Genomic DNA, 54,413 nt, shown 5'->3' on the forward strand with positions numbered 1-54,413 from the left:
AGAACTAACCCGATTCTCAAGTAAATCTTCCAGTGTTGTATGCTCAAGTACTAACGCTATGGTATCTCTAACAAGTGACCAAAGCGGCTTTAATTGGCAGCCAGGCTCCAGTTCACATGGTTCATATTTTGTCACGGATGCACAACCCATGGGAGAAAGCGGACCTTCCAATTGACGAACGACTTCCCCAATATTAATTTCACTCGGTTTTTTTCGGAGAAGGTATCCTCCACCTATCCCTCTTTTACTTGTTACAAAATCAAGCTTTTTTAGTTGCAGCAGAATTTTTTCAAGGTAATTATCAGTCACAAGCGTTCTCTTTGATATTTCTTCTATCGTCATGACATTCCCTTGATGCTGTCCTAATACGATCAGTGCTCTTAATGCATTTTCTCCCTTGCTGGATATCTTCAATTTTCTTCCTCCTCTAAAGTCGACTAAATCAGTCAACTTTTAGTTGCGACGCTTTCCAGGAAAGTGAAGTTTATATTATCCCTTCTCCCCTAACTAAAAGTATAATGCATTGATCGATTATTCAGCTATATTCCTCAGATCCTTTTCCAATTAATAAATAAAAAGGATACAATTGTCTCAACAATCCTCTGTTTTCCAATTTGTTTAATTTTTTGATTAATTTAAATTTTAATACCAATAATCCCTACCTGTCAACTGCATTTTATTTTATTTTATGATTAAATTTATTTTGTTCATTTTTATCTGAATCGTTTTCATTTTCACAAAACTAAAACGGTGTTAAAATGGTTTTTATGATAATGGAAAGGATTAGATGGTTAAATATGAATACGATGAAAATTTATTTAATCTTAGTTGTGAATATGGTATTTTGGGGATTTAATATCTCCTTTGTAAAAATCATTGTCGATCGCGTACCGCCTGTCACCGCTACATCCTTTCGCCTTTTCATTGCAGCAGTCACTGTCTTTCTAATCCTTGGTTTGACACGGCGTGTTCGTTTTCCGCATAAAAACGAATGGGGATATATGTTTGGCGGTTCCTTAACAAGTATTGTCTCGCACCATTTTTTCTTATCGATCGGATTAACGCAAACATCTGCTATGAATGCAGGTTTAATTTTAGGAATGGGGCCGCTTATTACGGTATTGTTATCTTTTGTTTTTTTTAAAAAGAAACCCACCCTTATCACTGCACTTGGCTTTATTTTAGGAAGCGCGGGGGTCAGCCTGACCGTTCTCTTTGGCAGCGGAAAACTGCAAGGGATTAATCTGGGGGATTTCGAAGTATTTCTATCTATCTTCGTGCAAGCCTTTGGTTTTATTTTAATCAATAAAGCAGCGAAAACAATGGACTCGGTGCTCTTAACCGCTTATATGCTGCTCATCGCTTCCATTTTCTTATTTTTTGTCAGTTTGAGGATGGAACCAACCGGTTTCACAGCGTTTGTAAAAGGATTTCCTTCGATCTGGGTGATATTTTTTCTTTCAGCGGTTCTGTCAACAGGTCTGGGGCAAATGATTTATAATTATGCCATCGGTCAAGTCGGGGCAGCCACAGCATCCATTTTTCTAAACCTTAATACCCTATTCTCGGTTATCGGTGCTGCACTGTTTCTTCAGGAGGCGATTAAAGCCGCTCACTTCATAGGATTTGTATTAATCGTCACTGGCGTTATCATGGGGTCTGGAACTTTAGAGACCTTCATTAGACAACAGCGAAAAAAGAAAGTCCAATTACCCCAATCGGTGAAAGCATCCAATCACTAAGACACAGGGGCCGTGCCAGGGCTAGTGAACAGACACCTATCCTCATGACAGAAATCAAAAACCCGCCTATCAGAAACGATATAGCGGGTTTTGCAACAAAGCAATAATATATGGAATGGGGTTCAGGTCAAATGAGGACTCCACGGACATTCTATTTTAAGGTTATCCTAACTGGTTAAATTCCCGCTTTCTTGCTTAATTGTTCATACCAGTTCTTTGTTTGTTCTGCACTCTCTCCATTGATAAAGATATTTTTATCATTCACTTTGATATACATAATCGGCCTAGCGTTATGATGAATAAAAAGCAGACTGCTGTCATAACCCTCAACCGTAAAATAACCTTTAGCCATCGTTTGCATGCCAAATCCATTTTCTTTCCATTTCACTTTTGGCATCTCAGCAAGCAGTTGAATCTGCTCAATATCAGCCATTTCCCATTGATCGCCATAGACACCGGAAATGGAGAACTGTTCCTCCCCTATTGTTAATTCATAATCCTGATATCCAAGGGACATGATAATGGTCACAAAACTCACGACAAGGACAAAAAGTGACGAACTGATCCAATAGCTGCGCTTTCGCTTTTTCGCAACCTCATATTTGCTTAGAAAAATAAAACCACCTAAAAGAAATAAAAGCATAAAGCCGAACTGAACCTCTATAGTATAGCGAAATGGGGTAAAGATGAGCGGCAGGAGAAGCAGCATTCCAAATGCTGTCAAGATAAGCAGTGAACCCGTTTTCTGTGGATATCCGTTAAAGATTAACTGTTCCTGCTCTTCTTTTGGGCGGTTCACAAAGCCTGATATAAGCCCGTATTTTTTGCGATAACGAATCAGCCAGCCCAAGACAATGAACAGAACGATCACAAACAATTCAACAGCAAATAGAATCCACATTTTTAAGACCTCCTTTTAATAGTGACTATATTTGTAGATTAAACCATTTTTTTCCTCTACCCTTACTTTTATTATACTTTATTTTCGGCAAAAAAAGTGCTATAATTAACCCCGTCTTATATAGTACTATTTAATCATTTTGATATACTACTTTACCTTCCTTAACCCTACGCTGGTGTAGCTCAGCTGGTAGAGCACTTCACTCGTAATGAAGGGGTCGCAGGTTCAAGTCCTGTCTCCAGCACTGTATCTATATGAACGGTAAGCCGTTTCACAGACCTTGTGAAGCGGTTTTTATGTTACGATTAAACTATCTTTTTCGGAAGACTTAACAATATTTTATTTATAAAAGTGTGGTGGACCTTACATGGATATTCGACAGCTGACCTACTTTTTAGAGGTGGCCAAGCAGAAAAGTATGACGAAGGCAGCAGAGGTGCTTCATGTTTCACAGCCTGCGTTAAGTAAAATGGTCAAAGGACTGGAAGAAGAATTGGGAATGACTTTGATTACGCGGACAAATAAGTCCAGTGAGGTAACAGATGTTGGAAAAATTGTCATGGAATATGCCGTTAAAATGAACGCCCTGCTGAATGAAATGAATGTCACATTATCTGATTTGACCAACCTGCAGCACGGCTCGCTGCAAATTGGCATCCCTCCGATAGCCGGCAGTCTTTATTTTCCAAAAGTGATTGCTGAGTTTCACAAGGCATTCCCGAAAATTAAAATTAATATCACGGAATACACGGCACCTAAATTGACAAAGAAGGTCCTCGAAGGAGAAATTGAGTTAGGAATCGCTGTACTGCCAATGGATGAAGAAGGATTTCAATTATATCCGATGGTCAGTGAAGAAATGAAGCTTTTGGTCCACTATAAACACACGCTTTCGTTGAAAAGTGCTGTCCATTTTAAGGAATTAGAGGATGAAGAATTTATTTTTTATCATGAAGATTTCGCCCTTCATGATATTATTTGGAAACAATGCATGAACGAAGGATTTACCCCAAATATTTTAATTAAAAGTTCGCAATGGGATTTTATGGCGGAGATGGTCGCGGCTAATTTAGGTGTCACGATTCTCCCGGAATCCATTTGCAGCCGGGTTGACCACCAGCATATTAAAATCATGGACCTTAAGCCGGCAACACCATGGAACTTAGCTGTCATGACAAAAAAGGATAAGTATGTTTCCAACGTTGCCAGAACTTTTATCGATTTCATTTTGAAAAACAAAAAATAATGAATGAAAAGCCCGCACCGGATAAAGGATGCGGGTTATTTATGTTAGGTTCCGAGATGTTCTTGCAGTATGAAAACCTTTACTTATAAAGAAAAGCCTTTTCATTACTTTTGGTTATATCAACTATGAAATATATGTATTTTACGTTCTTCATCTTACCATTTATAGTAAAAATAACTTATAAAACGTTAAGAAAAGGAATGAACAAGCATGAAGCTAATAACCATAATCATCCAAATTTTAGTCATCTACATCTTTTTATTTTTAGGAACTGCCATTAAAGCAGTCGTGTCATTGCCGATTCCGGCTTCTATGATTGGGTTATTGCTTCTATTGCTTGCATTAAAACTCGGTGTTGTCAAACTGGAATGGATTGAACAGGGCGGAAATTGGCTGTTAGCAGAATTGATGTTGTTTTTTGTCCCTTCTGCCGTTGGAATTGTTAATTATGATGAGATCTTTAGCTGGCAAGGATTTGAATCTGTCTTATTAATTGGCATTAGCACATGCATCGTCATCGCTTCTACTGCTTATATCGCTGAGAAAATTAATAACCGGAAAGGTAGTGAGATCACAAGATGAATATGATTATTGGTACATTGATTACATATATCGTTTACCGTCTGGCGAAAAAGGTTTATCAAAAATGGTCCTTTCCGTTATTAAATCCGCTCCTTGTCAGCCCGATTGTCTTAATCGGATTCATCAGTCTTGCCGATATTCCGGCAGTCTCTTATTTAAATGATACAAAGTGGATTACCAATATGCTGGGACCAGCCACCGTCGCCTTTGCCATTCCGATCTATAAACATTTCTATTTATTAAAGAAATATATTGGGAATATACTTATAAGCATTACTTGCGGAACCTTTGTGGCTATCGTTACGTCTTTTGCCTTAGCCTTTTTCGGACAGCTGCCTTTGGATCTATTACTTAGTCTGCTGCCCCGTTCCATTACTACACCAATAGCCATTGAAATGTCTGAATCAATTGGAGGTCTCCCAGCCCTGACAACCGTGTTTGTCATAGTTACCGGAATGAGCGGCGGCATTATCGGGCCTTCCATTATTAAGTGGTTTTCGATTCAATCACCTGTGGCCAGAGGGCTGGCACTTGGAATGGGTGCACATGGTTCAGGCACTGCTGCCGCAATGGAATATGGCGAAAAGGAAGCCACGTTCTCTACTATCGCTTTAATCTTTGCCGCCTGGATTACCCTTATTTGGGGCAATTCTCTTATTCCCGCTTTAATGTTAATGATTAAATAATGGACGCTGGTATTCCCCTCATGTAACTCTAGAAGACTCTATTGTGTATTCTTACATCAATAGAGTCTTTTATTATGACAAAACAGCTTTAGTCATACACAAGTCACGTACTTCTATCTCTAGTAGACAAACATACATCTTAGCAAATTTAGTCAATCATCCAGTTCCTTCTATCCCCTAGGGAATATACATATAAAAAAACGGACACGCAGGAAAGTATGCCACTTTAGTTCAAGCAGAAAAGAAAGGAGAAGGAGAGGAAGAATGACTCTTCAGACAGGAATCACCATTTTTGTCTTCCTCGCCACAATGGTCACCATTTTTTGGAGACCCAAGGGCATAAACGAGGCATATCCCGCAGCCATCGGTGCTGTGATCATCTTTCTGACAGGCACGGTCTCACATGCCGATGTTGCTGATATTATCGATAAAATTGGCGGGGCCTCCATTACCATTATCGCAACCATTGTCATGGCAGTGATATTAGAAAGCTTCGGATTCTTCCATTGGGCGGCCGCAAAACTAACAAGCTTGGCGAAAGGTTCCGGGTATCATTTATACTGGTACATCCAGCTTTTATGCTTTTTAATGACCCTGCTATTCAATAATGATGGGAGTATATTAATCACCACACCTATTCTTATTTTACTTCTTAAAAACCTTCGTTTAAAACCCCATCACCAAATCCCCTATTTATTAAGCGGGGCCCTTATTGCAACCGCATCCAGTGCCCCGATCGGTGTAAGCAATATAGTCAATTTAATCGCATTGAAAATTATTCATATGTCGCTTTATATGCATACTGCTATGATGTTTGTCCCGGCGACGATTGGATTACTGTTTATGTCAGCTCTTATGTTTATGGTCGTCAAAAGGAAGCTGCCAAAAAAGCTGCCTGATTCAAGCTGCGACATTGAGGAATTATTCTTCACAAAAAATTTCCATCCGCTAAAAGGAAAAACATTAGAAACAAGAAAAAAACGGACACAATTTATGATAAAGATATTACTGTTTGTATTTTCCATCCGCTGCTTGTTGTTTGTTGCTTCATATCTTTCTATTCCCATTGCCTACGTCGCTGTTTTTGGCTCGTTTTGTCTGCTTATGTGGCGATGGTATCATTTACGAACCAATCCCGTTGATATTTTGAAAAAGACCCCTTGGCATATACTCGTGTTTGCCTTTTCCATGTACGTCATTATCTACTCACTGCATAATCTTGGCCTGACAGAACTGCTTGTTAAATATACTGAACCGATTGTCAGTCAGGGACTCCTATATGCCAGCTTTATTATGGGCGGGCTGGTAATGGTTCTGTCAAACATCTTTAATAACCATCCAGCCCTCATGATCGGCACTATTACCTTAACAAATATGGGTCTTGATCCGATTACATTAAAAACCATCTATCTTGCCAACATTATTGGAAGTGATATGGGTTCGTTATTATTACCAATTGGTACCCTTGCATCATTGATTTGGATGTATATTCTTAAGCAGCATAAGATAAAAGTGAAATGGAAGGACTATTTGAGCGTATCACTTATCGTCATCCCGATTTCCACCATCTTCACTTTGTTCTTACTATTCTATTGGGTACAAATGGTTTTCAATTAATCAGTCCATAACATCCTATTCTTTTCATTATTTATTCATTCACATATTCTTTGCATACCCTAGGCAGAAGTACAGAAAAATCATGGGCTGCCATGGTTTGATCTCCATTCTGTTCAACCCATTCATCGGCACAGGCACCATGGATGTAAACGGCATTTGCCGCTGCATCTTCTATCCTTTCATAGGTGCCTGCAGCTGCCAGAAGCATACCTGTTAATGTGTCTCCTGTTCCGCCTTTGGATAAGGCGCTGTTGCCGGTCAGATTGATGAAACCCGAACCATCCGGAAAGGCGGTGACAGTGAATTTGCCTTTCAAAATGACAATAATTCCGTTTTCCTTCGCATATTCAGAGGCTAATTGAATTCGGTTCGTTTGAATTTCTTTACTTGTTTTTCCCGTTAAGCGGCTGAATTCACCAGGATGCGGAGTGATAATAATTGACTGTGTCCGTTGTTGATACTTTCTGGCACTTAAGGCTCCCGCATCTAAAATAACCGGTACCGGCAGCTGCAAAAGCCCCTCAATCATTTTCTCTAATTTTTCATCCGGGGCAAGGCCCGGACCGATGGCGACGGCTGAATAAGAAGGGTTCATACCGGAAATAGAAAAGTTAAATTGAAAGGTGGCTTCAGGAGCGAGCGGACCAATCACGGTTGACGCATGTTTAGTTGTAGCAATCGATAATTTACCGGTTCCAAACCGAAGTGCCCCGATAGCCGACAATGCTGCACTTCCCGGCATTTCATCACAACCTGCTATGAGTAAAGCGGTGCCGAACGATCCCTTATGAGTGTTTCCACTTCTCTTTGGCATCGTTCTTCTTACATCCTGCTCAGTCCAAACTCTCCATCCGCTGTTTTGTGGAATTCCGATATCCAGCGAAAGTATTTCTCCGTAATATTTAGATGAAGGAAATAAAAAAGCAGATGGTTTATAACCATGGAGAGAGAAAGTGTAATCCGCCTCCACCGTGTTTTCATCAACATTTCCATCATCAGAGGCAGCACCCGTCGGAAGATCAATGGCAATCACCTTTTTTTGCTGCTGATTGATCCAAGTTGTAATGTTGACCAAATCTGAACGTAACGGGAGCTGGCTCCCAACTCCAAGCAGCCCGTCGACAATCCAGTCCGGCTGCATTTTTTCTGAAAATGGTTCGGCTTCATAGCCGCACTTCTGAAAATATGTATAGTGTTCATTTGCTACAGCGGTCTGTGGCTCTCCTAGAGGAAAAACCAATGATGCACGGTAGCCATTATTTTTCAAATAGCGCGCGAGTACAATCCCGTCACCCCCATTATTTCCTTTCCCCGACAAAATAACGATCGAGTCGCTTTTTTGCACCAGCTGTGCAATTTCCCGGTACAAAGCGGCACCGGCATTTTCCATCAGGGCAAACAAGGTCATTCCTTTGTCTGCCGCCTCGGCATCTGCTGCTTTTATTTCTTTACTGCTATAGATGTACATATTTCATTCCCTCACTTTACACGATTCATTATTTCTATTATAATACTATACCGTTGTATGAGAAAAATCATTTCTTGGAATGATATCTGTTGTATAATGGCTAGTGAGTTTTCTTTTTGAAAGGGATGTAAAACAATCGTGAATATTACGGAGTATACAGTAGAAGAAATTAAAGATCCAACTGGTATTTTATCAGGACATCGTTATGAGTTCATGTTAAATATCGAGGTATCGGAAGACGATGAGCTATACAATGAAAATGGACTACAATTAAAAGTGCTTTACTTTGTTGATGAAAAACAAACAAAAATAATAAATTACCATTTCTTTGACAGCTTAGAAAATAAATATTTAGAATTCGCTTTAGAGGATGAAGAAGAAAAGCTTGTCGGTGAATTCTGCCGCGAACATTATCAAGACGCAGAGGAATAAAAAACATGCGGGGCATTTTCGTGCCCCGCTTTTCTTCACCCTTCGATTTCTTTTCCTTCCTCCACAATATGATAGAGAAGATGGGCTAAATGATGGATTGGACTGTATCCTTCCTCCTCCACTTCTTCCCCCTCCTCTGCTTCGTCCTGGAATTCAAGGTCGTTTAAGTGAAGTGCACAAAATTGGTAAAAATCTTTTAATTCAAAACCAAAGCAAGAGGATGGATCCTCATTCTCCTCTTCATATTGCAGCACTAAATAGGATTCATTTCCCTCACTGTCTTCAGCATCAAAAAAAATAAAAAAGCCGATATTCGTATCCAATTCGAATAAATGTCTCGTGCCGCCTTCCGTTACCCGGTTAAAATCCTCTTCGCTTAACTTCTGCACTCGCATCGCATCGGTATTATCTTCATGGTGAAACTGTACGGTAAATGATTTCATCATTTGGACCTCCTGTACCTTTATTCATTTTATACATAGTCAAATTTGGAATAACTGCTCTTTCAAGTCTGCGTATCATAACCGCAAAAAAAGCCCGGCATAACCGGGCTTTTTTCCAAAACCATTAAAGTTTCTCAACATTTACAGCTTGCGGGCCGCGCTGGCCTTCCTCTATATCAAAGCTAACTTCCTGTCCTTCATCAAGAGTTTTGAAACCCTCCGTTTTAATTGCTGAGTAGTGGACAAATACATCATCTCCACCTTCTACTTCAATAAAGCCAAACCCTTTCTCAGCATTAAACCATTTTACTTTACCTGTTGCCATTACAATTTCCTCCTAAATCTCATCACGAATAATACAGAACGATGTTCTGTCTTTATTAATATGGGTAATATTAGCGGATTTTATAATGTATTTTCGATATTTTTTTATTTTTTAGCGATTTTTTTCGCTGTTTTGGCGGCCTTTGCCTCTTCGACGATCGCGATCACGTGATCTACTTCTGTCATTACGTCCGCCACCGCCACGGTCATTGCGTCGTTTTCGATCAAACTCGAATTTTGGCTTCTTAGACCGTAAAGGCTCAACCGCAGTTATTTTGACAGGTGTTGCATCAGGCTCTTTTGTAATTAATTTCAGAGCAGCCGCCAGAAGAGTTACCGAATCCGTATCTTCAAGCAGATTTTCCGCGAGGCGTTTATATTCTTGATATTCATTAGCTTCAATTGTTTCCATCAGCTGATTAATGGCTGCCTGCTGATTTCCTGCCAATACATCATGCATTGAAGGGATTGGCATTTTTGTCATTTTCTTTTTCGTGACATTTTCAATAATTTTCAAATGATCAATTTCTCTTGGAGTGACAAATGTGATAGCCTTCCCTTTCTTTCCAGCCCTGCCGGTACGTCCGATACGGTGTACATAGCTTTCCGGATCCTGAGGGATATCAAAATTGTATACATGTGATACACCGCTAATATCTAGACCGCGGGCTGCCACATCCGTTGCCACCATAATATCAATGGATTGCTCTTTAAATCGGCGAATCACTTGGTCCCGCTTTGCTTGCGGAATATCTCCATGAATGCCTTCTGCAGAATAGCCTCTTTTGATTAATCCATCAACCACTTCATCAACACGTTTTTTCGTCCGTCCGAAAACAATCGCAAGCTCAGGTGTTTGAATATCCAGCAGGCTGCACAAAACATCAAACTTTTGTTTTTCATGCGCTTCAATATAATGCTGCTCGATATTGGTAACCGTCATTTCTTTTGCTTTAATTTTGACAAGTTCCGGCTCAACCATAAAACGTTCTGCCAACGATTGAATTCGCTTTGGCATGGTGGCCGAAAATAACATCGTCTGTTTTTCCTTCGGCATTTCAGCGAGGATTTTTTCAATATCCTCAATAAAACCCATATTGAGCATTTCATCTGCTTCATCTAATACAACCATTTTAACCGAGCCAAGACGTACTGTTTTTCTTTCTATATGATCAATCAACCGACCTGGTGTTGCCGCAATGACCTGTGGTCTATTTTTAAGGGCACGGATTTGACGGCCAATATCCTGTCCGCCGTATATTGGCAGTGTACGAATCCCTTTTACCTGGCCAATACGGTTTAATTCTTCCGCTACTTGAACAGCTAGTTCACGGGTAGGGCAGACAACAAGTCCTTGAAGCCCTTCATCTATATTTATTTTTTCAAGCAGTGGCACACCAAAGGCTGTTGTTTTTCCTGTCCCTGTTTGAGCCTGTCCGATCATGTCCTTCCCATTTAATGCAATAGGAATAGCTTGTGCTTGAATAGGTGTTGGTTCTTCAAAACCCATATTATTAACGGCTTGTTCAAGCTCTTTGCTTAAGCCGAAATCTGAAAAAGTGATCAAAATTATTTTTCCTCCTTAAAATGACAAATCCAATGTTCCTATATAGGTTTGCCATTTACCTCTGCTTTTTTTCATCAATCTATTATATTTTTGCGGAAATACGGTATACATTCATGAACATCTATTTTTCATACATAGGTATATTGGTGAAGCGGCATACATCCATTTCCACACGAAAAAGGTGATGCACGAAAGGAAACATGCATCACCTTTTACCAGAAGCTATTAAGCTTTTACTACGTTTGCAGCTTGTGGTCCGCGGTTTCCTTCTACGATGTCAAAAGAAACGTCTTGGCCTTCTTCTAAAGTTTTGAATCCTTCAGTTTGAATTGCTGAAAAGTGAACAAAAACGTCTTGACCTTGTGAAGATTCGATAAATCCAAATCCTTTTTCTGCATTAAACCATTTAACTTTACCTGTATTCATGAGTATACCTCCGAAATTGTTTTTCACTTTAAGTTTTACATATAAATATTTACCCATAGAAAAATCGCAGCTATATAAACTGTAGGAATAAACATCGCTCACAGTTTTTTTCAACTACGACAACTTATCCAAAATATATATACCGAACTTATTAGCGTTAGTCTTACTATAATCGTTATGAGTGCTTTTGTCAAACGATTATAGTTAAATTAAAGTTAGCATTATATGACATATATAGCCGGGATAGGTGAAATATTTATTGGCTAACTTTCTCGTTACGGAGCTTTAATCCTTTTTCTGCTGCCTCGGTCGTATGCTTTAACAGCATAGAAATGGTTACAGGACCCACTCCGCCGGGAACTGGGGTAATAGCGGATGCTTTTTTCAAACAGGCTTCATAGTCAACATCGCCGATATTTCCTTTATTATAACCTGCATCGAGAACTACTGCGCCTTCTTTTAACCATTCCCCCTGAATAAAATTAGGTTTTCCTACAGCTGCTACAACAATATCAGCCAGAGCGACGATCTCCGGTAAATTATGCGTATAAGAATGGCAGGTTGTGACCGTTGCATTTCTGTTTAATAGCAGTGCAGACACAGGTTTTCCAAGGATTGGACTTCTTCCGACTACTACCACATGTTTTCCTTTAGCGTCAATGCCGTAGTAATCCATAATGGTGATAATAGCAGCTGGTGTACAGGACGGATACATGCCAAATCCTAAAGCTGTTTGACCATAACCAAGACTGGTCACACCATCAACGTCCTTTTCTATATCAATCGCTTCAAAGCATTTACGTTCATCAATTTGTTTCGGTACAGGATGCTGCAGCAGGATTCCATGAACGGACCGGTCTTCGTTTAAAGAATGGATAACCGCTAAAAGCTCCTCTGTCGTTGTTTCTTCAGGCAGGTGGATCCGTTTTGATTCGATTCCAAGTTTTTTACATGCATTCCCCTTCATTCTTACATAGGTTTCAGAAGAAGGATCATCACCGACAAGAATCGTCGCTAGACAAGGGACAAGTCCAGATTGAAGCAATTGTTCCACTCTGACCTTTAATTTTTCTTTGACATCGTTTGCTACCGTTGTTCCATTAAGAATTAATTGATTTTCCATGAATAAACCTCCAATAATTGACAATACAACAATCATAACACATATAATTTCAATAAAAAATACCATATTGTTCGTTTTTTACCAAAATCCCCAAAAATAGTAAGAATAAAGCCAAAAAAAATAACCAGTTAATACTAGTTATTTTCTGCGGACATCTTCAAAAATTTATGAATACTTTTATAAAAATCATTGTAAAACCTAAAACAATAGAAGCCCTGCCTCTCTTCCATCTATACGGCTCCTAGGCCGCGCCTGTGAGAATCAGGTTCTTTCATAATAATAAGGGTAAATGAAGGAATTGAGATTTTGCAGACTGAAGTATTAATTCAAACGTAGATTACTTTTCAAAAAGAAGTAGTATTGGAAGGTGATATTACACACTTTTAGCTGCAGGGAGAAGTGCAACTATCTGAAAAATCTTAAATTTATCTTTTTGTCTTAACTCTTATTTTTATTTATGTCCTTTCAAAAGGATATCTCTGTTCCTTACATTTGTCAAATAGGACTGTCCTTTTAAGACAGTCCTTACATATCATTCATGAACAAATTAAGCTTCTTTTTTCAGTTTTCGTTTAGCCGGCGTGCGTTTTTTTGCAGTCGCAGTCGTTTCATTTTTTGGTTTTGTTTGATCAATGGATGCCTGTAATGCTGCCATTAAATCAGTAACATTGGCTTTTACCTCTTTTTGTGCAGCTGTTACGACTTCCTGTCCGCTTCGTTTTGCTTCAATTAATTCCATTAAAGCTGACCGATATTCATCTGTATATTTTTCCGGCTCAAATTCAGTCGTCAGCTGATCAATTAAAAGAATAGCCGTATCGAGTTCCTTTTTCGTAATTTTATTTTCCTCCGGTACATTCGGGACATCCAGCGCGGATCGGACTTCATCTGGGAAATGAATCGTTTCCATTACAAGTGTATTTTCATACACACGGATAACAGCCATCTGCTCCTTTGAGCGAATCATAATCTTGGCCAGCCCCGCCTTCCCGGCTTCTGAAAGGGCTTTTCTTAATAAAGAATAAGCTTTCGCCCCATTATCACCAGGAGACATAAAATAACTGCGGTCATAATAGATCGGATCAATTTCTTCTATTTTGACAAAATCGATAATTTCCACTGCCTTTTCTTCCTTATCTTTTCTTAGCTTTTCAAGTTCATCCTCATCAAGTACGACGAACTTTCCCTTTGTATATTCATAGGCTTTTACAATCTGCTCAGGTTTTACTTCAACATTACAGACTGGACATACTTTTTCATATTTGATCGGTGAATGACACTCTTTATGGAGTGTTCGTAATTTAATATCCTTATCCTCTACAGCCGAATGCAGCTTAATGGGAATATTGACTAAGCCAAAACTGATACTTCCCTTCCAAATTGTATGCATTTGATATGTCTCCATTTCTCCTAGCAATTTAATCTTAATTTATGTATAAAACCCCATCATATTCGTTGAAAATAATGTATCTTGAGTAAAACGAAAAAGGTGTTTGAACGATGAAATTAGAGCCAATTATTCCCTTTGAGCCAGTCAGTGTGACTGAAATCCCGGAAAATGATGCATGGGTTTTCCAAATTAAGTGGGATGGAGTGCGGGTGCTAACTTATTTTGACGGCAAAGAAGTTAAACTGTACAACCGGAAAATAAATGAAAGAACCCTTCATTATCCTGAAATAACGGCCATTACCGATTATTTTAACGGACAATCAGCCATTTTGGACGGTGAAGTGATTGCGCTTGATGAAAAAGGAAACCCTTCTTTCCATGAAGTGATGCGCCGGGATGGATTACGGAAAATGGAGCGAGTGAAACTTGTAAAGGAGGATGTGCCAATTTACTATATGATTTTTGACATTCTATTTTACAACGGAAAATGGCTGCATGACAAACCGCTTTCTGAACGATTAGAGATTCTCAAAAATTGTGTCGTCCCCACTCCCCAAATTCAGCTGGTTCCTTCCGAGTCTGATGGAAATGCCCTTTGGTCTGTCGTAGAAAGTCATGGTTTAGAAGGAATCGTCTGCAAAAATCTGACCAGTCCTTATATCATTGACGGTAAAAATAATTCATGGAGGAAAGTCAAAAATTATCAGGATGTCATTGCCGTTATCGCCGGTGTTACATTTCGTTCCGGCATCGTTAATTCGGTACTTCTGGGCCTTTTTGACAAGCACGGGAAACTATGGTATATCGGTCATTGCGGCACGGGGAAATTAACACGAACTGATTGGAAGGGGCTGACAGAGAGAATTGCCCCTTTAAAAATCGAAGAAAAACCATTTATCAATGATCCTGAGCGGATCAAGGGTGTGCAATGGCTCGCACCGGAAATCACAGTGAAGGTTAATTATATTGAATGGCCTGAAGGAAAAACATTAAGGCAGCCTAGTCTGCAATCGTTCACAGACCATCCTGCAGACCAATGCCTTCTGCCCGCTGCTAACGTTAAAAAGAAAGTAAAAAAATCCCGAAAAAACCAAACAGCACAGATTGAAATTACCCACCCTGAGAAACCATTATGGGAAACTCCTCCGATTGATAAGAGGTTGTTTATTGAGTATTTACAAAACATATACCCTTATATAGCACCATTCTTAAAGGATCGATTATTAACAGTCATTCGTTATCCGCATGGGATATTTGGCGAGCCTTTTTATCAAAAAAACTGCCCTGATTATGCTCCTGAATTTGTTCAAAGTAAAGAGACCGAAGGAATTCAGTATATCCTTTGCAATAATGCGGAAACATTCATCTGGCTTGGCAACCAATTAGCTTTTGAATTTCATATTCCCTTCCATACCATTCATCAGCATGGTCCTGGTGAAATTGTATTCGATTTAGATCCTCCTTCACGAGAGGACTTTTCATTAGCCATAAAAGCAGCACTCATCATAAAGAAAGTACTTGACAGCCTATCCTTGACAAGCTTTGTGAAAACATCAGGAAATAAGGGACTGCAAATCTATATCCCGCTCCCTGATAATCGTTATACTTATGACGATACAAGATTATTTACATCCTTTATTGCAGAATATCTAGTAGCAAAAGCTCCCGATGCATTTACGGTTGAAAGGATGAAAAAAAAGCGGAATAATCGTCTCTATGTTGATTACGTTCAGCATGCAGAAGGAAAAACGATCATTGCTCCTTATTCACCGCGAGGTAATCCTAAAGCGACCGCTGCAACACCTTTATATTGGGAGGAGGTACAGGAGGGATTAACAATGGAAACGTTTCAAATTCCTGTCATGTTGGATAGAATTCAAAAAAAAGGTGATCCATTTGCTTCCTTTTTTGCGGCAAAAAAAGAGCAGAACTTCGATCAGGTTCTGCAATTTCTGAAGAAATAAAACAACACGGGAGGCTCCGGACATACTGCCAGCTTGTTTCCGGCTAATGCCAGAGTTCCCGCAACCGGTTTGTCTCTTACATATATTTTGCTAAAAATTCTTGAACAGTTTTTTGTAGTTTTTCATATTGCACTGTTTCTGCATCGTAAGTACTTTTATTCAATACAGAGAATTGATTATAATCGTTTTCATCAATTTCAACGGCAGTTTTATATACATACGTTGCATTTCCGATTAAGGCAATCCAGAAGCCGTCACCTTTTTTATGTACAACACAGCGAACTTTCCCGCCATTGTTATATACTTCAATCGTCTGTTCCATTTCATTAAACCCGTTCAAACAAGTCACAAGACTTGATGCCGACATGGCTGTTCCACAGGCATTTGTAAATCCAACACCACGTTCAAAAGTGCGGACATATATGGCACCTTCTGTCAGAAGTTTAACAAAGCTGACATTGACACCATCCGGAAAAAGCGGATTTGGTCCGTTGACGTATTCACTCAGATTTTTTTGCACATTAGAATGAATCACATCTGAGTCAACAATCGTGACAATATGCGGATTTGGTACCGCCAACGCCGTAAAGTTTAAAGTTTCAGATAAATCATGAATAGGTTCATTTTGCAGCTTTTCCTGTTCCAACTGAAGAGGAAGATCCGCTAAGCGGAAAGAAACCGGTGATATCTCAACCAAATAAGTTGGAATTTCCGGATAAATATCCTCCTGCTTTTTCACTTGAAGATCCGCTTTCATTGTTTCAACGACCGCTTCATCTTTGCCTAGTTTTTCACAGACAAAGCGCGCTACACAGCGCAGACCGTTCCCGCACATGGACGCCTCTGACCCATCCGCATTAAATACACGCATTCTTGCATGAGCGGAATCACTTGGTAAGACGTATAATATTCCATCTGCTCCAAGCGCAGTATCCCGATGACAGAGAGACAATGCCAACTGTGCTCTCTCTTCTTCTGTAAATCTTGAACCTGTATCCATTTCATCTATTAATAAAAAGTCATTTCCTGATCCATGGCATTTAATTACATCCACATTCACTTGTTCTACCCCCGATTGTTAGCCTTAACTGTATCGTATTTAATGTACCACATTTTAAACAATCAGGTAAAAAATAATGGTCTATTTATGACCATAATAATGGACTTTTTTCCAAAAGAGAATCCTGTTCAGACTGCTGTATTTTTGCGGTCCAATTAATTGATTCTGCATACATTTTAAACAGACATCTTTCCCGGATATTCAGCTTTTGGCAGATTTCATGTATTTCTTCCCATTTGGCCTTTTCAACCGCTTCGACTAAAGCTAATACTTCTTTGATAGAGTTTTCCTGGACTATTAAAGCAGCATAGATATCCTCCGTTAAAGCAAGCTCCTTCATGATATCTTCCATGGGTCCTGCAAAAAACTCATTTAATGATGAGAAAATTCCCGCTAAATAAAACGCCTTTTTTCTATCACTGTCTATTTGATTGGCAATTGATTCACATAGTTTTGCTCTCGTCAAGGTTAAGCGGATAATTTTTTCCGGCAGAATCAAATTCTGTTTATCCAGCGGTACTCTTGCTGTTAATAGCTGTACCCAGTTTCGAATAACGTCGACTCCAAACATATTGATAACCTCTTTCTCTTCCTATAACACGTCCGATGTTTAAATTTATTGTACTTCATGAATCTTACTGAACTTGTCGAAATATGTTTGAAAATAAGAGAAAATTAAAAAGAGGATTCCTGTGAAAGAAATCCTCTTACTCATGTAATATTATAATTCTTTGTACAGATTAGCTAATTCAATGGCTGTGACTGCAGCATCATAGCCTTTATTTCCAGCCTTCGTACCGGCACGTTCAATCGCTTGTTCAATGCTATCGGTTGTTAAAACGCCAAAGATAATGGGTACACCTGTCTGCATTCCGGCAGCAGCGACTCCTTTCGCTACTTCACTGCTGACATAATCAAAGTGCGGTGTTGCCCCTCTTATGACAGAACCCAGGGTAATGACGGCATCATATTCTTTCTTTTCAGCCAGTTTTTGTGCAGTCAGCGGAATTTCAAATGCACCTGGTACCCAATAGACGGTAATATTATCTTCCACTACTCCATGGCGCTTGAGTCCATCTTCGGCACCGCCTAATAATTTTGAATTGATAAATTCATTAAAACGTGCAACCACTATGGCAATTTTTAAACCCGTTCCAATTAAATGTCCTTCAATTACTTTTTTCATCCTATGTCTCTCCTTTTTCTCTTCTAAAATAGTGCATACCCTTATGCAGTTTCCTGTAATACTCTATACTGTCACTTTTTAAAGTGGGAAAACCTGTTTGAATGAATCACTTACAGTGTCAGCAGATGACCTAATTTTTCCTTTTTCGTGCGCAAATATTGCTCGTTTTCCTTTTCAGTAGGCATTTGAATCGGAACCCGTTCTACTAATTCCAGTCCATAGCCCTTTAAGCCGGCAATTTTTCGCGGATTATTGGTTAACAGCCTGATTTTTTTCACACCTAAATCCCTTAGAATTTGGGCTCCGATGCCATAATCACGAAGATCCGCGGCAAATCCTAATTTATGGTTTGCTTCAACGGTATCATAGCCTTCTTCTTGAAGCTTATAGGCCTTTAATTTATTAATCAGGCCAATTCCCCGGCCTTCCTGGCGCATATATAAAAGGATTCCTTTACCTTCCTTTTCAATTTGCGTTAGAGCGGAAATCAGCTGTGGTCCGCAATCACATCTTTTTGAACCGAAGGCATCACCTGTGAGGCATTCGGAGTGAACACGAAGTAAGACGGGCTCATCCTCGTTCCATTCCCCTTTGATTAACGCAACATGTTCTTTCCCATCGAGCAGACTTGTGTAGCCGACAGCCCTGAAATCACCAAAGGCCGTTGGCAGCTGTACTTCAACTTCCTGTCTTACATTTGTATCATGGTTGGCAAGACGGTATTCAATTAACTGCTCAATCGAAACCAATTTCAAAGCAAATTTTTCGGCCACCACTTTTAAGCTGTCCAGACGGGCCATTGTACCATCTTCATTCATAATTTCACAAATAATACCGATTGGTGCGGCACCGGCAAGACGAGCAAAATCAACAGCTGCCTCTGTATGTCCTGCTCTGCGTAATACACCACCATTTTTAGCGATTAATGGGAAAACATGACCTGGGCGGGTAAAATCTGCTGCAGAGCTTCCAGGATCCAATAATTTTTCTATTGTAAATGACCGTTCGAAAGCACTAATCCCGGTCGTTGTATTCTTATGATCAATCGTAACAGTGAAAGCAGTCTCTTTGGCATCCGTATTATTCGCGACCATTGGATGCAAATTAAACCGCTCGGCCACTTCTTCAGCAATCGGTGTACAAATAAGACCCCTTCCTTCTTTAGCCATAAAATTGATTACTTGTGGTGTTACATATTGGCCTAATGCCACAAAATCCCCTTCATTTTCCCGGTCTTCATCATCCACGACAATGATTACCTTGCCCGCCTTCAAATCTTCGATGGCTTCTTCAATGGTATTAAACAATTCCTTCTCCTCCTGAAAAAGTATTTTTACTATGTAGTATTTCTTTCTCGCTCCAAAAACACTTGAATGTTTTAATAAAAATACGATCCCAACAACATCTTTTAATAAAACCCATTTTCCCGTAAAAAGTCTGCGGTCATGCCTTTTGGTTTCCGCTCTGACTGCTGTTTTTGCATAAATGAATAAAAATATTTAGCCATCATGTCAAATTCAAGATTAACGATTTCTCCCTCTGCTTTTAAGCCAATGACCGTTTCTTTCGCCGTGTGGGGAATTAATGAAACTGTTACTGAATCATTTGTTGTTCTGAAAATGGTTAAGGATGTTCCGTCAATCGCAATAGAACCCTTTTCTAGGACAAAATTGGCATACATATCCGGAATATCTACATCAATTAAAATAGCATTTTCAACCCGCGTTTTTTTACGGATTTTTCCGACTCCATCTACATGTCCGGAAACAAAATGACCGCCAAACCTGCCATTAGCCGCCATCGCTCTTTCTAAATTCACTTTCGAACCTTCTTTAAGCGTAGAAAGGGAGGTATTTTTAAAGGTTTCCGGCATCGCATCGGCCTCAAAATAATCTTTGCTGAAGCTAGTAACCGTTAAACAAACGCCATTGACAGCAATACTGTCCCCTTCATGCAAATCCTGCATGATTTTTTCTGCTTGTATCCTGAGCACTAGCGTATGACCTTTTGCTTGAATTCTTTTTATTACACCTAATTCTTCTACAATTCCGGTAAACATGAAGCGGCATTCCTCCTCTATCTATTATTCATTATGAAATATTGGGATATTTCGGTAACTTATTGCCGGGGAATTTTGGCAGGGAAAAGGAAAGATATTCTTAGGAAGTGGAAAGATTATTAACAATTAAACTTGTCCTTTTGCTTTGGATAGACAAGTCAATATGATCCAAAAAGCCCTGTACCATTAGAGTGTACAGGGCTAAAAGAAACAATACTTAATAAACGTTAGAACAGTTCCATTTGTTAACGTGCTATCCGTATCCTTCTCCCATCCAGACTTTAACTGTCGGTTTTGGAATTTCACCAAATCCACCGTTTTCAAATATGAAACCGGGTCACGGACTAAGAGGCTCGATCACCTCATCACCGCCGGTTGGGAATTACACCCAGCCCCGAAGGATTGTCTTATTTAATTAATTTCAATTATCTCGGACAAACCCTAGTTCTGTCAAGGATTTATTTTTTTGAATCGGATTGAATTGGATTGAAAATGAAGGTTGTTGACCAATTTCGTCAACGAATCGTCAACATAAAAAAGAACTAACCAATATACATTAGTTAGTTCTTTTTTATCAACGCACTGCTCCAGGACCATTTCATTTTATCATAATCAAATAGCTTTGCCTACTTGCTCTAATAAAGTAAGAAACAACGGACAAAGCTGTACCAGACAGTAACCAAGTGCGCTGTTAAGTATGAGCGTAAAGCCTTTTTCCTTCTGCCCAATCAAAATGAGCAAAGCCCCTCCTGTAATCATCACCCCAGCAATAGGAAGCGCCAAACTAATCATCAAATCAATCAAAGGATCGAAAGCGTGGATAATACTATCCTTTGTCGCTGCAGGAACCGCCTCAGCTGCTAAAACAGGCTTGGCGAAAACAAGGGGCATGGTGATGGATATGCCGATTCTTCTTATTACCTGAGATAATTTCTTATCACCGGTCTTGATTTTGTAATCACCGGACATAAAATCATTGTATTTTATTGTTTCGGTATACATGCCGATCATCCTTTCAGGTAAAATAATATCCCGACGGCTACCGCACTGACCACAAACGGTCTTGTTGGCTTGAAAAAATATAATCCCACTAAACCTAATAAGGGAAGAAATAAATCGAGGTTGAAGAGGATTAATTCTAGTGTAGATAATAGCAATTTGGTTACTTGTTCTATTTCCCATCCAACAACGGCATCAGAAAAACGATTAAAGTGCTCGAGAAAAGTATCCATTTAGCGCCCTCCTAATTTATTTCCTTCAACGTATAGACTCGGCTTTTTAATCCGCCGCATAAAGCATTTAAGCGCGCCCGTCTGCTTTCTAATTCCGTTACCCATATCAAGACAAAATCTTGTTTGGATATCTCCTTTAATCTGCGATATTTATCAATTTTGGCTTTATTTTTAACGATCGGCTGTGATACGTCCACTTCGACAAATACAGGTATTTTCCCGTGATAAAACATAGCATCACTAACGATAGAGACATCGTCTGCCATGATTTTCATTTCATTTTTCCATGACGATGGACATTTTAAATAGATCCATAACTGATTTCTTAAAAGAAAATGCTGTATTTGCGGTGTTTTCTTTCTGACAATTTCACATTTTATCCTTTCCCGACCAGATTTCGAGAGATAATAAACCTTTTCCATGCCATGACGGAAAGAGTGTAAGTATTCGCTCATATCGTTTAAAATGCGGTTGGCATTCCGGTCCCCGCCCAAACGGTGTATGGTCTGGATCTGCTTCCTAGTCAAATAGCTCTGTTTCTTCAAGGACAAGAGTATGTTTTCGATTCTTTGTTGTTTGGCTGCTACTTTTTTCATCTTTATCCTCCCTTACAAAACGCATCGTCCATTCATTTATTTTTTTATTACTCATATAGGGTGTTTGAACAATGGTGTTGGATACCGTTTGATAGATGGCTCGCCCTGGTATCTCCGGCAACTCTTCCGCCCCTCCCTCATCCAGAACCGCACGGCTAGCAATATTAGTTTTCAGCTTAAAACATACCCTTGCTAAAGCGTTCTGACGCACCTGTGAACGCAGTGTTTCATTTGTCGGGTATTGAGTCGCATAAAGCATTCTCAGACCACATGCTCGACCGCGCCGGGCAATATCCTCCACAATATTTTGGCATTCATCCGTTAAGTCAGCCGCCTCATCGATGACGATAAAATGCCGGTCCTTCATATTGGCTTCTTTCACATCTTCAAAGCCATTTTCTTCTAAATATTCATGGCGATGATTCATGATGTTCTGTACTTCTTCCAAGATAGTTATCGCATCTTTTCGGTCTTTACCAAAATTAGAAACTTGCTTTAGTTTCTTGAAACGGGAGAAGGATAAACCGCCCTTCAGGTCAATTAAATGGAAGTGAATGTTTTCCGGTTGTTGCAAAATGAGGGTGGTAATCACCATTTTTAAAAATTGCGACTTGCCAAACCCAGCGGCACCCGCAACGATCATAAAGTAATTGGAATCGAAGTCATGAAAAATTAATTTATCCCTTGATCGCCCAACAGGAACCTTCCAATCCTTAGTAATAAAAGATTCATTCCAAGGGAAATCTTTTATTAATGGACTGTTATAAACCTTGATTTTCATCATCCCGTCAAATTCGATTTCGATTTCCTTTTTGATTCGCTTACCGTTAAATAAATTCTGTATCTGTTGAACTATTGTTTTATCAAACTTTATAGCTCTTAAATCAGAAAGGTTAATATCAATTATTTTGGAACGGACATTTAACCCATCTTCCAGTACATGTCTTTTGTCAATAACTTCTTTTGAAGATAAACCAAGAGGCAGCTGGTAAATGTATTCTGTGCCTCCCTCGAATTTTCGTTTCCTTTGCAGATGTATTGTTTCCGTTTTACCGTTTTCCCGGACAATTAGCCCTGAATTAGTAAAAATGCGCTGTATTTTATCGGCATCGTTGGCTGCAGGACCATTTGTTTTCAGATAAGCATATCCGCCTAATGCACCCATGATTATTGTGGATCCAATTTCAAATATCATTAAATACGCCACTCTCCTTTGGTATTTACGTAGTAAATAGTTGCTACAGTAAAGAATGTTCTTTACACACAAAAACTATTGAAATCTCGCGGTTCGGAATATTCCTTTTTCGTTGCTGTGAAGGTATTTGATAAAGAATATTCTTTATTGCTTGGTCAATATATCTTGTCCCCTATAAAAAAATAAGCAGGACTTAACGAAGTAGTTAAGAATATATTATTTGAGGTGGATTAGATGTATAAATGCAGATTAAAAGTAATATTTGCGGAAAAAGATATTAGACAAGGAGAATTTGCAGAAAAGCTCGGTATAAGTGCGGCTGCATTAAGTGCGATTAAAAACGGTAAGTCGTTGCCATCGTTCCCGGTACTATATAGAATCTGCGAAGAATTGGACATGGATATGAGGGAAATATGGGCGAAGGAATAAAATTAATAAACCACCCCGATCATGAGGCGGTTTTTAATATGCGTAATGTTCTTGGTTGGGATGGTTCCCAGGTGATATAGCCTTTTTCTTTCAGTTTTTCCATGTGAGTATAGACAGTCGAAACCGAAGCTAAATGAACAGCATCTCGAATTTCTCTAACAGTAGGCGCAAACCCTTTTGCATTCATAAGATTTTCGATAATCTCTAATACTTCTCTTTGTTTTTTAGTTAATATATTATGCATATTGTTCCCTCTTTTCTTTGATTGTAGCTACAGCCAAAATCGATTCTATTTTAAAAATGCGAGCTTGCTTCTTTTTATAACAATAAGCTTTCAAGTATGTTTCGTTTATCGCTTTAACTAAAATTCTACGTTTGGAAAACTCATTCCCTTTACTTTGATAAATGATTTCAACAGGAAAAGATTCATCCAGTGATCGCTTTAATAAATTTTGCATGCCTCTCTCCTCCTTTTGAATATATTATAAGCGAACATAAGTTTGTTTTCAACCTTGTTTTAGAACGTTTGTTTGTATATAATATGAATGGGGTGAAGTTGATGAACATATATATCGAAGTGAATTATATAGGATGGGAATGCGATATTTTACGAAAGGGAAACTTTCCCGTGAACAGTTGGCAGTTTAAAGAGGATCCGGATTGGACTGTGGCTGAAGTAACGTTGAAGTGGATTAATGAAATCAGAAGAGAAAATAACATCAGTAAAATTACAAAGGTCACTTATAACCGGGATAATGATATTACGGATCTTGTTAAGGAACTAGATAGCCGAATATATGATATTACTTTACCTTTTTAGCCCCAAACTCATTGAGTTTGAGGCTAAAATTACTTAATGCCATTATCGCTCGCAGGCCCATCCATCATTATCTCGATCGTGTTTGGATGCATATGCAGGGTGACTGCTTTGCACGCCAGATGGATAATATTCTCGCATCGCTGTGCAGTTTTGGAATGATGTTGGCGCTCCTGGTATAACATATGTACCGGAGTTAACATCAGGTGTCGGTTCTGGATTTGGTATTGGTACTGGCGATGGTTGCGGCGTCGGTGCCGGGACTGGTTTAGCTAACGGATCAACTCTAAAAGACGGTTCTAAAGTACGCGCCAAAAACGCGGAAAATTGTCCGCGATTCAGGTGTTGATCAGGACGATAAGTACCATCCGTATAACCACCTGCGATACCATTGGAGGCAACGTTTATGATAGCTTGATAGGATGCCATATTGGCCGAAACATCGGTAAAGTTATTTACGTTTCCGGCATTCAGGGTAAAGGCACGATTTAAAAATATAGCCATCTGACCACGGGTAACCGGCTGATTAGGACGGAATGTTCCATCTGCGAACCCACTAATAATTCCTTTATCTACGGCTGAAGCAATATAACCTGATCCCGTTACATTTGCGACAACATCACTAAATTTTGTATCCCTTGGATCACCGTTTAATCCTAACGCACGACCAATCATGATTGCGGCTTGTGCACGAGTTACTGTATCACCAGTTTTAAAAGTGTTATCTCCATAACCAGTTATGTACCCTTTTGACGATAAATACACTACCTCATCATAAAAAATATAATCGCTTGAAACATCGTTAAATCCTGCTGCGTTCCCAGTGTTTGGAGAAAATGAGCCAAACACCAAAACTAATGCCAATAAACCTATTAGTTTTCTCACTATAGATTCCTCCCCATTTTTGTAAAAATCTATCTTTTTTCTTTATCAGTTTAGCAGATTTTTTTAAATATTGTATATTTTTGTCGCAAGATGTAATATTTAAACAAAGGCGAGGTGATTCCGAATGAAATTTGGAATGCGAAAACCAAGTTTTAAAAAACGTATTTCCGCAAGGATGAGTATAAAAAGGCAAGTTGTCCATCGGGCAGGGATAAAAATGCCAAGAGGTTATGGGTGGTTAAGAGATCCCAAGAAATATGCTTATAACAAGGTATACAACCGTACTACTTTTGATATTTTTAAGTTAATTAAAAAGTTGTTTAAGTAAGCCCCCTCTCATACAGAGAAAGGGCTATATTTTTTATATAATCAAATAGAGACTTTTATCATAGTTAGTTGCACATTGTTTATAGTATAATTTACCCAAAAAGGAGGTACTATGATTGATAAAATCTGGGGATAAGCAAAATTTCATTTACATACCTGGACTTAAATTTATACCAGCTGGAGAAACACCTGCAGATGCAATCGAAAGAATTAACCGTGCGGAAGTAGAAAAGGAAATTGCAGATAAAAAGATGCTGAAACAATTACAAAAGGAATTCCCGGGTAGAGAAATAATTCAATGCGGATCGAGCTGGATTATTAAAGCAGAGGAATAATAGCACATTTCTGCATTTGTATGGATGTTTTAACTTCAAGGACCTAGTAATTTTCATGGGTGTTTATAAGAATGATAACTCCTCTTTGAGGGGTTATCATTTCAAAAAGTTCCGATAAGTTTAAATAAAGTAGGAAATTTTTGTTTTTTGTCGAATATTATATTTAAGTAGAGAAATTTATTTATTTAATGTATAGTTTTTAACATAGCATAAAAATTTATTAGGAGGTAAATTGTATGTGTGCATATAAAGCACTGGATGTTGCAGATTACATTGTACAATACTGCAACACAACCGGAAAAAAAATAACTCATTTACAATTGCAAAAAATCCTCTACTTCTCTGAAGCAAAATATTTAGTTAACAACTCAAATCTTTTTGATGATACAATTTCAAAATGGAGAATGGGGCCAGTTGTTGAAAGAGTGTACCATGAATATAAAACTTTTGGATCAAGTAATATAAGCTACGTTCCAAAGAGGTTAACATTTAAATCAGATGGTACCATTGCATTAACCTCTTTTGACCCCGATTCTATTGAAGAAAAGGATAAAAAGGAAATTGAAAAAATTGTTGATGAATACATTATTAACAGTCCTTTTACTTTAGTTCAAGCTACTCATGATCACTATCCATGGAAGAAAGATGAAGCATTAATAAATGCTGGTACTCATGGGTTATCTTATGACAAATCAGAACTAAAAGACTTCTTTAAGAATAATCCTTCTGCTTTTGAGGTGAAGTAATGGAAGAGGTAAATTTTGAAGAACAACTACTCAAGTTATCGAATAATTTCCATGTTGATAATTCAATTAACAAGGAAATTTACGATCAACTTGAGTATTTTTATTCTATAAACTCTCGTCATGAGTATTTTAGAATTAGTCAGCTGGTTTTTAACCAAGGTGATGAAACTAATGAGGTTATGGAACTAAATCTCTTGTATATCATTGAACTAGCTGAAACCAATCAGTCACTATTTATAAAAAATTACAAAAAATTATATGATCATCTTAGATTAGGAATTACCCAAAAAAAATATATCGAAGATCATTTAAATAGAATTACAAATGAACACGTTGCTGCAAAAAACGAGATTCAATCTGCGATTTCAGAAGCAACTGCAGCAATAAGTAATATTGGATTACAAGCTGATAATCAATCAGAAAAATTAAATGAAATTGAAAAGCACTCCAGGAAGATTACTTCTGATTTCGTATCAATTTTAGGTATTTTTAGTTCTGTGATTTTTGCTGCATTTGGTGGTTTGGAAATATTAAAGAATATACTTGGCAATATTGAAAAAGTACAAACTGGAAAGCTGTTGGTTTTTTCAAGTATTACCATTGGGGCTATTATATTTTTAGTTTTTTTATTATTAAACGGACTTTCCAAATTAACGGGACTAAAACTTAGAAGTTGCAATTGTGATTCGAATGAAAGTTGCAGCTGTAATTTAGTGCAAAAACATCCTTCTATAGTAATTATTTATATGATAATTCTTTTTATTTTTATGATAGGCGTAACCGAATATTTTCTTGATTATCGTACATTAATAAACGACCTTATTAATACTTGGAAGTCCTGGATTAAATTACTTATAGTATTTCTCTTATCATTATTATTTATTATTTCTTCAACTATTTGGTTTCGAAAGAAGAGTGATGCATGATATACAATAGCCCCAAACTCAAACGAGTAAGGGGCTATTTTGTGCTTGTGATGGTGATTCTGAGCGAATTAACTTTTGTTTTGCGGATAACTACTCATTCGATTGATTCAATAATGCTTGTAAATTTTTATATCTACGATGATCCAAAACAGTTGCTAAATAAATTGCTTGTCCGATTGTTAAGCTGCGATTATGAGCAAAAATTTCCCAATCAGTAGAAGATAAAATACCTTCCACTCTTGCTTCTGTATAAATTTTTGCTAATTCATCTAACTTATTTTCGCCGATTAAATCTACCATCGCGACCGCCATCACATCTTCCCCCTTTTGCGGCTCACGTTCCGGCTCTGCTTGAGCTGCATTCACTTGTTTTGGCTCAATCATTATATTGATGTATGAAGCCAATTCCTTTGCGATTGCCTGACAGATTTTTTCGAAGTCCCTTCTGTAAATAGCCGCATCTACAGTTGAGTTTACAAAGCAAATTTCGATTAATACAGCTGGCTCATAAGTCTGAGCCATAACAGCTAAACCTTTGTTCTGTTTTGCTCCTCGATTGAGTAAGCCCCCGCCAGTAGCATCACTGATTGCCTTAGAAATCTTTTCAGCTAAGTCCCTTTGGTCATAGTAAAGGACCTCAGTGCCAATAGCTTTGTTTTGGGTGCCTCCGGAAGCATTAAAGTGAATGGAAACGATGAGACCATCACGGTCGGCATTGTGATGCTTTACGAGAGTACCTAAATTCTGATTTTGATTGCTTGAAGTGTTATCTTCAAAGTAAGTTGACGGAACACCGGATGATTGTAAAATCTCGTAAACTCGTTTCGTGACTTTTCGTGCTTCTGTGACTTCGTTTAAAATGCCGTTTGCCCCAGAACCGATATTGTACCAGTGACCAGGGTGTAGTTCGATTTCACGCGCCGCCATTACTTATCACCTCTTGGCTTGTCATATCCCATAGCCTGCTTACTATCTGACATTCCCTTTGTCGTAGGGTCTGCCACTAAGCCGCCAGCAATCATAACACCAAGTATCGCATCAATGAGCAGCTGATACTCTCCTGCATCAAAACCAAGATAGTGAGTAACAATTAAGCCGATTAAACCAAAAACAGCTACCCAGAATGGATAGCTTTGCACACGTAATTTCCAGTTGATTTTCATTTTAATTTGCCTCCTTTTCCAATGTATCAATCCTTTTATGTGCACTCTTCGTTGATTCCTCGTTTCTGGCTAACCGTTCGCCAAACAACACCATTTGGCGCTCATTCGTTTTAATATCAATTCTAATATCATCGACACCCTTACTGATATAACTTAATTGTGCCTTTAATTCAGCGCTCTCTTTTGCATCTTCTTTTGTGTCGTTTTTTACATCCTTCTCCTTATCGGTTAGGCTTTTTTGCTTATTCAATTGATACCCTTGATAAGCAATCACAACCGCCATGACCGATAATAATACCCCTAATTCAATTGTCATTTTCCCACCCCAATCTGAAGTAATTCTGCCGATTCTAGGATGCAAAAAAGAGAGTCGTTTTCAGGCCCTCTTTTATTAATTAGACAAATCACTTTTCTCAATCAACATAGAGTTAATTAGATTCTCTTTTTCGATGTTCTCAGATGTTAGTTTAGCGATTAACTCTGATTGATGTTCAATTAATTTTAATAACTCGAAACATAAACCAGATGTATAGCTCAATTTAATCCTTCTTCCTTAAATTTGTGGAGTCGCCAAAATCATATCTTTTTCTTCTTCTGTAATACGACCTTTTTCAACTTGGACAGTTAAATAAGCTTCATCAATTTTACCCATAACATACATGTTGCAAAGGAATCCATACATATCATTCATCTCCTAATCTCCTATTCCATCATTAGTGTTAACACAACATCTTCTAATAGCGAAACTCGTTCAATCGTCATATCTTGGGCGCGTTGCTCGTTGCGCGGAGAATATTCAATGAATTCTCCGCTTGCAGGCTCTTGTGTAGATTCGTCTTGAACCTCTAATTCTTTTATTTCATACCCGACTTCGATGTGATCGTTAAGTTCAGTCGTATTGCCCTGCTGAATGTATTGTGAAACTTGGTCAAATTCAGGGATATCCGAGTAGACGATAGGTTTGTAACCATCCGATTGAACATCACTTAATACCAATTCCCCATTCTGGATGATTCCGTACTTTGGCATAATAGCTTACCACCTTTCTTGCTTTATCTATGGTTACATATGGTTTAACGTGCTTGTGATAAAAACTATAGCTGTCGCTCCGTTTAATCCATCCCCAATACGAGATGACAGCAGATGCATCGCTTTCGCTCATATATGGTTTCTTAGCGATTTTCTTTACTCTTCTCCTGATTCTGAGGGCATTACTTTTTCTGAGAATGGTTTTGTTCCGGAAGAAACGGAAACCGAGAAAATCAATATCTCTTTTATCTATTCTAAACACCTGCCAGTTCCCTTTTAAAGTCAACTTCATTTTGTTGAGAAAATTCTCTAATTCCACACGGACCTTATGAAGTTTCTTTTTATTCGGACCAAAAAGAACGAGATCGTCTACATAACGGACGTAGTATTTAACTCGCAATTTTTCTTTGATGAAATGATCTAACGGTTCCAGCACAAAATTAGCAAACCACTGACTTGTATAATAACCGATCGGTAAACCATCTTCTGCATCAATGATTGTATTGATTAACCACTGGCAGTCTTTATCTTTGATTTTTCTTTTAAAAGACTTCTTTAATATCTCGTTATTGATGGACGGATAAAACTTTTTAATATCCATCTTTAAACAATATTTTGTGTTCCTTTTGTCCTTATCTAGCCATTGCCGAACCATCTTTTGACCAAGACTTGTGCCGCGTTTTGGGACGCTTCCGCAGGAATAAGCATACATTCCACGCATCATTATTGGCTCCAGCTGCAGCATAAGTGACCAATGGACAATTTGGTCTGGATAAAATTTTGGCTTATAGATAGTACGCTCTTTCTTATTTGCACCATCTTGGATTACTTTTATATCGGGATTTGACGGAACAAAAGTCTTATTCACAAGCATTTCCTGTATTTTTGAAGCATAATAATCAGCGTTGTCCAATATTTTTTTGACTCTATTTTGCTTCCTTTTGCCAAGGGAAGCCTTGAACATCGCGTGAATGATATTGTTTTTGTCATAAATCTTCTCGTAGATATATCCGATGCGTTTCAAGAGTATCCTTCTTTCATCTTATTAGCCTCACAGTTTTTCGAGAATGAACCTACTAAACTATGCTCTTTACGGCTGTATTTTTAGCAAGGGCTAAGGATTATAGAGTGCAAGTATTGCAATGAATCTAATAAGAGTCTGCCCGCCGATTTTCACGTTAGCATTCGACGAGGAATTGTTGAGATTCCAGTACCAAACGCCATCATTAGCGCCATTGTTCCAGTTCCCACCAACATGGGCAAGCGCGCACTCTATAACCCTATTTCTTTATTATATCAAAATATAAAGACCTTGGAGGGGTATCCCCTCCAAACCTCCCTAAGAGGCTTTTTTAAGCAGACGCCCGCCGATAACCACGCTAGCATCCGACGAGGAATAGTGGAGACCCCAGCACCAAACGCCATCCGTAGCGCCATTGCTCCAGTACCCACCAACATGGGCAATGCGTTGCCCGGTTGCTTGCCAGTAGTAATCTGAGTAATAAGTAGATGCGCCTCCACCTACAGCTGTTGGAAACTGAGCAAACGGATAGTTCGGATCGAACCCAAGCGCTGTTGGATATCCGTTTGCATTAGCGTTAATATATCCCAATTTTTCATATGGACTAGTAAACACATTGCTGGCATATTGCGCTGCATTTTTACAAATCCAAGTTTGAAATTCATTAACGTTAACACCGTCGACAAACTGCCAAACATCACCATACAGCGATTCAATTCCGCGGTAAACAAAAGGATATTTTCCGTCTGTATTGCTGACGATACTTCCGGATGATGCCGCAATGTTCCGGCTAAATCCATTTTTCCAACCGGTGTTATAAACTATATTTCCAACTGCGATGTTCACAGGTGCGCCATCAAACGCAATCGCTTTATTGTTTGTATCATACACGGTGATCCCTGTTATAGTACGACCATATGCAATTTGATTTCCGCCTAATGACGTTCCCAAACTGATGGCTTGACCGACTTTGTATTGATCAGCAGTGGCGTTTGCTACTATGATCCTGTTTGCATTGCTTTCTGCAATTGTTGCGGTATGAGCAGCGTTATATTGACCAGATGTAAAACCAGCCATTACTGCCTGTGAATTTAATGTTGCAAACTCGATGTGAAATAATGCGTGCAGTATATCTACCGCGTGGATGTCTAGTTGTTGATATCCTTTGCGCCCGTCAACATTATTCGCTCTTGCGTAGTTGCGCATGTCCACGATAGTTTTGATGACTAGCGGATATTTATCCGGCTTCGATTCGAGCTTTCCGTCTCCGCTAAGACTCGCTTTATATGAGCCAATGTCTACATATTCCAGTTCTTTACTGTTGACGAAATCCCAGAAGCACCACGGCAGATAAAATCCGGGATATTTAAATTTCGAAATTTCTTTTGAATAAAATCCTGGACCGCTTTTCTTGCGGATATAAAATTTAGGAATACGGGTAAACACATTTCCATAATCATCCGTTACCTGGCCAATTTCGCGATAAATCTGTGCTTTATCGAAGTCATTTTGAACAAATTGTCCGTCTGTCCCGACATTCGCTATTTTGCCGATCGCATCTCCTGTACGGGTTAGAGTAGGAGAGCTTCCTTTGTCCCAATAAATGCCATAAATATCACCCTTTCCGGATGAGATGGCTATTTGTTCGTCTGTGTATTTTTTGCTAAGAACATAAGAAACAGCATCCATTTAGATTCCCCTCCAAGTTGACCCATCCCACATATAAACGTTTGTTGTGTCGATCTCAAAAAATGTCGTTCCGACGATTAATCCCGTTGTCGGCTTGGTATCGGTAGACAGGCCGTACAACTCCATAGAAAACTTGTCCGCAATATTAACTATGGTCCCGTCCTCTTTAATCATCCTGCCGGTCTTTGCCGCATGTTTATTAATATCCACCATGTGATTCACTCCTTTTTAATCAAAATAAAAACACCTTCACAGGTGTTAACGTTTGATTAGGCTTTGTTTCCCTTCAGCGACTAAGATTGCGTCCACATCATCCTGGTAACGCTTGTACAAAGAAATGCCAAACACATACTCGTAATCCTGACTTCCGTCCATGATTTTCAGCGCGATATACATAGCCATCATTACATTCCTCCTGTTAAACTTGGGATAATATTAAACATCAAATCTTCTATGACCGCATCTTGTATATCTAATTTTTGTTTTAAGTCGTTGACCTGCTCTGATAATGGAGCTTGAAACACTGGTTCTGCTTCTGGAACACCAGGATCAGGATATGAATATTCAAGTGTTTTGGTTTCTGGATTGACCCTGTATCCAGAACACGATGCAAAGTCTTGGGCGAATTGTCCGTATGCCAGTTCAATTACATCAAAAGTTTCTCGATTCCGTTCGGATAAAACGGTGTATACTGCTATATCTTGGTCAACTGTTGTCGGAACAACTGCGCCCTGGCGCTCTCCTGTATCAAGCAGAACATTTCCGGTCGCTAAGTCATAATAAATTTTTCTGCCTACTTCCACACTATCACCCCCATACTTCCCATTCATAATTAATTCCACTCACATCAGCAGGCATAACGAAGCTGGTGTTATCTACATATGGGATGGAGTCTGTTTGGTATTTTTCGCCAGTCGTGTTATTCTGCACGGCTACTTTTAACTCAGATGATGTAGCATATCCCAGCAAATAGTTATAATCACCAATGACGTTATCGCCAAACTCTGACCATATAAGGTCGTAACCTTGCTGAATTTGCTGAGTTGTCTTTCTGTATCTAATGATTCTCGGTTTAAAGGCCAATCCGTTTACAGATATTTTATAAGCTACACTAGCGTGTGTTGTGCCACTTCCTGTATAAAAGTTACCACTACCCTTTGCTGAGCTAAAAGCAGTACCGGAAGCGTACAACATTCCGGATTGCTGCTCGCCACTAATAGACTGAATGCCAGATTCTAATTCGGCAAACGTGGCAATCACACCAGATTTTGAGACTGTTCCGCCTTTGTCGGTAATGGCCGCCTCCAATAAATTTTTCCCATCACCGACACCAGCAAAAAGCTCTTCTAATGCACCATCAAGTGTTTCAGATTCAAAATTTCCATTCGTATCTGTTAGTGTTATCATCGTGTCTGGATGCGTTTGTGGGTGCTCATATGGTTCTCCCCCGCTGCCGCTACTGCTTGACCAACCTATATTATTCATTCAAATCACCTCGCTACCAAAGCTCTATATGCTGACGTTGTAGCTATCGTTATTTCTGAAAATGGCTCAAAATTTCCATTGAATGATTCACCGGCTTTGATTGTAAATGTTAATGTGCCGATTGTGACAACTACATCCCCGGCGCCATCGTTTTTTAAAGCAAATCCGAAACATTGTTTAGTAAATGTTTTTGTCGCGTTGGCGCTCCCTGACCACGCATCATGGACAATCGAACCAAGCTGATACATGCTAGCCGCCCCATGCCGGCCGTTATTTGCTTGATAGTCATCAATGTCATCGTTCCAAACTTGCGGCGCTGCTTTCCCTTCGATATCCGTTTTAATTCGTTTGGTATTGTGAGGCATTTAATCACCGCCTTTAAAATTCAAATTCAACATCACCTAAAATGACGCCGCTAAATACCGCGACTCGATCTCCCGCAACTGGTGTATACCACTTCAGGTAAGGGTACGTTTTCTGTCCGATGGTTTCTTCTCCGTCGAACAACACTCTCGGCTTACCTGATGAATAAACAGGGTCTATGGTGCCATATTTTAAACCAACCGTAGCCTGTCCTTTGTTTTTCACTTCTTTTGCAAACTCTTTCTCATTCATCAACATAAAATCACCTAGATTTCTATGATTCTCTTCACCGTATGTTTCATTTTTCCACCTATATCGAAGGGGGTAGACCAGCTTTGCTCCATAAACTTTCCGTTGCTTAACAATCCATCAAACTCAACATTCAAAACGTTTCGGTACCCGTGAAATGGCATAAGTCCCGTTTCAAATATGACTTCTGAGAACACTTGTGATTGTTCAAATGCAATCCGTTCGACAAATAAATCTAGACTCATTTGGTCTTGTACGCTTTCAATGATAATCGGGTCAGCTACAATCGTTCTGCCCCTAGAAACTGTTGAAGTAGGAGATAAAGGATTGTTATTGGTATACCTTGAAACAAGTGGGTTTCTGTCTGGCAGGCTCCTGATAACGATGAATTTATTTGGAACCTTGTAATAATCAATAATTTCCTCATAGCCAGGTGAAACCACGCTTTTTCGGTCTGTCTTATATTCATAGTCATAATTCAACAAAATCGGATTGATATATTCCTTTGCAACACAATTCCCATACTCATCAGTATACAATTCTGTATAATTTCCTAGTCTTAAAATCTCATTTACGGCTTCCAGTTTCTTCTTACCTATATCAAACTCGATATCATCACCGACGAACATCGTTGTAACTTGTATATCGTGCCGCGTAATGCCAGATGACTCCAATATCTCAATAACTGCATCTCGGACCAACAAACCAGAAGGAATAAACCAACGTTCTTCAAATTTATCCTCTTGAAGAATGACGGTTGCATCATAGGCTTCGACTTCTCTTTCAAAATCATCGTCAACTTCTACCCTGGAAGGTGATGTTAAAAGAAACTCGCCTAAAGCAAACTCCATCCATCCGTTGACACCAATCATCTGCTTTTCCATATCTGCCGCAAACCTCGATGACAGGAATGCTTGACTGGCTGGCATCATCTTTCGTTGGTCAATAAAAAAACGGACAAACGGTCTAATCCTGTCCGATAGGTAATTGATATCATCGTCCTCTGTCATCGTGAAAGAGGCTGTTCGTTTAATTGCCACGCTCGCATCGAAATCCACGCTTCCATCTTTGATGTTTTTCAGGTCCTTTTTGTAAATGCCGTCTTTCGTGACAAGCTCAAATCGGAAATCAATGACTTGTTTTGCCCCGTGGAGCATATTGACTATTTCGGTATGGGTAAATCCTTCACGCGATAAATCAATCATTACGCTTCACTTCCTGTGACGGTTTCCACATAGTCAATCGCTTCTAAAAATAAATCAACTTCATACTCTCCGTTTGGCAGATCATTGACCGGGCATTCTTCTAATACACCGTATGCCAGCCTTCCCGAACCATCACGATAACAAATCGTATCAAATCGATTGTAAATGGCTTCAAGCGCTTCTTTTTCGCTTCTGTTTAGTTTTAAACTAAACTCAATGATATTGGTCTGCATTGTTCCAATCTTCTTCACAATTCCTTTTCTGCCCTTATATTCATGTGTTGCAGTTTTAATCTTCGGTGTACTTTTACGCTTGGTCACGCGCCTGAATTGTGTTACGGTACCTTCTGGATCACTTACTACATAGAGAAGTATTCCGCTGAATTCAATCGACGCTTCCGCTATTTCAGAATCCGTATAAGCCCCATTGCTTCCTGTAGAACGAACGAAATAACGATTGGGCACCACGTTTGTAGCCGCGTAATCATCAAATGAATAAGGTGCATTATATCCAATCAGTATCCATTCGTTATTAACGTACTTAAAAACATCATTTCTCGCCACCACAGGCTGTTTTCCAGTTGGCGCAGGGTTTGTATAGGAAACACGAATAAACCCACCTAGACTCTCTGTAGTAACTACAGAAGGAGGGGGGAAATTATAGTCAGTATCAAAAAACGTTTCCGCGTATTCTGTCCATAGACCGTCACTGGTTTTCACTCTTACTTGCAACTTAAAAGTGGAAAGGTTATCTAAATATTTATTAACAAAACACACAGTCGCCGTATCTTCCGCTTCTCCGCTTGTCCAGATGATGTTTTCTGATGTTGTCAGGACATTTACTTGATAATGCGTTTGAACATGCGAATGGTCCCACGACACCGTAGGAGAAGGCATTTCTACCACTGCCGGAGGCGCTAGAATCGTAGGAGCTGCAGGCGTATCCTTTGCGGTAAAAGTCACGATATCTGAGTAAGGGCCTTCCATATCCACACTGTTATAGGTCATAACCTGCCATTCAACCGTTCCTAACGGAAAAGTATCGGCTGGAGCATCCCAATATTGGCTCATTCCTGCGATTTCAACTGTATTCCAATCCACATTTCCTTGCGTTCTCCATTTAAGTGTAGCCCGACCCTGACGATTATTAACAGAGTTCTGAACGTGCTTCCATGATAAACGGTTTGGCAAACTTCTATCTATAACGGCAGTATCACTGACAAATAGATTAATAGGTTTGAGTGGAGCAACATGTTTAAATATAAAAAAGTTACCCGACTCTACCCAATCAGACTGGTTGTCAAACCACGATTTATCCCATTCGGCATAATGTTCCCCGTTTCGATCCGATACCCGTACTCTGATTTTAGCGCGGCTAGTTTCTGTTACATCGACGATGTCCGTCATATCAAAATTCAATTCAGTTTCTGCACCAAAAAAATGATGCTGTAACGGAATCCATGTGCTGCCATCAGGCGTATATTGAAACTCATATGCTAAATCAAGGTAGTGCCCTTCGTACACTTCATAGATTAATGCAGGAATAATTGGCGCCGTTTCTTGCGACTGCGGCAACAGCATAGGCTTCCATGAGCTACCTGTTTTTTCTGTAAATGCTGTATTTACATATAACCCTTGATACCCTTGCACCGAATACATGGTGTATTCAGTGGTTCTTAAATATATGTCGTCCCTTGCTGTCTTTAAAGTGATAGCAAACCATTCATTTCGGACTAGCATCTCATCATACGGTATGGAAATAGTACATACGGTGCCATTAACCTCGACGAAACCAGACTTAAAAAGCTCCCCTATGTTTGTGATGTTTATCCTATCGGAAAGATTTACTACACTACTGTTTCTGTACAATTTAAACTCTAAATCACTTGCGTTTAATGCTGTACCTAGTTTGCTCCCATCAACCTCAAACATAATGGTCTTGATTCTTCCGCGTGTCCAACCGTAGCCAGTTTCGTGTGGAATACTCAACTGACTTATGTTGTCAACTACGCCCCATTCCACGTTTGGTGTAACCTTGTTGGAAACTAATTGGTTAAAAGTACTATTGTTGTAAAAGCTCCGCAATAAACTAATAGTAGACGTTTGCCTAGAGTCGCTCCCTGGGTTTTCTGCATTAAAACTTCCAACTAACTCCCTACAATGCCTGTACCATTGATCCTGTCCCTTTAACCACCTGATTTTCAGAATAGGATTGAGATTTGTTATTTCTTGACCTGCGATTGGTTCTAATATTTGCGGCGGTAAAGGTTTTCCGGCTTTACCTGACCAAAAATCAACCTCTGTTGGATATGTCACGTTCTCACCTCCTATAACCTTCTCATCGTTTGCCGTAAATTCCCGAAAAAGTCAGCAGCATGATTTAATTCTTTTAAGTTTCTAGTTTCTAACACAACCGCGCCGGGCTGAACAATGATTGTATCACCTACTGTGGAAGCGTTATAGTTTGAGATTCCGTCGACTCCCGCAATAACAGGTGAAATCTGTGCGGATAACTTATCCATTAAGCCACCCTGCATCCATGAAGCGATGTTCCCGGCACTTTGAACGAATCCTGATTTGTTTTTATCAACTCCGTCATCGAACCCTTCGTATAAACTACCCACAATCCGATCCCGCATCCATTTAGATGGAGAATTGATTTTAAAAGCTCCTTCGATTTTTTCTTTGATGCCATTAGCAATTTCACCAGCTTTCGCCATCACGCTTCCAACCATCGATGTTAAACCACTGATTAACCCGGAAATAATATCTTTTCCCCATTGCAATGCGTTTTTTGCAACGCCTTTTATTTTCTTTTCAATCGGGTCAATGACACTTTCCTTAATTGCGGTGCCTAATTTAGATATCATGCTTTCAATACCGTCAATTAGCGCAATAATTAATTTTGCGCCAGCTTCTAAGATTTTCGGCATGTTATTGATAATCTCTTTTTGAATGCTTATGACTAAATCGAGCGCACATTTGATTAAATCAGGTAAAATCTTGATAATACCCTCAATCAATGCCGTTAAAATCTTAATACCAGCGTCGATTATTTTCGGTAAGTTCTGAGCTACAACATCGACAATTTTAATAATTAAATCAACAATTGTATCAATCAGGTCAGGCAATACATCTATAATACCCTCAATCAGCGCCAATAATATCTCTATCCCGGCATCGATTATCTTGGGAAGGTTATCAACAAGAACTGTCACAATTTCCTCAATTAACAAAATAGCTGCGTCAATTAAGTCCGGCAGTATCTCAATAATTCCATCTACCAGAGCTAGAACAATATCAATACCAGACTGTATAATCGTTGGTAAATTGTCAGCAATTGCTTTGATAATGGTTTGAATCAACTGAATCGCTGTATTAATCAACTGCGGCAATATCTGAACAATCCCATTAATCAGTGTCATGACAATCTGTATCCCGGCTTGTAAAATCATCGGTACATTTGTTGCAATAATTTGAATTAGAGATTGGATTAATTGTAAGCCCGTCTGCAATAAAACAGGTAATACAGTCATGATTCCCTGTATAAGCGCCATAATGATTTGAATGCCTGCTTGTAAAAGAACCGGAAGCATCTGTGTAATAATCGGAACTATCATTGTGATAATATTCGTCAACGCCTGAACGATAATAGGTAAAGCCGTCACTAAACCTTGAACGAGGCTATTAATTATGCTGACACCTTGCTGTATAAAAACAGGTAATTGAGTTGTTAGGAATGTTGTAATAGCTGTTACGATGTTTGAAATGGTTGCCGATAATTGACCGGCATTGCTTGTTATTCCCTGTGCGATAGCAGGAATAAACCGGGAAGCTGAAATGATTAGCCCTGGAATGCCTCCAACTAACATCGCTATAATACTAGGTAATATTTGAGCAAAAATCGCTGTAATTTGAGAAAAATCACCGCTGAATGCCGCAATAATAGCACTTTTTAACGTGTTAAACTTTTGAACAAGCGAGTCAATCACAGGTTGTAACATTCCAAATAGTTCCTGTGCCTTTGCCTTAATCGCATCCCAAGCACCAATGACAGCATTTCTAAAACCTTCGTTCGTTTTCCAAAAATACACAATCGCTCCGACAGCCACCCCGATAGCAGCAGCGACTAGCCAAACGGTTCCACTTATTGCTGCCAATCCAGTGATAAGTGGCATAATCATCGGAGCCATAACTGCCCACGCCGCCATAAATGAATTGACCATCGTTGCTCCGACTGCTAAAGGAGATAATAGCAAGGTTAAAGCAGGAACCAACATCATGATCCCTTGAAGCACTTTAGCCAATACTGGATGCGCTTCGTTAAATTTAATCGCCATTTGCGCTATTGCTCCAATAAAATTAAATATAGGAGTCATAACGGCTGTGAAGACCTCAACCATCGGCTGAAACGCTTGTTTTACGCTCGTTGCCATGTTCTCAAAAGCTGTTTTATAAGCGCTACTAGCACCCATCGCCGCCTTATGCAAAGCCCCATATACAAGCGCGCTTGTTGCTACTGATGCCAATGCTACAGCTTGAAACCTTGCTTGACCTGCTGTAATTTTATTAATTTCGTCCTGCAATTCTTTCATGCTGGCATTTGGTCCCAATTGTTTTAAAGCTAATACCGTAGCGTTCCCGGCGTGTGCCATCCTTTCCAAAGCTCCCGTAACAGCTAAAGCGCCATTATTAACCATTCGTAATGGGTTTCCCATTCTTGTATATCCTTCTGCAATCTTGCTCGATTGAGTGGACATATTCATCATAGCCCCGGCTGTTTGAATCAGCGACACTCTCATGCTTGTATCTGCATTAAGCATGGCATCAGAAGTCTTTTTGTATTCAGATCCTAACTGTTTAACCTGATTCATAAAATCCTGCGTTGTGCCTGTATAATTCCCCATCCGCCCGGCTAATTGGTACATGTTCCTTTCAGTTTCTAGCAGATTCTTCCGAAACGGCATCATAGCTTTAGCGTTGGCCAACTTCATTTCGTTGCCCATATGCTTAATTTCGCGCTGTAAAGCACGCAATTCCTGATTGACGTTCCCTCTATCTAACCGCGTGTCTATGGTGATGTTCCCATCTGCCATTTATATCACCTGCCTTTCTTAAAGGTGTTGGCTAAAGAATCAAACGTTTTATTTATCTTTTCTTGTGCCCGTTCCTCGTTCTCAGGCTGTTCAAGCGAATAAATCCGTTTCATTTCAGCGATCTGTTTCCGGTATTCCTCATTGCCTTTTCCCATCTTAGGAATTGGCATTTTACGAATACCCATAACTTCTTTGATTTTTGCCTTGTCATCCATGTGCTGGAACAACTGCAAAAACTTCTTCCAGTGCAATTTACCATGCTGTTCAAACAAATCCATGTGATAACAATGCAAAAAAGACGCGTATATCATGCCTGCGTCCTGGTTAAAGTCGAATATTTTTTTGTTTTCCTGTTCGCTTTTCTCTTCTAAATCCATATCCAGATATTCACGGAAGATAAAAAGCAAAAGAGCATTCTTCTCACGTATGTTCACGCATCTAATCGGATCATAGTCAGGAATAAGCATCTGTAAAGCAATTTCAATCTTTTCATGGGCATTGAACAGTTCATCGTTGAACAAATCAAATATCCTGAGTACGTTGTCAAATGATAAGTTTAAATGAACGGTGTTTCCTTCATACTTAAACGAATCATTGAACGTATCCGTTAGCAGGAAGCTCATTTCTTGTTCAGATACTTATTCAAAGCATCGTTTTTCACATCTTCGAATTGGTCACTGAAAATATCAGCGATAAATAGGAGAAGTTTCATGTAGTTTCGTGTGGATTTTCCGGATTTCTCATACAGTTCAGCAAAGGTGCCTTCACCAAGAATAACCTCAGTTACTTCTTTCATAGCTTCCAATGTTTTGTTATATAGTTCAAGCTGTTCATCAGCTGACATTTTTTCTACATCAGTTTGTGATAGTTGTTGAGATTCAACATAATATTTTTGGAATGATTTCTGATATTCTCTTACTTTATCATCGGACATATCCACTTTATAAATTACCCCGGCAATCTCTACCTCTTGGAACGATTGGTCAAATGTAAATTGTTTCATATTCATCCTCCTAATTATTGATCAAAATAAGAGCCGCAAAAAAGCGACTCCTGTTTATTATGATGCTGGCGGCGTATATGCCGGCTTGCCTGCGAAGTGGATTTCGAAGGTGAACTCGCCCTTATTACCCGCATCCCCAGAAGGACCTGAAATGTTAGCAATGGTACAATCGCCCGCGAATTTTCCGCCGTCCGGTTCCGTCCATTCGAAATTCGTTCTGCGTCCTGTACCGATTTCTAACGCTTTACTAAAGATAAAATCCTGTGCGACATCTCCATAATTTCTGTGTCCAGTAAAGGACAGTGTTGTTTGAGCGCCGATTACATCCGTTTCCGCATAACCAGCCCCATCCATATATTTATCCTGTGAAGTTTCCTCATTGTTGGAAATCTCAACATTTGTAATCCCAACAGCAAGAGCAGCCATCGTTCCTGGCTCCGTTCCCGGCGTGGTATTAATTTTAAACTGATGACTATTCATTAATTCAAAAGCCATTCATCTCACTCCTTATATACTTAATTCTGCTGTGAAAATTGCGGTGTATATATAGCAAAGTTTGCCGTCCTGCTCAACAAAGTTAGGCAGTGTAGAGCATTCACATTTCACAAAAATAAAACTGCCGTCATTGCTCACAATCGAGCCTTTAAGCAGTCCATCCAAAGCCGTAAAAATGGCTTGTATCGTGTTATAAGCCTTAATGTTGCTTATGTCCTTCACCAGCACTTGAAAGCTAAAATTGAGCGTTTTCCCGTCCACATATCGGCTATTCACAGCAGAAGGTGTTTGCCGGATAGCGATAGAGCTTGAATTGGCACTCAATAATGGTGTATCTATTGGAGCATTTAGAGCAACATTAGCAGTTAAATAGTCTTTTACTCTAGCTAGAAAATCCAATAAGCATCACCCCTTTCAGGGCATAATAAAAAGCCATCCATTAGGATGACTTATTCCAGTATTTCAGTTCAGCTTCTTTTCTAGCTTTAGTCGCTTCTTCTAATGTTTCGAAATAGCCTAAGCTAATATCTTTACCGTTGACCCCGATCACAGCTTGATACCTTTTCGTTTTCATTTGTTTATGCAGATGAACACCTCTTACACCAGTCACGCTATGTGTTTGAGACCTTTTATTTCTTGCTTGTTGGACACTATCAGCCCATCTGCAATTTGAAGGTTCGTAATTTCCGTTTACGTCTATTCTATCTAAAGAATATTTCAAAGAAGGTCTTTTACCTATATCTTTTAAGAAGTTTTCGAAGCTGTTTTCCCATCTATCGCAAACTTTTATTCCTCTCGCGCCATAATCCTTATATTTTTTGTCGTTAGGATTATTACAACGGCCTTTCATGTGACACCACGAGCGATATTCAGGCGAATCGCTAATTCCTTTGCTATGACCGTGTTTTGTGTTCGCATCATCACGCAAACAACCACAACTCCTGGTGTGACCTGATTTAAGCTTACTGTAAGCGACAATTGTTTCCTTTCCACAATCGCACTTGCATAACCAATGACGACCATTTTGCCTAGAACTATCAAACTTAATAACTGTTATCCTTCCAAACTTATGACCGGTAATATCCGCAGGTTTACCCATAATAAATACACCTTCCTGTAAGTGTTTTTCCTGAGTTAATTCGTGAGAAAAGAGTCAGGAAACTCTCTTTCGGATTGGGTAGCTAATCCAATCCTATCCCACACTTATATTATACCATTTTTTACCCGTTATCATAAGCGTTTTGTGCCATCCTTGCCCAATCAACTCCGTGTGCAGCTTTCGCCCTCTCGAACCATAAACCTCCGGCTAGAGGGTTATGGTCTTTTGAAAAGTTATATTGCGGATTATAGTACAATCGTCTCGCGTATGGCGTTTCCCAAATAAGAGAACCCGTTCCCGGTTTACTATGTTCAATACTGCTCGCAATCAGATAATGTTCTCTCCACGGCGCATAATTATTGCTATCCTTCAAAACTTGTTCGTCCAGTACAAACTGAGCCTTGTCCAATCGGCTATCAATCTTCGACTGAATTTCGCTTTCGTTAATGTTGATATTTACATTAAGAGAAATCATTTAAATCATCTCCAATTCGTAATGATGGAGACTAAGCCCGTAAATTGGTTTTACTTTCTCAATTGTCATTGTTTTTCCTTCAAATGTTACTTTTGCTTTTTCTTTAAATTCAAAAGGTGCGCTTGACGATGAATTAACAACGTCATAAAAAAGAAGGGCCGTCCATATTAATTGCTCTGCATAATAATCTCTCGAAATATTAGGCTTTGATTTATTTGAAGCTGTTTGTATCCTGACATTAGACAGCGTTACAGGAGTTTTAAAGCTGCCCTCTGTTTCAAATCCATCGCCTTGAACAAATTCCTCGTAATTTACCGTGTGAATGAGTAAGGTGCGTGGAATTGGCTTAATGTTCATAGCACACTCAACCCGCTATATAAAAGCCCCACACTTCTCAAATGGCTGATAGCCGCCGGCGATACAATCTCATTCCCTGCGCCGCCTTGATAGCTGAAATTCCCGACGGAAACGGAAGCCGGGGAACCGCCATGTATAGACGTTTCCCCGCCGTTCTGCAGCATATATTCAATCTGAGCACATACAGCTTTTTTCACATTTTCCTGCACGATGGAATGAAATTTTGTTAAATTATCACCGTGGATCGCATATTTAGTTAATTGATTAATCAAATCGGCTGCCCTTGACCCTAAACGTGCGAATAAGTCCGCATCCTCGATAGGAACGCCATTATATGTGTCATGATAATAAGCTGAATCGACATACATGGTTATTCACCTTTTTTCAGCTTGGCGTTTTCGGCTTTCAATTTTTTGTTTTCAGTCTTTAATTCCTCGATTTCCTCAATTGCCTTATTGTATTCGGCTACGGGAATACTCCTGCCGCCTGTAGCGTGTTTAATGACTTCCCCATCGTTTGAAATTTGGTCATATCCTTGTTGCAAAAATGACTGAAGCCGACTTTCATCTACATTCAGAATACGATTTCCCTTGCGTATTTTTACTACATTACTCATGTCCATTACCTCCTGAAAAATAAAAAAGAACGCGAGCCTAAGCCCTCATTCTTTTTGGATTTATTAATTTTTTTCCTCTGATACCTTTTATATATCGGTTTCTTAAGGTACTGATTGCTAAACCTGAAATTTCTGCCCACTCTGTTAACGTCTTTGTTTCTCCGTCGATAGTTACTTTTACGTTACTTCGACGGTTCCGAGATTGCTCCGTCTTGGTGGACCATTTGCAGTTAGAAGGATCATAATTACCATTGTTATCGATTCTATCAATTGTTAAGTTATCGGAATATCCGTTATGGATTGCCCATCCATAGAACGGGATAAATTCTAACCATTCTTCACAAACCGTTATTCCGCGACCACCATAATCTTTATAGGTTGGTTCGTTTGGATTAAAACATCTGTTTTTAATCCCACTCCATATAGAGAATAACCTTGTGTCGCTTTTTCTATGCGTTGAAAACCTATTAGATGTAGTCTCTTTATGAAAGCATCCGCAACTTATTATTTTAAGACTTTTTAAATGGTCACCTCTAACAAGTTTTTCATTTCCACACTCACAAAGACATTTCCAGTACGCTTTACCACCGGAAAAATGTGAATACTCAATTACGATTAATCTGCCGAAGTGTTTTCCTTCTAGGTTAATTCTTTTGGTCATATCGATAACCTCCCAAGTTATCCCCGTGTATGAAGTATGGACAGGGAAGTGGGTGCTTCCTTTTCGCCCCGTCGAGCTAGTCCATGTCTATATTATACCACCGATATCTAAGCGTTACACCGCTGTATTGATGCAAATGCCAGGAACTTTTTTGGCAATTACAAATAAATCGAAATATTTACGTTCGTAGTATAAGTACTTCCCGCCAGTTGCGGCAGAAGGTTGATCTAGTGAAACGAATTCATATTTTTGCGGCGTGATTACTGTTAATGGATGGATTAAAATCATATTGATTTGTTTGGCCGCTACATCCGGTACCGCACCATCGGTGAAGTTATATGCTGTTTTCATGCGAGACGATGGAACGACTTTAATTGTCACATCATCCAATGAGTAAATACTTCGTTTTACATTTCCGGCATTACTTCCAGCAACATCCAATTGACGTTGAATACCTTGAGCTCTTTTCAGCAGCGTGTTAACTTGTGGTGTTACATAAAGGATGCGCCCTTGTTGGGGGACCTCTGCATCATCCATTTGTTCCATAAAATCATCAAAAATCTCTAACACGTTATCGACCGTTATTGCAGTTGTGTCAACGGTTCCTCCTGCAGCTGTATATTCAGCAACTAATTTTGACGCAGCGTATTTATCAAGCTCGGGGATCTTCTGTTCATCGTTAAACACACGTGTGATATTGGCAATCGTTAAGGCTAAATTGGTTTCATCAACATCCATAGGGTCAACTAATGTTTTAAATTCACGGTCATGTTCAATTGTTTTTGGCTCGAAATCATTATCAGTCCGGCGAGTAAAAGAACCAACGACATCACGATCTACATCAACAAATCCACCAACTGTAATGCGGGGGATTTGAATCGTTTTAGCGCTTGTCCATTTGATATTTACGTTATTAGCAGTGTTATAAAGATCGACGAATGATAACCCTGCGGAAAATTTTTGTTGTAAAGCTTGTTGGTACATTTCTGCATAGTTTACTGTTGGCATGAAAAATCATCTCCTAATTAAAATTTAAATGCGTTCAACCATTTGTCCGTTTCGGATTGTGGTTGTTTCGTGTGTTGCCCAGTTGAAAAAGAAGGTTTCTTCTCATCAATAAGTGGTTCTTTTACTGCTTTAAAGTGCGGATATTTTTCAAGCACTTTTTGGATGGCTTGGTCCATATCCACTTCCTCTGAAACTAGGTTTCTAGCAAGTGTAACGACATCCTCAACGCTATCACCGTTAACGCCAGCTTTTACCGCGGACAACTGTGCTTTTAGAGTTTCGTTTTCGCTACTTGTTTTACTGTAATTCTCTTCTAGTTGTTTGAGTTGCTCAGCTTGCTTCTGGGCTTCGGTCTTTTGACTTTCCTGCCATTCTTTGAACTTAGCAAGACCTTCACGGGCATTGTTAAAATCTTCAACGCCTAGCTGTTTCAGAAGCTTTTCCTGAGCTTTCTTCGCTTCTTTAGCAGCAATATTGTTTAACTCTTCTTGAGTGAATGTCTTTGGTGGATCCTGCGGTGGATCAGCAGGTGGATTATCTCCAGGATTATTTCCTCCTGGTGGGTCGGCAGGCGGATCGCTCGGCGCTGGATCCCCTTCGCCAGCATGATATTGTAAATCTAGTGGTAATAAGAATCTTGTTCCTCCAACTTTTGAAGCTAGTTGGTTAGCTGTTTTATTAGTAAATTTCATGATTTTAGACCTCCCACAATGGGTATTTTCTCCTTTCGTTTCTTTAACGTCTTGCCGAATAAAAGACAATAAAAAAAGCACCTCATTGAGTTGCTTACTTTACTTCAATACATTTATTTTCCCATTTCTTATAAGCATCAAAATAGATTTTTTGCTTATCTCCGTTAAGAGTTAGTTCGTAATACATACCATCAAACAAATTAGTGCTTAACAACGCTTTGTTATTTTGTAAAGTTTTACAACTCCAAACAACAAAAACATCATCTGCGCCAATTGATTTGTTATCGCTTTTGTCCAAATGGCTGTTAGCATAATCAACTACAATATCTTTACAACTTTTTATAAACTCTTGACTCCCCATTTTATCACTCCTATATTTTAAAATTAAAAAAGACTAACCAAAATAGGCAGTCTTTTGTGGTCTTTTCAACTCATTCAATTCTTTTTCAAGCTGGATCATGTGCATCGTCATGCTTTGGATGTATTTTTCTTGTTCTTCGACTTGTTTTTTGAGTTTGTTAAATTCTTTTTTAGTGATAAACATCTAATCACCTACTTTGCATGGGTTCCTTCCACTCCGCGCTTCTCTCTGCCCGTTGTGCGCTTTCTAAGCCACAATAAAGCTTCTTCCAGTTTGGTTATAGCCATTGAATTTTCTCTGCAACGATATTCAGATTGATTAAAGTGCTCTAATCGACAGATAACCATAGCGATTAAATCTTCGTTACATACGCCGTTTACGCCATTTTCTTTTATGGGTCCTTCTTGAAAATGAATTCTTTGTATTGCTACTGGAAGTTGCCCTTGCCCATCTAATCTGTCCTTATCAGTTACAACATCAAAAGTGTGTGGTGCATTAAAGTTAAATTCTTCTTCGTGATAGACCTTTGTATATTTTTCTGTTAAAAGGTCGTGCTCTAATCTTTTCATTTTCACAGTTTATTCCTCCTAGTGAATTTGTTCGCGCTCTCTGAAGCGCGTTAGATTTGTATCAGAAATAAATTGACGCATATTTGCTTGTTTATCTCTTACCTTTTTCTTAGCTAGTTCAACGCCTTCTTTATCTCCCATCGCTTCCATGAACGATAATTCACGCTTAGCTTTACGAATATCGCGTTCGAGTTTCCTTTGGGCTTGTGTATCCTCATATCGCTTTTTATTTTTCTCATAATCGTATTGTTCATATCGCTTAGTACTCATGCCCTCAATGTAATTATAGAAAATATGACGGCAATTGATGCCTTTCAAGCCTGCTGGTTCACCGTAACTTGTACTGCTTAACGGCGGATATTTCGGATGTTTGCCACTGATGGAATATATCTTAGCTTGATATGGATAACAGCCGGGGCGGGCTCCCATATGGCTTGATACCTCGATTAAATCAGCGCCGTATTCCTTCGCCCGTTCCAGTTGCATGTCATTCGCGACATTGTTCACTGTGGATCGCATAACAACATTCAGATAGGCTTCGGTGCTCCATTGTTTTCCAGCCTTATCAATAAGAGTCGGCACACCTTTATTTGCCCACTTCCTAGCCGTCTCTCTGAGCGCCTGAAATGGGGTTGTAACGCCCGCAAGCACCTTCCCGGTAGTTTGATTTACAATATCAAGAAAGACCTGCTGTGCCTGATTTAAAAGCGTGGTATTGACCATGTTAAACAGGTCTAAGGCTTGGGCCTGATAAGCTAATAAAACGGCTTCTAAGGCACTGGCTTGAATAGAAGGCGGTTGAACCAATAACCCTAATTGCACAGCTTCCTGCAGCGTTCCTTCAAACTCATTAACTGTTGAATATCCGGCTGTTCGCAATGCTTTCGTAACCTCATCCACAGCCATTCCCGAATGTTTCGCAATGGTGATGATATTTTCTTGTGTGAGACTTCCGAGCTTGCTTAATTGTTCGGTTTGCCAGGACAAAATATCATCCTCTGTAAGCAGGTTTTTATGCTTTCGCAACCTTTTCGCAATGTTAAGGAGCAGCTGCTCTTCAATAGCGAGAAATACATCAACCGTAGACATGCTGATTTGCTGTTGTTTCAACGGATCCATTATTCTTCGACCGCTTCATATGTTTTTTTAAAGATATCCGGCTTACATGGGTAAAACTCGCCGTTTACCCCTTTTATGATGTAATCGCCTTTGCTTGCTTCCATTCCACCTTCAAGCGTCCCTATATAATTCTTGTCATCTACTGAATACCAACAATGTCCATGTCCTTGGGGATGCACCCCGCAAAACTCTCGTATTTCAGAATAGTTCTGCCCTGTCCACTGAATAGCATCAATCACAACAGGTCTTTTACGAAATTTAGCCATTATTCATTCCCTCCTTGATTGTTTTACTTATTCACCCCAAAGAAATCAACACTTTCAGCCAATGCCGTTGCCTGTTCCTCTCGAATTTCCCGCAGCGTCAATTCCGCCTCTTCCTCGGTAAAACCATGAACCCTCATGATCGCTTTCTTTTTAGTGGTTAATCCATTGGACACCAGTTGGATTTGTTTGGTGATTTCAGCCCCTTGATCCTCAGCTATCGAATCATCGAAAGTGACGGTAACCTTCCATTCGTCCGCAGGTCTATCGAAAACTCCATACAGTTCTGCTAACTGAACAATAACTTCGATTAACTCAGTAATTCCGGCTTCAATCACATTTTCATGGCTTTGTTTGGTTCGGAATGTTTTGCTATTCTCCGAAACGACTTCTGTTGCCGTTTTGACGCTTTTTCCATCAAATGAAAAAGAACCGGATGAAAACCCGGTCTGCATAGATAAAAGGTTAAGCATGGCGTTGATTGCGGCAATATGTTCCTCTACCCTTAATTCAACGGAAATATCTTTAATTGCGTCTGAGTCCATTTCAAAATTCATTGCCTCATACACTTCGTCGTCAGCATCGAAATAACGAGTCAGCTGTCCCGTCATCGGATCCACAACGGTTCTAACAGCGCTTTGTGGGACAAGAATTCTTTTCTTACCAAGAGCAAATTCCCTTTGGAAACTATCAAAAGCAATATCGATTGTTTTTAGTGTGTCCAGGGAATTGGCGAACAACGGAATACCCAGCGGACTAGACATGTCGATATTATTGGCTAAGTTCGGCTTGAAATACACAAAACTAGCGCGCTTAAATCCTTCAATTCTTACTTCTTCTTCAACGTCCGGGAACAGGGTAGATAAAGGTACTTTCACCCCTAAATCAGCATCGTTTTGACTTTCGTACAATTCGTTCTTAATGACATAGGTTTTGTTTTCCCATATGTGAAATTCCAAGTGAGTATATCGTTTGTCCCTTTTTCGAATTTGATTGAGGAACACACTTTCGTTAATCCCCTTGTTATCCCAAGACATCGGCACAAAACAATCAGCTGTAACAAAAGAAAGTTTAATTTTATCAGCATCAAAATATGGTTTGACCACCATGCCGCCAAGGGCAAATTGAAACTCTAAATAATCTTGAAATTTCTTTGTGAAATGATTGTCATCTAAAACACTTTCGATGTTGCCTGACAATCCTTCATCAGAAATATTGATCTCGCATCGTTCGTTAAAAATGATGGTTGCCATTTCTTGAGACAACACTTTTGGCATGTTTAACGTAGCCCTGCGGCGTTTTTTCTGCCCGTTGATGGTCATGTATTTGACATCGTGGAATTCGCTAAAATAGCCTTGATAGATGGCTTTCCATTGGTCAATCAGTTGATAAAATTGGTCATCTACTGGAATACTTTTGATATCAGAAAGTGCCTTAATATTTTTGATTAATCCCATTTTCTCACCTACTTTCCTGAAAAAACTTTTTATGGTTTCGAACATGTTTTCACCGCCTTATTTTACATAGCGTCTATAAAAATAATTGTTAGAATAGCGACATTCGTCAAGACTATGATTGTAAGCGTCAATTGGCTTTCCATTGTCCTCACGAACGTACATACCAAGTTCTTTTAAAAAGTCATAATGGTCATATTCATCTGTTTCAACAATAAAAAACTGTTCATTTGTAATTGAGTTTTGAAGTCGCTCGATACCTACTTCAATCCCCTTTGAACTACCCTTAATATCATGAGCATTGTTGTCGGCGCCTTTTGTTTGAATTGCTAATAGGTGCAGTTCCTCGCGCAAACTTTTACAGGCTGGATCAACAAACACTTCTGTATAACGCATTTCAAACTTGTTTACACACCATTGAATAAACTGCTTTATTTCCTTTGCATAAACAGACATTGCTTTTGTTTGACCTGTATCTGCTCCGCTATGATAGTAATTTGCTACCCGCAACAATCGAAATTTCCCCTCAAACTGAACAACAATATTACAACTGCACGATGTAGCATCGCTCTGCCCGCCATCGGCAACAAAGAACATTTCAAATCTTTTCCCTATAACAGAAGACAAAACGTTCTTTTTCATATCAAACATGCTATAGATAACACCTTGTGGCATTACCCTTTTTCCATACCAGTCACGTTGTAAAAGATATGGATTCTTTTTTAGCACGTTGTATATTTCCTGTTTACGCTTATCATCTAGTATCGGATTGTCGTTTGGAGTCCAATGCAACCAATCAGTATCTTGTACCTCAAACACTTCTTTAATCACCGGATGATGAGGAGCTGGTGGGTTTAAATCTGCTAAGTGAAAGCGATCCCTTGCAGCAAAAGTACGGCGAAAACATTCTTGAATCATATCCATGTGAAGCAAATTAATTTCACAAAATACTACAGAACCAAGCGACATACCTGTAATAGCACCTACACTATTTGACTTCCCCCCACCTTTGAAGTAAATCTTTTTAACTCCATTGGCAGTATAGATTTCTAAGTGTGCCCCGTGCTTATCTTGTTTTTCTTCGTAATAACCATCAAAAATATGTTTAAGCCCTGTTCCGTCACCATCAATGAACAACCGATAAGCTTGCTCTTGGTTATAAGCAACTATTAAATGGTTTGTGTCTCTGCATCGATTTAGATAGTTTGCATACCGAAAATGCCCGCCTGTCGTCTTTCCACTTCTGGGGGTACCTTCCAGTACCTCAAATGTATGTTCAAATGGTTTATATGCGGTATAAAGTTGCTTAGGCGACAAATTAACTTCCTTCGCCATTTACGCCGCCACCTTTTTTAAACTTTTCAAAAACTCCTTCTGTAGCAAGCTTTTCGAATTGTTTTTGACCATCAATAAGAGCTTGAAGCATAGATGTATCTTTCTTATCTCCCCTAAGTTTAGAAGCACGCATTTGAGCAAACTCAGTTTCCGCTTTGAGTTTCTCGGATTGTAATTTTTGCAACTCTCTATCACTAAGTAAATCTGTATATTTAGAAAGAAACTCCAAAGCTTTCATCTTATCTGCAAGTTTGATAGAAACACCATCTTTACCTTTCTTAACTTCGGTTATGATTGTTCCATCAACATCAGAAGAATTCTTAAATCCAACATGATTAATCGACACTTTCTCTTTTTCTCCTGTTATCTCGTTGAAAACTTCAATCTCTTTTTGTCCAAACTCAACAAAATCAGTTATATCAGCAAAGGCTATCTTTACCCATTTTTGAAGAACATCCATAGCATCAATGAATAAATCGCTAGTCATCTTTCCTTTAATGCGTTTGATTTCAGCCGCAACCTTACTATTTCTTACTAACTCACTTCCGGTTACATGTGCTCTTTCTGGGGAATAACCAGCCTTAATTGCAGCCATTGTTTGATTGAAGCTTTTAACATAATAAAGGCAAAAAAGCCTTTGTTTATCAGTGAGTTCGTCATTTTCGATATTAGTCTCCTTGTCCTCATTTTTCGGCGGAGACTTATCGCGTTTTTGTGTTGCAACAGTCTTTTTTCGTTGCGTTGCATGGTTGCGGTGCCATTTCTCCCTATTTTTCCTACTTCTGATCGTAGAGTCTTTAATGTTATATTTCTCAGCTAATTCTTTAAAACTAACGTCTGATGTTTCCCATTCTTTTCTTATCTCATCCCAATTAGGCATATCACATCACCTGCCCACCTCCGATATTTTTTTAGGAAAAAATAAAAAGCATCCCGGAAGGATGCATGGTAATTGCTGAATATTTATTTGAATTTATCGCATTCTAAGTGAAGAAGGGAGGCGTTAGAATGAACAGTGTTAAGGTCCGCGCATGGTCCATAAATTTGTTGTTCATTTCTTTAACTTTTATTAGTATTAACAGAGGGGATTAATTCCCCCTCGCCTTCTCCCTTTCTTCTTTTTTATTATGCTCTATTTTAAATTATTTATTATTTAATTGACTAATTAAGTGCCAAATAAAACATTCCCTTTCATATTCATTTTTCTCTCTAAACAAGAACCGTACTCCAAACAAGGTTGCGACCCTACCATCTAAACAGATTCATTTCGAAGGCTTACCGGTTCCTGTTTACAAAGAAAAAAGGCAGCGCTCCCCAGCACCGCCGTTTCCACTGAAATTGAAATAACCACAGTTCCCTATTACGGCGCCTGTTTCCGCAATCGCCTGTAAAATAATTATAAAGAAAATAAAAGAAGAAGAATAATAAACACCTTTCACGCCGTTTGCGACATTTGCGACACTTTAATCAATTTGTCTACAATGCTATCTTTAATCCGGCGAATATGTGTTTCTGATAATCCCATATGTCTTGCTATCCATCGATACCCTTTCCCGTCCAGTATCCAATTTAAGACCTCGTATTCTCTTTCATCCGTAATCACATGAATCCGACTCTGAATTTCCATCACCTTTTTTTCATATTTTTTTACGCTTGTCCAATATTTATTTCTTCTCACCACTTCACTTAGGACTGGATCGCTTGTGGTTCCCTGTGCCTTGGGTAAAGATGCTTCAATTCCATATTGCGCCGTTAATCTGCTATTTGGTTCATGCAATGTCTCTCTTGAAATTTTTATGGTGTTAATCATCCAATGATAATTTTTTAGGAAATTTTCAATCTCTTGTTTATTCACTTCCACGCACCGCCCTTTCCTCTGTGTAAAATGGGTTTGTCTGACTTC

At 39.2% G+C, this 54,413-nt stretch carries 72 protein-coding genes, 1 tRNA gene and 1 riboswitch (2 of these 74 cut by a window edge); of the genes, 14 read left to right on the forward strand and 59 right to left on the reverse strand.

Annotation, left to right across the window (positions count from 1 at the left end; translation table 11 throughout):
* On the reverse strand, positions 1-414 hold the 5' portion of the coding sequence (locus HNR53_RS14885) for an RrF2 family transcriptional regulator (protein ID WP_184527395.1). The gene continues 36 nt to the left of window position 1, outside the view; the window shows 414 of its 450 coding nt (coding positions 1-414); its start codon is at positions 412-414; its stop codon lies beyond the left edge, outside the window.
* Between the two features lie 383 nt (positions 415-797).
* On the opposite strand from HNR53_RS14885, the gene HNR53_RS14890 reads away from it, so the two are divergent.
* Positions 798-1,742 carry a DMT family transporter gene (locus HNR53_RS14890; RefSeq protein ID WP_184527397.1) on the forward strand — a complete coding sequence of 315 codons (945 nt, stop codon included), beginning with the start codon at positions 798-800 and terminating at the stop codon, positions 1,740-1,742.
* A 175-nt stretch (positions 1,743-1,917) separates the two neighbouring features.
* Here HNR53_RS14890 and HNR53_RS14895 read toward each other — a convergent pair whose 3' ends face one another.
* The gene (locus HNR53_RS14895; protein WP_184527399.1) at positions 1,918-2,643 is read right to left on the reverse strand and encodes a DUF3784 domain-containing protein; all 726 of its coding nucleotides are present in this window, start codon (positions 2,641-2,643) and stop codon (positions 1,918-1,920) included.
* A gap of 171 nt (positions 2,644-2,814) precedes the next feature.
* On the opposite strand from HNR53_RS14895, the gene HNR53_RS14900 reads away from it, so the two are divergent.
* The 5 genes from HNR53_RS14900 (at position 2,815) to HNR53_RS14920 (ending at position 6,774) form a co-directional block, all read left to right on the forward strand.
* Positions 2,815-2,887, forward strand: a tRNA-Thr gene (locus tag HNR53_RS14900).
* 123 nt (positions 2,888-3,010) lie between these two features.
* Entirely contained in the window at positions 3,011-3,889 is an 879-nt protein-coding gene (locus tag HNR53_RS14905; RefSeq protein ID WP_184527401.1) for a LysR family transcriptional regulator, read from the forward strand.
* 210 nt (positions 3,890-4,099) lie between these two features.
* A complete protein-coding gene (locus HNR53_RS14910; RefSeq protein WP_184527403.1) occupies positions 4,100-4,471 on the forward strand; it encodes a CidA/LrgA family protein in 372 nt (123 codons plus the stop codon).
* The gene (locus HNR53_RS14915; RefSeq protein WP_184527405.1) at positions 4,468-5,157 is read left to right on the forward strand and encodes an LrgB family protein; all 690 of its coding nucleotides are present in this window, start codon (positions 4,468-4,470) and stop codon (positions 5,155-5,157) included. Before HNR53_RS14910 ends, HNR53_RS14915 begins: the two co-directional genes overlap by 4 nt.
* A gap of 264 nt (positions 5,158-5,421) precedes the next feature.
* On the forward strand, positions 5,422-6,774 hold the full coding sequence (locus HNR53_RS14920) for an arsenic transporter (protein ID WP_184527407.1): 1,353 nt from the start codon (positions 5,422-5,424) through the stop codon (positions 6,772-6,774).
* Between the two features lie 31 nt (positions 6,775-6,805).
* Here HNR53_RS14920 and HNR53_RS14925 read toward each other — a convergent pair whose 3' ends face one another.
* Positions 6,806-8,242 (reverse strand): NAD(P)H-hydrate dehydratase, encoded by a 1,437-nt coding sequence (locus HNR53_RS14925; protein WP_184527409.1) that lies wholly within the window; start codon positions 8,240-8,242, stop codon positions 6,806-6,808.
* A 138-nt stretch (positions 8,243-8,380) separates the two neighbouring features.
* Here HNR53_RS14925 and HNR53_RS14930 point away from each other — a divergent pair, with 138 nt between their 5' ends.
* On the forward strand, positions 8,381-8,674 hold the full coding sequence (locus HNR53_RS14930) for a DUF6509 family protein (RefSeq protein ID WP_343065340.1): 294 nt from the start codon (positions 8,381-8,383) through the stop codon (positions 8,672-8,674).
* A gap of 35 nt (positions 8,675-8,709) precedes the next feature.
* Here HNR53_RS14930 and HNR53_RS14935 read toward each other — a convergent pair whose 3' ends face one another.
* The 6 genes from HNR53_RS14935 to ku form a co-directional block, all read right to left on the reverse strand.
* Complete coding sequence (locus tag HNR53_RS14935) at positions 8,710-9,117, reverse strand: cytosolic protein (protein WP_184527654.1); 408 nt, start codon at positions 9,115-9,117, stop codon at positions 8,710-8,712.
* Between the two features lie 124 nt (positions 9,118-9,241).
* A complete protein-coding gene (locus HNR53_RS14940) occupies positions 9,242-9,442 on the reverse strand; it encodes a cold-shock protein (RefSeq protein WP_184527411.1) in 201 nt (66 codons plus the stop codon).
* Positions 9,443-9,553: 111 nt separating this feature from the next.
* A complete protein-coding gene (gene cshA / locus HNR53_RS14945; RefSeq protein ID WP_246439593.1) occupies positions 9,554-11,008 on the reverse strand; it encodes a degradosome RNA helicase CshA in 1,455 nt (484 codons plus the stop codon).
* 225 nt (positions 11,009-11,233) lie between these two features.
* A complete protein-coding gene (locus HNR53_RS14950) occupies positions 11,234-11,434 on the reverse strand; it encodes a cold-shock protein (RefSeq protein ID WP_184527413.1) in 201 nt (66 codons plus the stop codon).
* Between the two features lie 256 nt (positions 11,435-11,690).
* Entirely contained in the window at positions 11,691-12,557 is an 867-nt protein-coding gene (locus HNR53_RS14955) for a bifunctional 5,10-methylenetetrahydrofolate dehydrogenase/5,10-methenyltetrahydrofolate cyclohydrolase (RefSeq protein ID WP_184527415.1), read from the reverse strand.
* Between the two features lie 547 nt (positions 12,558-13,104).
* Positions 13,105-13,947, reverse strand: coding sequence for a non-homologous end joining protein Ku (gene ku / locus HNR53_RS14960; RefSeq protein ID WP_184527417.1), 843 nt, complete (start codon positions 13,945-13,947; stop codon positions 13,105-13,107).
* Between the two features lie 110 nt (positions 13,948-14,057).
* On the opposite strand from ku, the gene ligD reads away from it, so the two are divergent.
* Positions 14,058-15,911, forward strand: coding sequence for a DNA ligase D (gene ligD / locus HNR53_RS14965; RefSeq protein ID WP_184527419.1), 1,854 nt, complete (start codon positions 14,058-14,060; stop codon positions 15,909-15,911).
* A 76-nt stretch (positions 15,912-15,987) separates the two neighbouring features.
* On the opposite strand, the gene dapF is transcribed toward ligD, so the two are convergent.
* The 9 genes from dapF to HNR53_RS15010 form a co-directional block, all read right to left on the reverse strand.
* Positions 15,988-16,971 carry a diaminopimelate epimerase gene (dapF, locus tag HNR53_RS14970; RefSeq protein ID WP_184527421.1) on the reverse strand — a complete coding sequence of 328 codons (984 nt, stop codon included), beginning with the start codon at positions 16,969-16,971 and terminating at the stop codon, positions 15,988-15,990.
* An 85-nt stretch (positions 16,972-17,056) separates the two neighbouring features.
* A complete protein-coding gene (locus tag HNR53_RS14975) occupies positions 17,057-17,542 on the reverse strand; it encodes a YuxH family protein (RefSeq protein ID WP_184527423.1) in 486 nt (161 codons plus the stop codon).
* Positions 17,543-17,692: 150 nt separating this feature from the next.
* Positions 17,693-18,157: a 6,7-dimethyl-8-ribityllumazine synthase gene (gene ribH / locus HNR53_RS14980; RefSeq protein WP_184527425.1), complete on the reverse strand. Its 465-nt coding sequence runs from the start codon at positions 18,155-18,157 to the stop codon at positions 17,693-17,695.
* Between the two features lie 110 nt (positions 18,158-18,267).
* The gene (locus HNR53_RS14985) at positions 18,268-19,464 is read right to left on the reverse strand and encodes a bifunctional 3,4-dihydroxy-2-butanone-4-phosphate synthase/GTP cyclohydrolase II (protein WP_184527427.1); all 1,197 of its coding nucleotides are present in this window, start codon (positions 19,462-19,464) and stop codon (positions 18,268-18,270) included.
* Positions 19,465-19,565: 101 nt separating this feature from the next.
* Positions 19,566-20,216 carry a riboflavin synthase gene (gene ribE, locus HNR53_RS14990; RefSeq protein WP_184527429.1) on the reverse strand — a complete coding sequence of 217 codons (651 nt, stop codon included), beginning with the start codon at positions 20,214-20,216 and terminating at the stop codon, positions 19,566-19,568.
* A 258-nt stretch (positions 20,217-20,474) separates the two neighbouring features.
* Positions 20,475-20,622: riboswitch (FMN riboswitch) on the reverse strand.
* A 206-nt stretch (positions 20,623-20,828) separates the two neighbouring features.
* Complete coding sequence (locus HNR53_RS14995; RefSeq protein ID WP_184527431.1) at positions 20,829-21,218, reverse strand: hypothetical protein; 390 nt, start codon at positions 21,216-21,218, stop codon at positions 20,829-20,831.
* Positions 21,219-21,223: 5 nt separating this feature from the next.
* Complete coding sequence (locus HNR53_RS15000) at positions 21,224-21,448, reverse strand: hypothetical protein (RefSeq protein ID WP_184527433.1); 225 nt, start codon at positions 21,446-21,448, stop codon at positions 21,224-21,226.
* Between the two features lie 11 nt (positions 21,449-21,459).
* Positions 21,460-22,044, reverse strand: coding sequence for a replication-relaxation family protein (locus tag HNR53_RS15005; RefSeq protein ID WP_184527435.1), 585 nt, complete (start codon positions 22,042-22,044; stop codon positions 21,460-21,462).
* Positions 21,968-23,239, reverse strand: a complete 1,272-nt coding sequence (locus tag HNR53_RS15010; RefSeq protein ID WP_184527437.1) for an FtsK/SpoIIIE domain-containing protein — start codon at positions 23,237-23,239, stop codon at positions 21,968-21,970. Before HNR53_RS15010 ends, HNR53_RS15005 begins: the two co-directional genes overlap by 77 nt.
* 234 nt (positions 23,240-23,473) lie before the next feature.
* Between HNR53_RS15010 and HNR53_RS15015 the strand changes: the two genes are divergently transcribed.
* On the forward strand, positions 23,474-23,668 hold the full coding sequence (locus HNR53_RS15015) for a helix-turn-helix domain-containing protein (protein ID WP_184527439.1): 195 nt from the start codon (positions 23,474-23,476) through the stop codon (positions 23,666-23,668).
* Positions 23,669-23,687: 19 nt separating this feature from the next.
* Here the strand turns inward: HNR53_RS15015 and HNR53_RS15020 are convergent, their stop codons facing one another.
* Together HNR53_RS15020 and HNR53_RS15025 are read right to left on the reverse strand one after the other, a co-directional pair.
* Positions 23,688-23,912 carry a LexA family protein gene (locus HNR53_RS15020; RefSeq protein WP_184527441.1) on the reverse strand — a complete coding sequence of 75 codons (225 nt, stop codon included), beginning with the start codon at positions 23,910-23,912 and terminating at the stop codon, positions 23,688-23,690.
* The gene (locus tag HNR53_RS15025; RefSeq protein WP_184527443.1) at positions 23,905-24,126 is read right to left on the reverse strand and encodes a WYL domain-containing protein; all 222 of its coding nucleotides are present in this window, start codon (positions 24,124-24,126) and stop codon (positions 23,905-23,907) included. Before HNR53_RS15025 ends, HNR53_RS15020 begins: the two co-directional genes overlap by 8 nt.
* A gap of 101 nt (positions 24,127-24,227) precedes the next feature.
* Between HNR53_RS15025 and HNR53_RS15030 the strand changes: the two genes are divergently transcribed.
* Positions 24,228-24,488: a hypothetical protein gene (locus HNR53_RS15030; RefSeq protein ID WP_184527445.1), complete on the forward strand. Its 261-nt coding sequence runs from the start codon at positions 24,228-24,230 to the stop codon at positions 24,486-24,488.
* A 42-nt stretch (positions 24,489-24,530) separates the two neighbouring features.
* Here the strand turns inward: HNR53_RS15030 and HNR53_RS23465 are convergent, their stop codons facing one another.
* Positions 24,531-25,370: an S-layer homology domain-containing protein gene (locus tag HNR53_RS23465; RefSeq protein WP_184527447.1), complete on the reverse strand. Its 840-nt coding sequence runs from the start codon at positions 25,368-25,370 to the stop codon at positions 24,531-24,533.
* Between the two features lie 124 nt (positions 25,371-25,494).
* Here HNR53_RS23465 and HNR53_RS15040 point away from each other — a divergent pair, with 124 nt between their 5' ends.
* The 4 genes from HNR53_RS15040 (at position 25,495) to HNR53_RS15055 (ending at position 27,704) form a co-directional block, all read left to right on the forward strand.
* The gene (locus HNR53_RS15040; RefSeq protein ID WP_184527448.1) at positions 25,495-25,698 is read left to right on the forward strand and encodes a hypothetical protein; all 204 of its coding nucleotides are present in this window, start codon (positions 25,495-25,497) and stop codon (positions 25,696-25,698) included.
* A 115-nt stretch (positions 25,699-25,813) separates the two neighbouring features.
* Complete coding sequence (locus HNR53_RS15045) at positions 25,814-26,032, forward strand: hypothetical protein (RefSeq protein ID WP_184527449.1); 219 nt, start codon at positions 25,814-25,816, stop codon at positions 26,030-26,032.
* Positions 26,033-26,268: 236 nt separating this feature from the next.
* Complete coding sequence (locus HNR53_RS15050; RefSeq protein WP_184527450.1) at positions 26,269-26,778, forward strand: Panacea domain-containing protein; 510 nt, start codon at positions 26,269-26,271, stop codon at positions 26,776-26,778.
* Complete coding sequence (locus HNR53_RS15055; protein ID WP_184527451.1) at positions 26,778-27,704, forward strand: hypothetical protein; 927 nt, start codon at positions 26,778-26,780, stop codon at positions 27,702-27,704. The genes HNR53_RS15050 and HNR53_RS15055 overlap by 1 nt, the downstream gene beginning before the upstream one ends.
* Before the next feature lie 90 nt (positions 27,705-27,794).
* Here HNR53_RS15055 and HNR53_RS15060 read toward each other — a convergent pair whose 3' ends face one another.
* The 38 genes from HNR53_RS15060 to HNR53_RS15245 all read right to left on the reverse strand — a co-directional run.
* Entirely contained in the window at positions 27,795-28,631 is an 837-nt protein-coding gene (locus HNR53_RS15060) for an N-acetylmuramoyl-L-alanine amidase (RefSeq protein WP_184527452.1), read from the reverse strand.
* On the reverse strand, positions 28,631-28,867 hold the full coding sequence (locus tag HNR53_RS15065; protein WP_184527453.1) for a phage holin: 237 nt from the start codon (positions 28,865-28,867) through the stop codon (positions 28,631-28,633). The genes HNR53_RS15060 and HNR53_RS15065 overlap by 1 nt, the downstream gene beginning before the upstream one ends.
* Before the next feature lies 1 nt (position 28,868).
* On the reverse strand, positions 28,869-29,183 hold the full coding sequence (locus HNR53_RS15070) for a hypothetical protein (protein WP_184527454.1): 315 nt from the start codon (positions 29,181-29,183) through the stop codon (positions 28,869-28,871).
* Between the two features lie 237 nt (positions 29,184-29,420).
* Positions 29,421-29,558: a hypothetical protein gene (locus HNR53_RS15075; RefSeq protein WP_184527664.1), complete on the reverse strand. Its 138-nt coding sequence runs from the start codon at positions 29,556-29,558 to the stop codon at positions 29,421-29,423.
* A gap of 11 nt (positions 29,559-29,569) precedes the next feature.
* Positions 29,570-29,896: a hypothetical protein gene (locus HNR53_RS15080; protein ID WP_184527456.1), complete on the reverse strand. Its 327-nt coding sequence runs from the start codon at positions 29,894-29,896 to the stop codon at positions 29,570-29,572.
* Entirely contained in the window at positions 29,850-30,920 is a 1,071-nt protein-coding gene (locus tag HNR53_RS15085; RefSeq protein ID WP_184527457.1) for an RNA-directed DNA polymerase, read from the reverse strand. Before HNR53_RS15085 ends, HNR53_RS15080 begins: the two co-directional genes overlap by 47 nt.
* Positions 30,921-31,235: 315 nt before the next feature.
* A complete protein-coding gene (locus HNR53_RS15090; protein WP_184527458.1) occupies positions 31,236-32,606 on the reverse strand; it encodes a hypothetical protein in 1,371 nt (456 codons plus the stop codon).
* On the reverse strand, positions 32,607-32,819 hold the full coding sequence (locus HNR53_RS15095; RefSeq protein ID WP_184527459.1) for a hypothetical protein: 213 nt from the start codon (positions 32,817-32,819) through the stop codon (positions 32,607-32,609). It abuts the gene before it with no gap.
* 45 nt (positions 32,820-32,864) lie between these two features.
* Positions 32,865-33,011: a hypothetical protein gene (locus tag HNR53_RS15100; protein WP_184527460.1), complete on the reverse strand. Its 147-nt coding sequence runs from the start codon at positions 33,009-33,011 to the stop codon at positions 32,865-32,867.
* Positions 33,011-33,409, reverse strand: a complete 399-nt coding sequence (locus HNR53_RS15105; protein WP_184527461.1) for a hypothetical protein — start codon at positions 33,407-33,409, stop codon at positions 33,011-33,013. Before HNR53_RS15105 ends, HNR53_RS15100 begins: the two co-directional genes overlap by 1 nt.
* A gap of 4 nt (positions 33,410-33,413) precedes the next feature.
* Positions 33,414-34,013, reverse strand: a complete 600-nt coding sequence (locus tag HNR53_RS15110) for a hypothetical protein (protein ID WP_184527463.1) — start codon at positions 34,011-34,013, stop codon at positions 33,414-33,416.
* An 83-nt stretch (positions 34,014-34,096) separates the two neighbouring features.
* Complete coding sequence (locus HNR53_RS15115) at positions 34,097-34,456, reverse strand: hypothetical protein (protein WP_184527465.1); 360 nt, start codon at positions 34,454-34,456, stop codon at positions 34,097-34,099.
* A 13-nt stretch (positions 34,457-34,469) separates the two neighbouring features.
* Positions 34,470-34,706: a hypothetical protein gene (locus HNR53_RS15120; protein WP_184527467.1), complete on the reverse strand. Its 237-nt coding sequence runs from the start codon at positions 34,704-34,706 to the stop codon at positions 34,470-34,472.
* 14 nt (positions 34,707-34,720) lie between these two features.
* On the reverse strand, positions 34,721-35,908 hold the full coding sequence (locus HNR53_RS15125) for a hypothetical protein (protein ID WP_184527469.1): 1,188 nt from the start codon (positions 35,906-35,908) through the stop codon (positions 34,721-34,723).
* Entirely contained in the window at positions 35,908-37,929 is a 2,022-nt protein-coding gene (locus HNR53_RS15130; RefSeq protein WP_184527471.1) for a hypothetical protein, read from the reverse strand. The genes HNR53_RS15125 and HNR53_RS15130 overlap by 1 nt, the downstream gene beginning before the upstream one ends.
* 305 nt (positions 37,930-38,234) lie before the next feature.
* Positions 38,235-41,003, reverse strand: a complete 2,769-nt coding sequence (locus HNR53_RS15135) for a phage tail protein (protein ID WP_184527473.1) — start codon at positions 41,001-41,003, stop codon at positions 38,235-38,237.
* 5 nt (positions 41,004-41,008) lie between these two features.
* Positions 41,009-41,626 carry a Gp15 family bacteriophage protein gene (locus tag HNR53_RS15140; RefSeq protein WP_184527475.1) on the reverse strand — a complete coding sequence of 206 codons (618 nt, stop codon included), beginning with the start codon at positions 41,624-41,626 and terminating at the stop codon, positions 41,009-41,011.
* The gene (locus HNR53_RS15145; RefSeq protein ID WP_184527477.1) at positions 41,623-42,006 is read right to left on the reverse strand and encodes a hypothetical protein; all 384 of its coding nucleotides are present in this window, start codon (positions 42,004-42,006) and stop codon (positions 41,623-41,625) included. Before HNR53_RS15145 ends, HNR53_RS15140 begins: the two co-directional genes overlap by 4 nt.
* Before the next feature lie 57 nt (positions 42,007-42,063).
* Positions 42,064-42,501: a phage tail tube protein gene (locus HNR53_RS15150; RefSeq protein WP_184527479.1), complete on the reverse strand. Its 438-nt coding sequence runs from the start codon at positions 42,499-42,501 to the stop codon at positions 42,064-42,066.
* Between the two features lie 12 nt (positions 42,502-42,513).
* A complete protein-coding gene (locus HNR53_RS15155; protein WP_184527481.1) occupies positions 42,514-42,900 on the reverse strand; it encodes a minor capsid protein in 387 nt (128 codons plus the stop codon).
* 40 nt (positions 42,901-42,940) lie between these two features.
* A complete protein-coding gene (locus tag HNR53_RS15160) occupies positions 42,941-43,600 on the reverse strand; it encodes an AP2 domain-containing protein (RefSeq protein ID WP_184527483.1) in 660 nt (219 codons plus the stop codon).
* Positions 43,601-43,721: 121 nt separating this feature from the next.
* A complete protein-coding gene (locus tag HNR53_RS15165) occupies positions 43,722-44,075 on the reverse strand; it encodes a minor capsid protein (protein WP_184527484.1) in 354 nt (117 codons plus the stop codon).
* On the reverse strand, positions 44,076-44,432 hold the full coding sequence (locus HNR53_RS15170; protein WP_184527486.1) for a putative minor capsid protein: 357 nt from the start codon (positions 44,430-44,432) through the stop codon (positions 44,076-44,078).
* Complete coding sequence (locus HNR53_RS15175; RefSeq protein WP_184527488.1) at positions 44,429-44,800, reverse strand: head-tail connector protein; 372 nt, start codon at positions 44,798-44,800, stop codon at positions 44,429-44,431. The genes HNR53_RS15170 and HNR53_RS15175 overlap by 4 nt, the downstream gene beginning before the upstream one ends.
* 2 nt (positions 44,801-44,802) lie before the next feature.
* Positions 44,803-45,048, reverse strand: a complete 246-nt coding sequence (locus tag HNR53_RS15180) for a hypothetical protein (protein ID WP_184527490.1) — start codon at positions 45,046-45,048, stop codon at positions 44,803-44,805.
* A 37-nt stretch (positions 45,049-45,085) separates the two neighbouring features.
* A complete protein-coding gene (locus HNR53_RS15185; RefSeq protein ID WP_184527492.1) occupies positions 45,086-45,709 on the reverse strand; it encodes a hypothetical protein in 624 nt (207 codons plus the stop codon).
* Between the two features lie 114 nt (positions 45,710-45,823).
* Positions 45,824-46,717 (reverse strand): capsid protein, encoded by an 894-nt coding sequence (locus tag HNR53_RS15190; protein WP_184527494.1) that lies wholly within the window; start codon positions 46,715-46,717, stop codon positions 45,824-45,826.
* 17 nt (positions 46,718-46,734) lie between these two features.
* Entirely contained in the window at positions 46,735-47,409 is a 675-nt protein-coding gene (locus HNR53_RS15195; RefSeq protein ID WP_184527496.1) for a hypothetical protein, read from the reverse strand.
* A 94-nt stretch (positions 47,410-47,503) separates the two neighbouring features.
* The gene (locus HNR53_RS15200) at positions 47,504-47,770 is read right to left on the reverse strand and encodes a DUF6275 family protein (protein ID WP_184527498.1); all 267 of its coding nucleotides are present in this window, start codon (positions 47,768-47,770) and stop codon (positions 47,504-47,506) included.
* A 33-nt stretch (positions 47,771-47,803) separates the two neighbouring features.
* Positions 47,804-47,953 carry a hypothetical protein gene (locus tag HNR53_RS15205; protein ID WP_184527500.1) on the reverse strand — a complete coding sequence of 50 codons (150 nt, stop codon included), beginning with the start codon at positions 47,951-47,953 and terminating at the stop codon, positions 47,804-47,806.
* Between the two features lie 8 nt (positions 47,954-47,961).
* Positions 47,962-48,339 (reverse strand): Acb2/Tad1 domain-containing protein, encoded by a 378-nt coding sequence (locus tag HNR53_RS15210; protein WP_184527656.1) that lies wholly within the window; start codon positions 48,337-48,339, stop codon positions 47,962-47,964.
* Between the two features lie 18 nt (positions 48,340-48,357).
* Positions 48,358-49,458, reverse strand: coding sequence for a phage minor capsid protein (locus tag HNR53_RS15215; RefSeq protein WP_184527502.1), 1,101 nt, complete (start codon positions 49,456-49,458; stop codon positions 48,358-48,360).
* Complete coding sequence (locus tag HNR53_RS15220; protein ID WP_184527504.1) at positions 49,458-49,724, reverse strand: hypothetical protein; 267 nt, start codon at positions 49,722-49,724, stop codon at positions 49,458-49,460. The genes HNR53_RS15215 and HNR53_RS15220 overlap by 1 nt, the downstream gene beginning before the upstream one ends.
* Positions 49,725-49,747: 23 nt before the next feature.
* Complete coding sequence (locus HNR53_RS15225; RefSeq protein ID WP_184527506.1) at positions 49,748-51,223, reverse strand: phage portal protein; 1,476 nt, start codon at positions 51,221-51,223, stop codon at positions 49,748-49,750.
* 12 nt (positions 51,224-51,235) lie between these two features.
* The gene (locus HNR53_RS15230; RefSeq protein WP_184527508.1) at positions 51,236-52,510 is read right to left on the reverse strand and encodes a PBSX family phage terminase large subunit; all 1,275 of its coding nucleotides are present in this window, start codon (positions 52,508-52,510) and stop codon (positions 51,236-51,238) included.
* Positions 52,494-53,390: a terminase small subunit gene (locus HNR53_RS23470; protein WP_184527509.1), complete on the reverse strand. Its 897-nt coding sequence runs from the start codon at positions 53,388-53,390 to the stop codon at positions 52,494-52,496. Before HNR53_RS23470 ends, HNR53_RS15230 begins: the two co-directional genes overlap by 17 nt.
* 555 nt (positions 53,391-53,945) lie before the next feature.
* Positions 53,946-54,365: a LuxR C-terminal-related transcriptional regulator gene (locus tag HNR53_RS15240; protein ID WP_184527511.1), complete on the reverse strand. Its 420-nt coding sequence runs from the start codon at positions 54,363-54,365 to the stop codon at positions 53,946-53,948.
* Positions 54,362-54,413, reverse strand: partial view of a hypothetical protein gene (locus HNR53_RS15245; RefSeq protein ID WP_184527513.1) — the final stretch only. It continues 140 nt past the right edge of the window; 52 of the gene's 192 nt are visible here — the last part of the coding sequence; its start codon lies off the right edge, out of view; it ends in the stop codon at positions 54,362-54,364. Before HNR53_RS15245 ends, HNR53_RS15240 begins: the two co-directional genes overlap by 4 nt.

The sequence above is a fragment of the Bacillus benzoevorans genome (assembly GCF_014207535.1).
Taxonomy (GTDB): Bacteria; Bacillota; Bacilli; order Bacillales; family Cytobacillaceae; genus Bacillus_BD; species Bacillus_BD benzoevorans.

What these genes read in the sequence shown, in the direction of transcription:
- HNR53_RS14890 (WP_184527397.1), top strand. Translation starts at nt 798, where the DNA reads ATGAATACGATGAAAATTTATTTAATCTTAGTTGTGAATATGGTATTT.
- HNR53_RS14895 (WP_184527399.1), bottom strand. Translation starts at nt 2,643, where the DNA reads ATGTGGATTCTATTTGCTGTTGAATTGTTTGTGATCGTTCTGTTCATT.
- HNR53_RS14905 (WP_184527401.1), top strand. Translation starts at nt 3,011, where the DNA reads ATGGATATTCGACAGCTGACCTACTTTTTAGAGGTGGCCAAGCAGAAA.
- HNR53_RS14910 (WP_184527403.1), top strand. Translation starts at nt 4,100, where the DNA reads ATGAAGCTAATAACCATAATCATCCAAATTTTAGTCATCTACATCTTT.
- HNR53_RS14915 (WP_184527405.1), top strand. Translation starts at nt 4,468, where the DNA reads ATGAATATGATTATTGGTACATTGATTACATATATCGTTTACCGTCTG.
- HNR53_RS14920 (WP_184527407.1), top strand. Translation starts at nt 5,422, where the DNA reads ATGACTCTTCAGACAGGAATCACCATTTTTGTCTTCCTCGCCACAATG.
- HNR53_RS14925 (WP_184527409.1), bottom strand. Translation starts at nt 8,242, where the DNA reads ATGTACATCTATAGCAGTAAAGAAATAAAAGCAGCAGATGCCGAGGCG.
- HNR53_RS14935 (WP_184527654.1), bottom strand. Translation starts at nt 9,117, where the DNA reads ATGAAATCATTTACCGTACAGTTTCACCATGAAGATAATACCGATGCG.
- HNR53_RS14940 (WP_184527411.1), bottom strand. Translation starts at nt 9,442, where the DNA reads ATGGCAACAGGTAAAGTAAAATGGTTTAATGCTGAGAAAGGGTTTGGC.
- HNR53_RS14950 (WP_184527413.1), bottom strand. Translation starts at nt 11,434, where the DNA reads ATGAATACAGGTAAAGTTAAATGGTTTAATGCAGAAAAAGGATTTGGA.
- HNR53_RS14955 (WP_184527415.1), bottom strand. Translation starts at nt 12,557, where the DNA reads ATGGAAAATCAATTAATTCTTAATGGAACAACGGTAGCAAACGATGTC.
- ku (WP_184527417.1), bottom strand. Translation starts at nt 13,947, where the DNA reads ATGCATACAATTTGGAAGGGAAGTATCAGTTTTGGCTTAGTCAATATT.
- ligD (WP_184527419.1), top strand. Translation starts at nt 14,058, where the DNA reads ATGAAATTAGAGCCAATTATTCCCTTTGAGCCAGTCAGTGTGACTGAA.
- HNR53_RS14975 (WP_184527423.1), bottom strand. Translation starts at nt 17,542, where the DNA reads ATGTTTGGAGTCGACGTTATTCGAAACTGGGTACAGCTATTAACAGCA.
- ribH (WP_184527425.1), bottom strand. Translation starts at nt 18,157, where the DNA reads ATGAAAAAAGTAATTGAAGGACATTTAATTGGAACGGGTTTAAAAATT.
- ribE (WP_184527429.1), bottom strand. Translation starts at nt 20,216, where the DNA reads ATGTTTACCGGAATTGTAGAAGAATTAGGTGTAATAAAAAGAATTCAA.
- HNR53_RS14995 (WP_184527431.1), bottom strand. Translation starts at nt 21,218, where the DNA reads ATGTATACCGAAACAATAAAATACAATGATTTTATGTCCGGTGATTAC.
- HNR53_RS15000 (WP_184527433.1), bottom strand. Translation starts at nt 21,448, where the DNA reads ATGGATACTTTTCTCGAGCACTTTAATCGTTTTTCTGATGCCGTTGTT.
- HNR53_RS15005 (WP_184527435.1), bottom strand. Translation starts at nt 22,044, where the DNA reads ATGAAAAAAGTAGCAGCCAAACAACAAAGAATCGAAAACATACTCTTG.
- HNR53_RS15010 (WP_184527437.1), bottom strand. Translation starts at nt 23,239, where the DNA reads ATGATATTTGAAATTGGATCCACAATAATCATGGGTGCATTAGGCGGA.
- HNR53_RS15015 (WP_184527439.1), top strand. Translation starts at nt 23,474, where the DNA reads ATGTATAAATGCAGATTAAAAGTAATATTTGCGGAAAAAGATATTAGA.
- HNR53_RS15020 (WP_184527441.1), bottom strand. Translation starts at nt 23,912, where the DNA reads ATGCATAATATATTAACTAAAAAACAAAGAGAAGTATTAGAGATTATC.
- HNR53_RS15025 (WP_184527443.1), bottom strand. Translation starts at nt 24,126, where the DNA reads ATGCAAAATTTATTAAAGCGATCACTGGATGAATCTTTTCCTGTTGAA.
- HNR53_RS15030 (WP_184527445.1), top strand. Translation starts at nt 24,228, where the DNA reads ATGAACATATATATCGAAGTGAATTATATAGGATGGGAATGCGATATT.
- HNR53_RS15040 (WP_184527448.1), top strand. Translation starts at nt 25,495, where the DNA reads ATGAAATTTGGAATGCGAAAACCAAGTTTTAAAAAACGTATTTCCGCA.
- HNR53_RS15050 (WP_184527450.1), top strand. Translation starts at nt 26,269, where the DNA reads ATGTGTGCATATAAAGCACTGGATGTTGCAGATTACATTGTACAATAC.
- HNR53_RS15055 (WP_184527451.1), top strand. Translation starts at nt 26,778, where the DNA reads ATGGAAGAGGTAAATTTTGAAGAACAACTACTCAAGTTATCGAATAAT.
- HNR53_RS15060 (WP_184527452.1), bottom strand. Translation starts at nt 28,631, where the DNA reads ATGGCGGCGCGTGAAATCGAACTACACCCTGGTCACTGGTACAATATC.
- HNR53_RS15065 (WP_184527453.1), bottom strand. Translation starts at nt 28,867, where the DNA reads ATGAAAATCAACTGGAAATTACGTGTGCAAAGCTATCCATTCTGGGTA.
- HNR53_RS15070 (WP_184527454.1), bottom strand. Translation starts at nt 29,183, where the DNA reads ATGACAATTGAATTAGGGGTATTATTATCGGTCATGGCGGTTGTGATT.
- HNR53_RS15075 (WP_184527664.1), bottom strand. Translation starts at nt 29,558, where the DNA reads ATGAATGATATGTATGGATTCCTTTGCAACATGTATGTTATGGGTAAA.
- HNR53_RS15080 (WP_184527456.1), bottom strand. Translation starts at nt 29,896, where the DNA reads ATGCCAAAGTACGGAATCATCCAGAATGGGGAATTGGTATTAAGTGAT.
- HNR53_RS15090 (WP_184527458.1), bottom strand. Translation starts at nt 32,606, where the DNA reads ATGGATGCTGTTTCTTATGTTCTTAGCAAAAAATACACAGACGAACAA.
- HNR53_RS15095 (WP_184527459.1), bottom strand. Translation starts at nt 32,819, where the DNA reads ATGGTGGATATTAATAAACATGCGGCAAAGACCGGCAGGATGATTAAA.
- HNR53_RS15100 (WP_184527460.1), bottom strand. Translation starts at nt 33,011, where the DNA reads ATGATGGCTATGTATATCGCGCTGAAAATCATGGACGGAAGTCAGGAT.
- HNR53_RS15110 (WP_184527463.1), bottom strand. Translation starts at nt 34,013, where the DNA reads ATGATAACACTAACAGATACGAATGGAAATTTTGAATCTGAAACACTT.
- HNR53_RS15115 (WP_184527465.1), bottom strand. Translation starts at nt 34,456, where the DNA reads ATGCCTCACAATACCAAACGAATTAAAACGGATATCGAAGGGAAAGCA.
- HNR53_RS15120 (WP_184527467.1), bottom strand. Translation starts at nt 34,706, where the DNA reads ATGAATGAGAAAGAGTTTGCAAAAGAAGTGAAAAACAAAGGACAGGCT.
- HNR53_RS15125 (WP_184527469.1), bottom strand. Translation starts at nt 35,908, where the DNA reads ATGATTGATTTATCGCGTGAAGGATTTACCCATACCGAAATAGTCAAT.
- HNR53_RS15135 (WP_184527473.1), bottom strand. Translation starts at nt 41,003, where the DNA reads ATGGCAGATGGGAACATCACCATAGACACGCGGTTAGATAGAGGGAAC.
- HNR53_RS15140 (WP_184527475.1), bottom strand. Translation starts at nt 41,626, where the DNA reads ATGAGCTTCCTGCTAACGGATACGTTCAATGATTCGTTTAAGTATGAA.
- HNR53_RS15145 (WP_184527477.1), bottom strand. Translation starts at nt 42,006, where the DNA reads ATGAAACAATTTACATTTGACCAATCGTTCCAAGAGGTAGAGATTGCC.
- HNR53_RS15150 (WP_184527479.1), bottom strand. Translation starts at nt 42,501, where the DNA reads ATGGCTTTTGAATTAATGAATAGTCATCAGTTTAAAATTAATACCACG.
- HNR53_RS15160 (WP_184527483.1), bottom strand. Translation starts at nt 43,600, where the DNA reads ATGGGTAAACCTGCGGATATTACCGGTCATAAGTTTGGAAGGATAACA.
- HNR53_RS15165 (WP_184527484.1), bottom strand. Translation starts at nt 44,075, where the DNA reads ATGATTTCTCTTAATGTAAATATCAACATTAACGAAAGCGAAATTCAG.
- HNR53_RS15170 (WP_184527486.1), bottom strand. Translation starts at nt 44,432, where the DNA reads ATGAACATTAAGCCAATTCCACGCACCTTACTCATTCACACGGTAAAT.
- HNR53_RS15175 (WP_184527488.1), bottom strand. Translation starts at nt 44,800, where the DNA reads ATGTATGTCGATTCAGCTTATTATCATGACACATATAATGGCGTTCCT.
- HNR53_RS15180 (WP_184527490.1), bottom strand. Translation starts at nt 45,048, where the DNA reads ATGAGTAATGTAGTAAAAATACGCAAGGGAAATCGTATTCTGAATGTA.
- HNR53_RS15185 (WP_184527492.1), bottom strand. Translation starts at nt 45,709, where the DNA reads ATGACCAAAAGAATTAACCTAGAAGGAAAACACTTCGGCAGATTAATC.
- HNR53_RS15190 (WP_184527494.1), bottom strand. Translation starts at nt 46,717, where the DNA reads ATGCCAACAGTAAACTATGCAGAAATGTACCAACAAGCTTTACAACAA.
- HNR53_RS15195 (WP_184527496.1), bottom strand. Translation starts at nt 47,409, where the DNA reads ATGAAATTTACTAATAAAACAGCTAACCAACTAGCTTCAAAAGTTGGA.
- HNR53_RS15200 (WP_184527498.1), bottom strand. Translation starts at nt 47,770, where the DNA reads ATGGGGAGTCAAGAGTTTATAAAAAGTTGTAAAGATATTGTAGTTGAT.
- HNR53_RS15205 (WP_184527500.1), bottom strand. Translation starts at nt 47,953, where the DNA reads ATGTTTATCACTAAAAAAGAATTTAACAAACTCAAAAAACAAGTCGAA.
- HNR53_RS15210 (WP_184527656.1), bottom strand. Translation starts at nt 48,339, where the DNA reads ATGAAAAGATTAGAGCACGACCTTTTAACAGAAAAATATACAAAGGTC.
- HNR53_RS15215 (WP_184527502.1), bottom strand. Translation starts at nt 49,458, where the DNA reads ATGGATCCGTTGAAACAACAGCAAATCAGCATGTCTACGGTTGATGTA.
- HNR53_RS15220 (WP_184527504.1), bottom strand. Translation starts at nt 49,724, where the DNA reads ATGGCTAAATTTCGTAAAAGACCTGTTGTGATTGATGCTATTCAGTGG.
- HNR53_RS15225 (WP_184527506.1), bottom strand. Translation starts at nt 51,223, where the DNA reads ATGTTCGAAACCATAAAAAGTTTTTTCAGGAAAGTAGGTGAGAAAATG.
- HNR53_RS15230 (WP_184527508.1), bottom strand. Translation starts at nt 52,510, where the DNA reads ATGGCGAAGGAAGTTAATTTGTCGCCTAAGCAACTTTATACCGCATAT.
- HNR53_RS23470 (WP_184527509.1), bottom strand. Translation starts at nt 53,390, where the DNA reads ATGCCTAATTGGGATGAGATAAGAAAAGAATGGGAAACATCAGACGTT.